The following is a 57,671-nucleotide window of genomic DNA, read 5'->3' on the forward strand; positions in this document are numbered from 1 at the left end:
AAGGCGTTCGGTGCCGCTGCCGACGGTACCGGATTCGCCGAGGGTGCGGGCGTTCTGGTGGTTGAGCGGTTGTCGGACGCGATCCGCAACAAGCGCAGGATCTGGGGAGTCATCCGGGGTTCGGCGGTGAATCAGGATGGTGCGTCTAATGGACTGACCGCGCCGAGTGGTCCGTCGCAGCAGCGGGTGATTCGTTCCGCACTGGCAGACGCGGATCTTTCAGCATCCGACGTGGACGTTGTGGAGGCGCACGGTACCGGGACGACGCTGGGTGATCCGATTGAGGCGCAGGCGTTGCTGGCGACGTATGGGCAGGACCGGGATCTGCCGTTGTGGCTTGGGTCGGTGAAGTCGAACATTGGTCATACGCAGGCTGCTGCTGGTGTTGCGGGTGTTATCAAGATGGTGATGGCGATGCGCAATGGCGTGATGCCGAAGACATTGCACGTCGACGAGCCGACACAGCAGGTCGACTGGTCCGCGGGTGCGGTGGAGTTGTTGACCGAGGCCAAGGATTGGCTTTCGCTGGATCGGCCGCGCCGGGCCGGTGTGTCGGCGTTCGGTGCGAGTGGCACCAACGTACACGTGATCGTGGAGCAGCCTCCGGAACCGGTGACCGGTGAGCACAAGCCGGGTGTCCTGAATGAACTGGTGCCGCTGCTGGTTTCGGCGCGGGACAAGAATGCTCTCGCTGATCAAGCCAGGCGGCTGGCCACTGTCCTCGCTGAACACCACCAGCTCGACCTCGTGGAGGTCGCGAGGTCGTTGGTGGGGACGCGAGCAGCGTTGGCTGACCGTGCGGTGGTGCTCGCGGCCGATCGAGCTGAGGCCGTTGCCGGACTGGAAGCGTTGAGCCAGAGGAGTTCCACGCCTGCGACGGCCACAGGGTCGGTCAGTGACGGGTCCATGGCCATCCTGTTTTCTGGTCAGGGTAGTCAGCGGGTGGGGATGGCTCGTGGGTTGTATGAGCGGTTCCCGGTGTTCCGTAAGGCCTTTGATGAGGTTTGCGGTTTGCTGGATGCGCAGTTGGCTGGTTTTGTGGATGAGCGAGTCGCTGATGTTGTCTTTGGGTCTGATGTGGTGGATCAGACGGTGTTCGCTCAGGCTGGGTTGTTCGCGGTTGAGCTGTCGTTGTTCCGGCTTGTGGAGTCGTGGGGTGTTGTCGCGGATTTTGTGGGTGGTCATTCGATTGGTGAGGTGACGGCGGCGTGTGTGGCGGGTGTGTTGTCGGTTGAGGACGCGGCGGTGTTGGTGGCAGCGCGTGGTCGATTGATGCAGGCGTTGCCGTCGGGTGGGGCGATGGTGTCGGTTGCCGCGCCGGAGTCGGTGGTGTCGTCGTACCGGGTGGATGTCGCGGCGGTGAATGGTCCTGAGTCGGTGGTGGTCTCCGGGGCTGAGGATGTCGTGTTGGGTGTGGCGGAGAAGTTGTCGGCGGAGGGTGTCAAGACGCGACGGCTTAACGTGTCGCACGCCTTCCATTCGAGCCTGATGGAACCGATGCTGGACGAGTTCCGCGCTGTGCTGGAAAAACTCGAGTTCAAGTCACCGAAGATCGCGATGGTGTCAAATGTGACCGGTAGGATCGCGGATCCGGATCTGGTGACCTCGCCGGAGTATTGGGTTGATCATGTTCGGCGGACAGTGCGTTTCGCGGATGGCGTGTCGGCGTTGCGTGCGGCGGATGTGACGACGTTCTTGGAGCTGGGGCCGGATGGTGTGTTGTCCGGGATGGGTGCGGAGGTCGCGGAGGACGCCGTGTTCATTCCGGCGTTGCGTAAAGAGGTTGATGATGTCCGTGCCTTGATACTGGCGGTCGGGCGGTTGTACACGCGGGGAATGACGGTCGATTGGACCGGGCTGCTTGGTGAGAGCGCCGACCTGCCGGTGGAATTGCCGACATATGCGTTCCAGCGGCAGACGTACTGGCTGGACCCGGCAAAGTCCACAGCGGATGCGAACGGCCTTGGGCTTGCTGTGGCGGACCACCCGTTGCTCGGCGCGATCGCCGAGGTCCCAGGTTCGGGCCAGATGCTGTTCACCGGGCGGCTGTCGCTGAAAACACAGCCATGGCTCGGCGATCACGCGGCCGGGGGAGTGGTGTTGCTGGCGGGTACCGCTTTCATCGAGCTGGCCCTGCGGGCCGGGGACGAGGTCGGCTGCGGATCGTTGGCGGAGCTGGTGATCGAGGCCCCGCTGGTGCTGCCGCACGAGGCGGCCGTGCAGATACGGGTCGAAGTGGGAACTGCCGACGACTCGATGCAACGATCGGTGCACGTGTATTCACGCCCCGCCGACGCCGGGACCGAGTGGACCCGGCACGTGTCAGGCCGTCTTGTCGCTGGACTGCAACCGGCTGCTTTCGATTTGACGCAATGGCCACCGGCCGGAGCTGTCCCGGTCGAGGATGCCGCGGAGCAGGCGTACAACAGTCTGGCGGGAACGGGATACGGCTACGGCCCGGCGTTTCGCGGGCTGCGGGCGGTGTGGACTCGCGGCGACGAACTCTTCGCCGAGGTGGTTCTTCCCGAGGAAGCCGGTGGTGTCGAAGGGTTCGGGTTGCATCCGGCGTTGCTGGATGCCGCTTTCCACGCCGCGCCCTTCCGTCCGGGCCAGGAAGGGCAGCTCGTGCTGCCGTTCGCATGGCGGGACGTTCAGCTGTACGCCACTGGCGCCACCGCGCTGCGCGTACACCTGGCACCGGCTGGGCAGGACATGGTTAGCGTACGGCTGACTGACAGCATGGGAACGCCGGTGGCGAGTGTGGGGTCGGTTGTGGTGCGGCCGGTGTCGCCAGGCGATCTCGCAGTAGAGAACGACTGGCTGCGCGACGCCCTGTTCCGCTTGGAGTGGACGGAATTCACGCTGCCGGACACGCCGACTCACGCGGTCACAGTGGTGTCCACTGTCGACGAGTTGACGGCGGCCGGTGATGGCGCGATGACTGTGCAGCGAGACGCCGTGGGCGCGCTGGAAATGGTGCAGGGCTGGCTGGCCGCGTCACCCGATGGCCGTCTTGTCGTGGTCACGCCACGACTCGATGACCCGGCTGCCGCAGGAGTCTGGGGTCTGGTGCGATCGGCGCAGCTGGAACATCCGGACCGGTTCGTGCTGCTGGCCATCGACGACATCGACAACGCTGCAGCCGTGGTGCCTGGTGTGCTGGCTTCCGGGGAACCGCAGGTGGCCGTCAACGCGGGCATGGCGTCGATCCCTCGTGTGGTGCGCGCCGCACCGGATCATGAAGTGCGCCTGGACCCGGCAGGTACCGTGTTGATCACAGGCGGCACCGGGGCCCTTGGCGGGCTGGTGGCCAGGCACTTGGTCGAGCAGCACAAGATCAAGAGCCTGATCTTGGCCAGCCGCAGGGGCATTGACGCACCTGGCGCGGCGGAGCTCGCCGAACTCGACGCGCACGTTCAGATCGTGTCCTGTGACATCACCGACCGTGCCGCGGTCGCAAGGTTGCTGGCTCAGGTACCGCAAGACGCCCCGCTGACGGCGGTCGTGCACACAGCGGGCGTGGTGGACGACGGCATCGTCACCGCGCTGACACCGGACCGGCTTGACGCGGTGTTCCAGCCGAAAGCCGACGCCGCTGTCATTCTCGACGAACTCACTCGTGACCTCGACTTGGCGGCGTTCGTGCTGTTTTCTTCGGCAGCGGGCACGTTCGGCAACCCTGGTCAGGGCAACTATGCCGCTGCCAACGCCTTCCTGGACGCGCTGGCCCAACGACGGCACGCCGAGGGCTTCCCCGCCACGTCACTGGCGTGGGGCGGATGGCAGCAGAGCAGCGAGATGACCGCGCATCTGACCGAGGGCGACCTGAAACGGATCAGTCGTGGCGGCGTCGCCACACTGACCGCGCAGGAGGGCCTTGAACTGTTCGACTGTGGCCTTGCCAGCACCGAACCCGTGCTCATCACGGCGAAGATGGACTTCGCCGCATTGCGCGAACAAGCGGCGAGCACGCCGGTCCATCCGTTGCTACGAGGGCTGGTCCGCCCTGCCCGCCGGATCGCCCGGCAGGAGTCCGCACGCGGACCGAGTCTGGCCGAACGACTGGGTGGACTGCCCGCCGCCCAGCGCGACAACGCCCTGCTTGACGTGGTCCGGCACGAGGTCGCGGCCACCATCGGACATTCATCGGCCACCCAGGTCGACCCGGATCGGGGGTTCAACGAGCTCGGCTTCGACTCGCTGCTGGCCGTCGAACTGCGTAACCGGCTCTCGGATCTGGTGGAACAGCGCCTGCAGGCCACGCTGATCTTCGACCACCCCACGCCACGCGCGCTGACCCGGTTCCTGTCAGCCGAGCTGTTCACCGACGCCGCCGGCCCGGCCGAATTCGCGGGACGGGAAGAGGAGATCCGCCGCGTACTGGCCGCGACGCCGATGGCGCGGTTCGAGGAGCTGGGAATCATGGACGCGTTGCTGAGTCTGGCAGCACACGCGCCCGCGCAACCGGCCGAGCAGGCCAAACCGGACGAGACGCCGCTGATCGCGGAAATGGACGTCGACGACCTTGTCGCACGGGCCATGCGTAAGGCCCGTAAGTAAAACCGCCACTGGAGGGAAGAGCGGCATGAGCAGTTCGACCAGCACGGTCGTCGAGGCGCTGCGTGCTTCATTGATCGAGAACGAGCGGCTGGAGAACGAGAACGCCCAGTTGCGGGACCAACTCACCAGCCCAGTGGCGATTGTCGGGATGGCGTGCCGCTTCCCTGGCGGTGTCACGTCGCCGGAGGATCTGTGGGAACTGGTGTCCACCGGCACCGACGGCATCACGGAGTTCCCTGCCGACCGGGGCTGGGACGTGGACAAGCTGTACCACCCTGACCCGGACCACCCCGGTACGAGCTACGCCAAGGAAGGCGGGTTCCTCGTCGACTGCGGCGACTTCGACGCCGGGTTCTTCGGGATCTCGCCGCGTGAGGCGTTGGCGATGGATCCGCAGCAGCGGTTGATGCTCCAGATCTCGTGGGAAGCTCTGGAACGAGCGGGCATCGACCCGGCATCGTTGCGCGGCAAGGACGTCGGCGTGTTCACCGGCGAGATGTACCACGACTACGCGGTGGGATACACCGACAAGGACGGCAGCGCTCCGGATGGCGTTGCCGACTACCTGATGATCGGCGGCGCGGGAAGTGTGCTGTCCGGCCGGGTCTCGTACTTCCTCGGCCTGGAAGGGCCTGCGGCCACAGTGGACACCGCGTGTTCGTCCTCACTCGTCACACTGCACTGGGCGGTGCAGTCGCTGCGCTCCGGTGAATGCTCGATGGCTCTTGCTGGTGGGGTCACGGTGATGGCGGGTGCCGACGCTTTCGTCGCGTTCTCCCGTCAGCGAGGTCTCGCGCCGGACGGCCGGTGCAAGTCCTTCTCAGCCTCGGCCAACGGCACCGGATGGGCCGAGGGCGCGGGCGTCCTGGTACTGGAACGACTGTCGGACGCGATCCGCAACAAGCGCAGGATCTGGGGAGTCATCCGGGGTTCGGCGGTGAATCAGGATGGTGCGTCGAACGGCCTCACCGCGCCGAACGGTCCGTCACAGCAACGGGTTATCCGTCGCGCGCTGGCTGACGCGGGCATCACCGCGTCCGGTGTGGACGTTGTGGAGGCGCACGGTACCGGTACCACGCTGGGCGATCCGATTGAGGCGCAGGCGTTGCTGGCTGCGTACGGGCAGAATCGGGATCGTCCGCTGGCGTTGGGTTCAGTGAAGTCGAACATTGGTCATACGCAGGCTGCTGCTGGTGTCGCAGGTGTGATCAAGATGGTGATGGCGATGCGCAACGGTGTGATGCCGAAGACATTGCACGTCGATGAGCCGTCGCGGCAGGTGGATTGGTCCGCGGGTGCGGTGGAGTTATTGACCGAGGCCAAGGATTGGCCTTCGCTGGATCGTCCACGGCGGGCTGGGGTGTCCGGCTTCGGGGTCAGCGGCACCAACGCGCACGTGATCGTGGAGCAGGCGCCGGATCCGGTGCCAGGGCATGAGACCTCCGGTGTACTGGACACGGTGGTGCCGTTGTTGATCTCGGGGCGCGGCCAGGCTGCCGTGGCCGATCAAGCAACGCGGCTGGCGAACTTCCTGACCGAAAACTCCACTGTGGACTTGCTTGAGGTCGGCCGGGCGTTGGTCAGGACCCGCGGGCTGCTGCCGGAACGTGCGGCGGTGATCGCGGCGAACCGGGATGAGGCACTCACCGGCTTGGCCGCGTTGGCAGCGGGCCGATCCACGGTCAACACAGCGACCGACAGCAAACTGGCCGTTCTGTTCACCGGTCAGGGTAGTCAGCGCGTGGGGATGGCTCGTGGGTTGCATGAACGGTTCCCGGTTTTTCAAAAAGCTTTTGATGACGTTTGTGGGTTGTTGGATGCCCAGCTGGCCGGGTTTGTGGATCAGCCGGTTGCGGATGTCGTCTTCGGGTTTGATGTGCTGGATCAGACGGTGTTCGCTCAGGCTGGGTTATTTGCGGTGGAGTTGTCGTTGTTCCGGCTTGTCGAGTCATGGGGCGTGGGTGCGGATTTTGTTGGCGGGCATTCGATTGGTGAGGTGACCGCGGCGTGTGTGGCGGGTGTGTTGTCGGTCGAGGACGCGGCGGTGCTGGTGGCAGCGCGTGGTCGGTTGATGCAGGCGTTGCCGCCGGGTGGGGCGATGGTGTCGGTTGCCGCGCCGGAGTCGGTGGTGTCGTCGTATCCGGTGGATGTCGCGGCCGTCAACGGCCCGTCGTCGGTGGTGATTTCGGGCCCGGAACGGGATGTGCTTGACGCGGCGGAGAAGTTGTCGGCGGAGGGTGTCAAGACGCGTCGGTTGAACGTGTCGCACGCCTTCCATTCGAGCTTGATGGAGCCGATGCTGGACGAGTTCCGCGCTGTGCTGGACAAGCTGGACTTCAAGTCACCGACGATCGCCTTGGTGTCGAATGTGACCGGTGAGATCGCCGACCCGGATCTGGTGACCTCACCCGGTTACTGGGTTGATCATGTTCGGCGGACAGTGCGTTTCGCTGATGGTGTGTCGGCATTGCATGCGGCGGGAGTGTCGACGTTCTTCGAGCTGGGGCCGGATGGTGTGTTGTCCGGGATGGGTGCGGAGGTCGCGGAGGACGCTGTGTTCGTTCCCGCCTTGCGCAAGGACAACGACGACATTCGAGCATTCGTGACCGCCATGGCCAGGCTGCACACCGGTGGTACGTTCGTTGACTGGCACACGGTCCTCGGCGAGAGCGCTGGACTGCCGGTGGAGTTGCCGACCTACGCCTTCCAGCAACAGCGGTATTGGCTGGAGTCCGGCAAGGGATCGACCGGTGACCCCGCCGACCTCGGGCTGTCCAAAGTGGAGCACTCGATGCTCGGGGCGGTCACCGAAGTTCCCAGTACGGGACAGGTGCTGTTCACCTCACGGTGGTCACGGTGGACGCACCCCTGGTTGACCGACCACGGCGTCGGCGATGTGACCCTGGTTCCGGGCGCGGCCTTCGTGGAACTCGTCGCCAGAGCCGGTGACGAGGTCGGTTGCGGGCTGCTGGCCGAACTGATCATGGAGTCCCCGTTGGTGCTGCCTGCGGACGGCAGTGTGCAGATCCAAGTCAGCGTCGGAACCGCCGACGACTTCGGGCACCGGCCGGTCCAGGTGTACTCCCGGCATGCCGACGCAGGCCCTGGCGTGGAATGGAACAGGCACGTGTCCGGACGCCTGGCACCCGACGCGAGCAGCCCGGACTTCGAGCTGATGCATTGGCCACCGCACGGTGCGGCGCCCATCGACGACGCCCCGAAGTACGCGTACGCGGACCTGGCCGAAGCCAACTACCGATATGGCGCCGCGTTCCAGGGACTGCGTGCAGTCTGGACGCGCGGTGACGACGTGTACGCCGAGGTCACGCTCCCTGAAGAGGCGGGCAGCGCGGACGGCTACGGAATCCACCCGGCACTGTTGGACGCGGCGTTGCACGCTGCGGTCTTCCGGCCGGACACCGGGCAGGAACCCAGGCTGGCACTGCCATTCGCGTGGAACGACGTGCGGCTGTATGCCAACGGCGCCACGACGGTCCGCGTACACCTCACCCCGCGAGGACCCGACGGAATCGGGCTGCGCGTGGCCGACGTGTCCGGTGCCCCCGTGCTGTCGGTGGAGGCGCTGATCTCCCGGACGGTGTCCCCACAGCAGTTGAGCGCCGGCCTGGGCGTGGCGCAGGACCAGCTGTTCCGGGTGGTCTGGGAACCGACCACGGTCAAACAGCGTGGCGCTGAGCTCTTCGCAGTTCCTGTCGCCACTGCTGAGGACGTCCGAGCCCTCGTCGAGTCAGGGGACAGCCCCGAAGTGTTGTTGCTCGACGTGGTCGGCGACGACCCGGCAGGCCCGGACGAGGTGCGGGCACTCGCCGAGCGCGTCCTGGAAGTGGTCCAGGCGTGGCAGGGAGAACTTGCCATGCAGGACACCAGGCTGCTCGCGGTGACGCACGGCGCGGTCGCGGTCCAAGACGTCGACGAGATCACCGACCTGGCTGCCGCGGCGGTCAACGGCCTGCTGCGATCGGCCCACGCCGAGAACCCAGGCCGGATGTTGTTGATCGACACGGACGACACCGACGAGTCACTGCGGGTGCTGCCCGACGTGCTGGCGACTCGTGAGCCGCAGGTAGCGCTGCGGTCCGGCGTGATGTCCGTGCCGCGGCTCGTCCGGACGGTCCCGACAGGACAGGGACGACAACTGGATCAGGCGGGCACCGTGCTGATCACCGGTGGTACGGGCGCGTTGGGCGCGATGCTGGCGCGGCATTTGGTCACAGCGCACGGGATCAAGAGCTTGACTCTGGTCAGCCGCCGTGGCCCGGACGCGCCGGGTGCTGCGAAACTGACGGCGGAGCTGACAGAACTCGGCGCGCGCGTCCAGATCGTGGCCGCTGACATCGCCGATCGCGCAGCCGTTGCTGGCGTACTGGCCGGAGTGCCATCGGACGCTCCGCTGACCGCGATCGTGCACACGGCGGGCGTGCTTGACGATGGCGTGCTGACCGCGATGACACCGGAGCGGCTCGACACCGTGTTCCGCCCCAAGGTGGACGCGGCGATCGCGTTGCACGAGTTGACCAAGGACATCGACCTAGCCGCGTTCGTGTTGTACTCCTCCGCGGCGGGCACAATGGGCAACCCGGGACAGGCCAACTACGCGGCCGCCAACGCCTTCCTCGACGCACTCGCCCAGCACCGCCGAGCCCTCGGACTGACGGGCACGTCACTGGCGTGGGGATGGTGGGGCGACAGCTCGGAGATCGCCGACCACCTCGACGAGACCGACCTCAAGCGGATCGACCGGCTCGGCATCCTGTCGCTCAGCGAACAGGAAGGCAACGAACTGTTCGACGCCTCGCTGCGGTCCGGTGAAGCGGTGCTCACCCCGGCGAAGTTCGACTTCGCCGCGATGCAGGCGCTGGCCGACGAAGGACATGTGCCCGCGCTGTTGCGTGGCCTTCTGCGGGTCAGCAGGCGGTCGGTCGGCGACGGCGTGACCAAGGCGAGCAAGCTGGCCGAACAACTGGCAGGCGCATCCCCCGCGGAGCGCGAGCGGATCCTGCTCGACCTCGTCGGCCAGGAAGCGTCGGGCATCCTCGGCCACGACAGCGCCGACGAGTTCGGCCCCGACACAGTCCTGTTCGAGGTCGGATACGACTCGCTGACCGCCGTCGAACTGCGCAACCGGCTGTCGTTGCTCACCGGGCTGCGACTGCCGCCCTCGTTCGCGTTCGACCACCCCACAGTGCAACTGATCGTCGAGCAGCTGCTCGAACTCCTCGGCGCGGCCGGCTGACGCAGGAACGGAGACACGGACAGTGTTCGACAAGGACAAGTACCTGGAGATCATCGGCTGCCCCGGCGCCGACGGCGCGACAGTGGCCACGCTGCGCCAGATCCACCGCAGCCACCAGTTGAAACTGCACTACGACAACGGTTACGTGCAGACCACCGACTTCCACAACTTCGACCTGGACGAGTTGTTCGACACGGTGGTGGCAGGCGGCCGCGGTGGCATCTGCACCGACCTGAACTTCCTGTTCCACCGGCTGCTCATCGAGCTGGGCTTCCAGGTGCGGCTGCTGGGTGCCGGCATCCTGTTGCCCGGTGGAAACTGGGGCTCCGACGTCGAACACGCGGTGCTCGGCGTGCGGATAGACGGCACGGAGTGGCTCGCCGACGTCGGGCACGGCGGGGTGTCCATTATGGACCCAGTGCCGTTCACCGGTGAGCCCGACGTACAGGCGGGAATCGGCTTCAGGCTGATTCGCCAGGGCGGATACCACGTTCTGCAGTACCAGACGCACGACAAGCCGTGGCGCATCGCGTACCGGCTGACCACTCAGGAGCGCGACACCTCGGAGTGGGGCGTGCTGTCGGAGCTCAACACGATCCACGAGGACGTGTTGGTCCGCCGCAGGCGCTGCGTGGTCGACAACGGCCAGGTGATGCTCACCGCCAACTTGATGGTGAGCATCGTCGACGGCAAGGAAGAACCTCGCCTCATCCGGGACGAGGCGGAACTGCAGAAGATCGTCAGCGACTACTGGGGATGACCGACATGACCAACGTCAACCACATGCCCATGACCGAAGCCTTGCTGTCGGGGGCGTCACCGGAGGTGCTCGCGAGCACTCCACTGCCCACCGAGTACACAGCCGCGCACTTACGGGTCGAGGACGAGAACATCTTCGGCGACGAGACCGACCGCGACGTGCGCCGCACCCTGCACGTCGGTCAGGTCCCGATGCCTGAGCTGGCCCCGGACGAAGTGCTTGTCGCGGTCATGGCCAGCTCGATCAACTACAACACCGTCTGGTCGGCCACTTTCCTGCCGCTGTCGACGTTCGGCTTCCTCAAGGCCACCGCCCGCCGTGGCGGCTGGGACACCCGGCACGACCAGCCGTTCCACGTACTCGGTTCGGATGCGGCCGGGCAGATCGTCCGGGTCGGCTCCGGGGTACGGCGTTGGCAGGTCGGTGACCACGTCATGGTCAGCGCCGCGTGCGTCGACGACCAGGAGCCCGCCGCGCAGGCCGACGGCATGCTCAGCGAGTACCAGCTCGCGTGGGGCTTCGAGACGAACTACGGCGGCCTGGCGCACTACACGGTGGTCCGGGCGAGCCAGCTCATTCCCAAGCCAGGACACCTGACTTGGGAGGAGGCCGCGACCGTGCCCGCGTGCGCGGGAACGGCGTACCGGATGCTCGTCAGCGACCGTGGCGCGCGGATGAAGCAGGGTGACGTGGTGCTCATCTGGGGCGCCTCCGGCGGCCTCGGTGCGTACGCGGTGCAGATGGTGAAGAACGGCGGCGGGATCGCGGTCGGTGTCGTCGGCTCGGCGGAGAAGATGGCCGCTGCCCGAGCTCTGGGCTGTGACCTGGTGATCAACCGCGACGAGATCGGCATCGGCAGCGCGGGCGCCGACCCGGACCAGGTCATCGCCCAGGGCAAACGGCTGGGAAAGCTGATCCGCCAAGGTGTCGGTGAGGACCCGCACATCGTCTTCGACCACGTGGGACGGGCGACGTTCGGCATCTCGTTGTTCGTGGTCCGCAGGGGTGGTTCGGTCGTCACCTGCGGGTCCAGCACCGGCTACCAGCACCAGTTCGACAACCGCTACCTGTGGATGCGGCTCAAGCGGATCGTCGGCAGCCACGTCGCCAACCTGCAGGAGCAGGTGGAGTGCGCGCGGCTGTTCACCCTCGGCCAGGTCATGCCGGCGTTGTCCGCGCTCTACCCGCTCGAACAGGTCGGCGAGGCGACCAGATTGGTCCAGCTCAACGAGCACATCGGTAAGGTCGGTGTGCTCTGCATGGCGCCGGAACCTGGTCTCGGCGTGACAGATCCAGGGCTGCGCGCGCGGATCGGCGAAGAAGCCCTCAACCCGTTGCGTGCGTTCGCCCCGGCCCCCGTGCTCGCCGGACAGCGATGACGCGTCCGTTCGCAGAAGACCAATCGGCACAACCGAAACAGAAAGTGAAGTGATCATGTCCGGAGACACCGCGTCTCTCCCTGACCTGCAGCACGTGTACGCCTTGTCCCCGGAGGCGCAGAAGTTGCTTTTCACCGAAGCGCACACCACGTACAAGTTCACCGACGAGCCGGTGTCCGACGATCAGCTGCGGGCGATCTACGAGCTGCTGAAGTGGGCACCGACCGGCAGCAACGTCAGCCCGCTGCGGATCCTGTTCGTGCGTAGCCCGGAAGGCAAGCAACGCCTGCTGCCGCACCTGACCCCGCCGAACAAGCCGCAGAGCGACTCCGCGCCGGTCGTGGCGGTCCTGGCGAGGGACACCGAATACACCGAGCACGTGCCGATGCTGTACCCGATCGTTCCCGGCCTGCGCGAGGCGTACGACGCCCGGCCTGAGCTTCGTGACGACCACGGCATCTTCAACGCCACATTGCAGGCCGCGTACTTCGTGCTCGCCGTGCGCTCGGTCGGGCTGGACGCCGGCCCGATGAAGGGCTTCAACCCGCAGGGCATCGACGAGGAGTTCTTCCCGACGGGCCGGTGGAAGTCGATTCTCGTGGTCAATCTCGGCAAGGCCGCCGAGGACGGGTGGCGGGAGCGCGACGCACGCCTTGATTTCGAACAGGTTGTTGATTTCGCGTGACAGGAAACCGGACAGAGATGACTTTTTCAGCGCAGGGCGCGCCACCACCCGTGGTGGAGATCAAACCGGACGACCGCCGTTACGCCGACTTGCAGATGCGCGGGTACAACCGCAGGTTCGTCGGTACTCCCGACAGCGTGTACCTGGTCAGCGATACGCAGCAGGTGGTCGATGTCGTGAACCAGGCTGTGCGGGACGGCAAACGAATCGCCGTGCGCAGTGGCGGCCACTGTGCCGAAGGCCTGATCGACGACCCCGCTGTCGAGGCCGTCATCGATCTGTCCATGATGGACGGAGTCGGCTACGACGCGGACATGCGGGCGTTCGTGGTGCAGGGCGGTGTCAAGCTCGGCAGGCTGTACGAGGTGCTTGACATGGGCTGGGGTGTCACGCTGCCGGGCGGCAGCTGCCCAGGGGTAGGTGTCGGCGGGCACGTGACCGGCGGCGGCAACGGCGTGCTTTCCCGGCAATACGGGACAATCTCGGACTACTTGTATGCCATCGAGATCGTCGTGGTCGACGCCGACGGCAAGGCGAATGTCGTCGTGGCGACGAGGGAGCAGGACGACGAGCACCGCGATCTGTGGTGGGCGCACGCCGGTGGTGGCGGCGGCAACTTCGGGATCGTCACGCGGTTCTGGTTCCGTGATCCCGCCGCCCGCGGCGACGACCCCGCGTCCATCCTGCCCCCGAGCCCGACCGCGTATACCCAGGTCACGGCGGTCTGGCAGTGGGACGCGCTCGACGAGTCGCTGTTCGCCTTGCTCGTCAAGAACTTCATGAGCTGGAGCGAGCGCAATGCGGCTCCCGGCTTGCCGACAGCGGTTGTGCACGGGGAGATGGCGGCGCTGCGCAAGGAGGGTGGGGCGGTCATGCTGATGGGCTGGCTCGATCCTTCGGCCGAGGGCAGCGGTGACCTGCTGGAGGCCTATCTGGCTGAGGTGACCGATGGCTTGCCGGAGCCCATGATGATTCGGCAGGAGAACGAACCTTGGCTGTACCGCGTGCTGAACATCCCCGACGAGGCGGCGGCGGTCGGCCTGGACGCCGCACGGTTGCGCACCAAGATCAAGTCGGCGTACCTGCGGGCCCCGCTTGACGACGACCAGGTCAGCACGCTGCACCGGCATCTCACACAGCCGGGGTACGAGCACCATGCTGCCGGTGTCATGCTCGCGACCTGGGGCGGGCGGATCAACGAGGTTGGGCCGACGCAGACGGCGATCACGCAGCGGGACTCGATCGTGCTGATGTCCTTCATCAGTTCCTGGAACGAATCGGCCGACGATGACAAGCATCTCGCTTGGGTCAGGGCGTTCTACGCGGATGTCTTCTCGGCCACCGGAGGCGTTCCGGTTTCCAATGACCAGACCGCGGGTTGTTACATAAACTGGCCGGACACCGACATTTCGGACCCTCGGTTCAACAAGTCGGGTGTGCACTGGTCAGCCCTGTTCTACGGGGACAACTACACGAAACTCCAGAAGGTCAAATCACGGTGGGATCCGAACGGGATATTCCGGCACGCATTGTCCATCGAGGGAATCTGACCTGAGTATCTGAAAAATCGCCGTGCTGGTACGGTTGCCCGGCACGGCGATTCAGGGGAGTTTCGATGTTCGAGCACACCTTCATGATCACGGTCTACGAGCGGTCCGTGCCGCACACCACGGCCGACGTGGCGCCGGAGATCCTGGAAGCCCACATGCGATTGCCGGCGTTGGTCGAGCAGGCCGGGGCGAAGATCCTCTACGGCAGCTCGGCCCGGTCGGCGATAACTGCCAAATCGATTCGCGGCAACGAGGTGGCGGACGGCCCCTTCAACGAAAGCGCGGCGTCGCTGGCCGGCTTCTTCGTCATCGAGGCCGACGACATCAACCACGCGGTCGAAATCGGCAAGCTCGTGCCGGTTGTCGACGGCGGTGTCGAGGTAAGGCCAGTCATCACTCAGTGATCGCGGTGCGAGGCAACCGCCGGTGGCCCGGCGGCTGCCGGTCGTTCACGACACCATCGGCAGCTCGCAGGCCAGGTCCTGGCGCCGCTTGAGGTTGAGCTTGCGGAAGACCCTCGTCAGATGCTGTTCCACGGTGCTGGCCGTGATGAACAGCTGGGCAGCGATCTCCTGATTGGTGTAGCCCGCGGCGGCAAGCGTCGCGACTTGCATTTCCCGTTCGGACAACGTCGCCAGTGCCTTGAGATTCTTACGGGTTGTGGCCGCGGACGTGTCGTCAACGTGCTCCGGTGCGATTTCACGGCTCAATGCCTCAGCCCCGCACGCTTTCGCCGTATGCCAAGCCCGGCGAGAGATCCGCCGCGCGTTGCGGTGGTCCCCGACATCCCGCAACGCACTGCTCAGGTCGGTCAACGCGGTGGCCAGTTCGAACCTGTCGCCGCATTCCTCGATCAGTTCGACTGCCTCCTCGAGCAGGCGAGCCCGTTGCGCGCTGCCACTGGTTGCGGCGAGTACGCACAGGGCAAGTCCTCGCAGGCGTGAACTGCCCGGCGGGATCTTGCTGAGCTGATCCCGGGCGAACTGCTTGGCCTGGGTGTGGTTGTCCAGACGCAGCCACGCCGTCGCCGCGCCGATCCGCCACGGCACCAGGCCGGCGCCATGGGCGGCCCACATCTTCGTCAACTCACCGCAGGACAAGAAGTCGGCCAATGCCGACTTGACGTGCCCTGCCGCCAGCCGGTAGTGGCCACGTGCGTAGAGATAGTGCAAGCCGTACCGGCTTTCCAGCATCTTTTCCGGAAACGGCAATGCGACGTACTTCGCCGCCAGGTCGAGTTGCCCCGTCCGGACTGCCGCGAGAATGAGACAGCCCAAGGGAAGCCCGAGCGCCGCGCCCCAGCCGCGCGGCGACACGATGGTCATGGCTGCCTCAGCCTTGCTGAGGGCGCTGGTCAAGTCCCCTTCCCGCAGCGCGATCTCGGCACTGACCGCCGTGAGCAAGGCGTTGCGCGTTGGCGTGTCGCGACCCGTCGAGTCGGTGAGCAGCCGGTCGCACCAACTCGTCGCCAGGTCCAGTTTGTCGGTATATGCCAGGCAAAGCAGGGCCAGCACGACCGCCTCGCCACTCCACAGCGACACGGTGTCGGGCGGGACCGTCTCCAGTACTTTCTCGGCCTGGGCGGCGATGTTGCCCGAGTGACCGCGGACAAGGTCGTTGGCCAGGCTTGCCGCAGTCAGCCACGGGTTGGGCTGAGGGATCTCCGCAGGCGTCTTCACGCCAAGGCCGACAGGTTTGCGAGCCCTGGCATAAGCCGGATAAAGACACGTCAGCCAGGTCGAGATGCCCTGGATGTCTTCGGCGCCGAACCCCTGAGCCTTCTGCGCGCGGCGCTCCAGCTCGTCGAGCAGCATCGTCATCGAGCCGATGTCGCCGCGCCAGGACAGCTGCAAGATCGTTTCGACGAGGTCGCGTGGATCGAGATCATCAGGGGGAACCCGCGCCATCAGCGGGTCGAGATACCGGTCGGCCGACAACGGGTCCAGCTGCCACGCGGCCCGGCTCAACCCGGCGAGGGCGGCCGCCTTCGCCGGACCGTCGGCATCGGTTTGCCGGGCGAGTTCGAAGTAGTCGACCGCTGCGCGCACGCGATTGGTCGCCAACGCGTCTTCCGCCGCGGCCAGTAACTCCTTGCACGCCCACGGGCGGTCTGCCTGTCCCGCAGCCACCAGTTGTTGTGCGACGGCGGCCGCGGGTGCGCCATGGGTGTGCAGCAGTTCCGCGGCTCGCAACCGGAGGTGGTCCCGCTCGGCTTTCGACATGTCGCCGACGATGTCGGCCGCCGCCGCGGGATGCCGGAACGCGGCCCCACGCAACAGTCCGGCTGCGTTGAGCCAGTGCAGTTCGCCGCTGGTCCGCCATTCCTCGACACCTGCCAGCCACGCGAGGTCGGTGAGCGAGGCGCCGGAGCCCAGTACGGCCAGCGCCCGGACGATCGCGAGGGTTTCCGGGTCGCTGTTGACCAGACAACTGAACAACGCCCGGCTGTAGCCGTGCGGATACTGGCCTATTCCGGACAGGTGGTCCCTGATCAAGTTGTTCAGCACCAGCGGATTTCCGCCGCTGACATCGGCGAAGTCGGCCGCGAGCCTGCGTGCCTCGTGCTCGCCGAGCTGGCAGGCGATCAGATCGGTGACGCCAGTGAGGGACAACATGTCCAGCGTGAGCCGGGTGGCATGGGGCTGGTTGAGCAGTTCGGAACAATGCGGCGAATTGGTCAGATCGCGCCCGGCATCGTGTGTCAGCACCACGAGCACACGCGCCTGCTGTAATCGCGCCACAAGGTATGACAGACAGCGCAACGACGGCTCGTCGACGTAGTGCAGATTGTCGATACCGATCACGATCTGGTGGTCCTCGGCCAGATCCACCAGCGCCAGCAGGATTTCACGCAAGTCGGCGACGGAGTCGTGGCTGAGCGTGCTGTCCGTGCTGTCCATGTCGGAGGCGCGGGCCATCATCGCGGTGAGCCTGTCGTTCAGGCTGACGCGTAGCGGCTGTGGCAGCCGCGTGGTTTGACCGAGTTGTGCCAATACGTCCAAAGGCACACTCTGGTCGCGCCGAGAAGCTGTTGCTCTCAGCACTGTCGTCGACGCACCCTCGACGGCCTCCAGAAAACCGTGCAACAGCGCGCTTTTGCCGCTGCCGACAGGTCCCTCGACGATCGCCACTCGGCTCCGCGCAAGGGATGCGTCAGCTAACAGCCGGTCAAGGGACGCGAAAACCGCGTCCCGCTCGGTCAGGACAGTATTCAGTTCCCCCAGCACAGATCCCCCAACCTCTGCTGCTGTATCCCTCGCGATTCGCTGGTGCGGTACGCAAGGCGTTCGACCCGAATACTACCTGCCGCGTGTGGGCCGGCCGTGAACAAGACGTTTCACGAACCTGCGCGTAGCATCGCGCCGGTGACAGGGCGTGCTGAGGTCAACCCGTTGCCTGCGACCGACATCAGCGGTACTACCAGGCTCTATGCCGTACTCGGTGATCCAGTCGCACAGGTGCGGGCGCCCGCGCTGCTCAACTCGTTGTTCACCTGTTTGGGTGTTGACGCTGTCCTGGTACCTGTCCATGTGCAGCCTTGTCACCTCGGCGAAGTCGTCCGAGGACTGCAGCGCGTGGGCAACCTGGACGGGATGCTCGTCACTGTTCCGCACAAGATCGAAGCCAGAGCCTTCGCTGACGCGGTCAGCCCGGCCGTCACGTTGTCGGGCAGTACGAACGCGTTGCGCCGTGAACCAGACGGCCGATGGTTCGCTGACAACTTCGACGGTGCCGGGTTCGTCCTTGGCTTGCGCGCCAACGGGTTTGATCCGGCAGGAAAGCGGGTTTCCTTGGTCGGCGCGGGTGGCGCAGGTGGTGCCATCGCGGCCGCGCTGCTGGAAGCGGGCGTCGACCACCTCGCGGTCTGCGACCGTGACGAGGTCATACTCGCCGCATTGGGGTCTCGCATGCACGCTGCGTATCCGAATCGTGTGTCTCTCGGTACGCAACCACGGCTTGCCGCAATGGATTTAGTGGTGAACGCGACACCGCTTGGGTTACGGGCCGACGATGCACTGCCCTTGGACGTAATGGCTCTTTCAGCCGGCACAGTCGTCGCCGACATCATCATGAAGCCGCGCGAGACCGCCTTGTTGCGTGCGGCGGCAGCGCGAGGTCATGTCGTGCACCACGGCGAGCACATGTTGACTCACCAACTCGATCTGTACCGCGAGTTCTTCCGGCTAGACGAGGCCGCGCGCAGCCAGAACGGCGCCGTGCAATGACGAATCGCTGCCCAGCCGGGCGGACAAGACCGGTGCCACCGGGTGTCCAGGCCGGCTCAGCGCGGCCGCGGCCGACGCGACGTGGTCGACAAAACCGGGGATGCCGGTAGCGAACCCGCCGCCGATGACGATCGCTGACGGCCGCACCAACTCGCCAACACCAGTCAGCGCGGTCGCCAACGCCGCACTGGCCGGCCTGATCGCTTCGACAGCCCAGTCTGCTCGGCCAGCGAATCCGTCGGCGAGCGCGGCGAATGTCACCTCGGTCCGGCGTAGTCTTGTTGCCCTGCGCAAGATGGCTGGGCCGGAGGCGATCGCCTGTACGCAGCCGCGTCGGCCGCAATCGCAGACTTCACCGGCCAAATCGACGATCAGGTGGCCGAGTTCGCACGACCCGCGGCGCCCACCGACAGACCGGCCATTCAGGACAATTCCACCACCGATGCCCGTGCCGACTCCGGCATAGACCACATCGGTCAGGCCCATGGTGTGGGCTTCGGCCGCCGCGGCCAGATCACCGTCGTCGGCCCAAGATGCAGTGACGGCCGGGAACAGCTTGTCCAACACCGCTTTCAGGTCGAGCCCAAGCCAGGTCGGCCTGTTCGGCCACGCGATGACCCGGCCGTCCGGGCCGAGCGTGGCCGGCATGGCTACACCGACTCCGGCGAGCGGGTCGATCCGGTCGATCCGGGCGCGAAGATCCTCGACGTGATCGCGAAGGCGGCGAATGTCGTCGTCGGCCGTGTCGTCGGACCGCCACGTGAACGCTGACTCCGCGATGGTCGCGCTGTCGGTTTCGGCTCGCATGGCGACCTTGGTGCCGCCGATGTCAATGCCCAGGTACATGTTCTGCCTACGAGCCCAGCAACTGCGTACGCAACTGCGTGACCATGGTGGCGAGTTCGCGGTTGTTCCGTGCCACGCCGAAGATGTGGTGATCCGGCCGAACCAGCACGAACTTCGCCCGTTTCGCCGCTAGGAAAGGCAAATAGACGCCGCCGGTGTCGACGACGGCCTCCTCGGCGGGTGATTCCTCGACGATGTGGACGACGTGTGTTTTCAGTGCTGTCAGTAATTGACGGTGTTCGTCGGACAGCATGCCATCGATGTCTACTGTGGACACGAGGACGAAGCCGGTGCCTATCACGTCGTCGAACAGGCCCGTGACGTCACCGCGGGTCACCGTGCCCTGCGGCATGACGGCACCCGTGGGCGGCGCGGCGACCGCGCCGAGGCTGCGGTGCAACACCCCCTTGCGCAGGACCTGGGACACCGGGCGGTCCAGCTTCGGCCCGGTACGCAGGGCGGCGTCACGCTGCGCCGCTGCCTCCGGGTCCGTCACGCAGATGATCTTGCCGAGTTGGACCGACAGTTCGACGGTCCGCTGAACGTGATCGCGGCGTTCGATGCCGTAGCTGTCGATCAGATCTGTGCCGGCGAACCCGGTCAGCACCAGATCGAGTTTCCAGGCCAAGTTGGCCGCGTCCCGGATGCCCGAGCACATTCCCTGGCCGGCGAACGGCGGCATCACGTGTGCCGCGTCGCCTGCCAGCAGGACTCGGCCGTCGCGCCAGGTTTCCACCCATGACGACCGGAACGTGTACACCGCGTGCCGGGTCAAAGTCGCGTTGTCCGGTGTCACGTCGAAGGACTTGAGCAGCAGCCATGCTGTTTCCGGCCGGTCGAGCTCGCCGACGGTCTCGTCCGGCAGCCGCATGAACTCCCACCGCCGATGCCCCGGACCACTGCCGACCGCCGTCCTCGGCCGCGCGGGATCGCAGATCTGCTGATTGGGCTGGTTGAACGCGTCAGGATTGCGGGGTACGACATCACACAGCAACCAGTCGAACGAGAACCCCAGGTCGGTGACGTCAGCCCCGATGGCGGCACGGACAAAGCTGTTCGCACCGTCGCAGCCGACCAGCCATGACGCGGTCAGATCGCGGCGTTCGCCGTCCGACGACTCGACGGTCAGTGTGACCCGGTCCTGCTCAGCCATCAGGGAAGTCGCTGTGTGCCCACGCAGGACGCGAAGGCTCGGCAGACTCTTCGCCCGGTGGTCGAGTTCCTCCTCCAACGCCGGCTGGTGGAAGGTGGTGGCGTCCGGCCAGCCGCTTTCGCCCGCCCGGGAGAACTCCAGGTGGATCAGTGTCTCGCCGGTCGCGGTCCGCCAGTCGTACGAGTCGGTCGCCAGGCCGATGCGTGCCAATGCCGGACCGATACCCAGCGAGGCGAAAATCCGGGCGGTCTCACCGTCGAAGACCGTCGCCCTGGGCAGGTGGTACGGCGCGTCCCGCCGTTCGACGACCGTGACCCGCCAGCCTTTCTGTGCCAAGAGAATGGCCAGCACCTGACCGACAGGGCCATAGCCGACGATGATCACATCGGACTGTTCGGTGGTCATCGCGTTCACGACTCGGCGCGCGGCAGCAGGGCGCGGGCGGCGAGCCGGTAGCCGATGGCACCCAGCCCGAAGATCACTCCGCTGGCCAGCGAGCCGAGGATCGACTGGTGCCGGAACTGCTCCCGCGCCCAGACGTTCGACAGGTGCACCTCGATCCACGGCCGCGGGTAGTTGGCCAGCGCGTCCCGCAGGCCCCATCCGGCGATCATCAGCGCGCCTGGGTTGACGATCGCGCCGACCGCGTCGTAGTGGTCCTGGACCGTGCGGATCATCTCGCCTTCGCAGTCGTGCTGCCGCGCGACCACCTTCCACCCGTGGCCGGCCACCTCGTCGGAAACCATCTGCTCGATGTCCGCCAGCGTCTCGGTGCCGTAAATGTCCGGTTCCCTGCGCCCGAGAATTCCGAGATTCGGGCCGTTCAACAACAGTAGTTCGGTCAACACTGATCCCGGATCTTTTGTGAATACGTGACCGTGACGACTTTATTGGCATGTGTCGTCCGCTGGTGCTGACATGGCGATGTTAGGGGAATTAGGGGGGATCGCTAGGGGGTTGTGAACAGGGCGATCGGCCTGCGTAGATGGTGGTCGTGAGCGGTCTCTTGGAATTCCCGGCGTGGCCACAGTACGACGACACGGAAAAGGCAGGCCTCATCCGTGCCCTCGAGCAAGGCCAATGGTGGCGTATTGGCGGCAATGAGGTCGATCTTTTCGAATCCGAGTTCGCCGCCTATCACGGATCTCCTCATGCTCTCGCCGTGACGACCGGCACGCATGCCCTCGAACTGGCGTTGCAGGTCATGGGCGTGGGGCCGGGGACCGAGGTGATCGTCCCGGCGTTCACGTTCATCTCCTCCTCCCAGGCGGCACAACGACTCGGTGCGGTGGCCGTGCCGGTGGACGTCGACCTGGACACGTACTGCATCGACGTCACCGCGGCCGAAGCCGCGATCACACCGCGCACCCGCGCGATCATGCCGGTGCACATGGCCGGGCAGTTCGCGGACATGGACGCGCTGATGAAGCTCTCGGTCAGCGCGGATGTCCCGCTGCTGCAGGACGCCGCGCACGCGCACGGCGCGGAGTGGCGCGGCAAGCGAGTCGGCGACCTCGGCTCGGTGGCGGCGTTCAGCTTCCAGAACGGGAAACTGATGACCGCGGGCGAGGGCGGAGCCGTCACATTCCCCGAAGCCGAGCAGTTCGAACTGGCCTTCCTGCGGCACAGCTGCGGCAGGCCCCGGACGGATCGGTCCTACCTGCACCGCACGTCCGGCTCGAACTTCCGGATGAACGAGTTCGCCGCGAGCGTGCTGCGCGCCCAACTGTCCCGATTGGACAGTCAGATCGCCGTCCGGGAGGAGCGCTGGCCGCTGTTGTCGAGCCTGCTCGCCCAGATCCCTGGCGTCGTGCCGCAGGGAACCGACGACCGGTGCACCCGCAACCCGCACTACATGGCCATGTTCCGGATCCCGGGGATCACCGAGGAACGCCGCAACGAACTGGTCGACGTGTTGATCGAGCGCGGGTTGCCCGCGTTCGCCGCGTTCAGGGCGGTCTACCGCACGGCGGCGTTCTGGGAGCTCGCCGCGCCCGACGAGTCGGTGGACAGCATCGCGAATCGTTGCCCGAACAGCGAAGCGTTGACCGCGGACTGCATCTGGCTGCACCACCGCACTTTGCTCGGCACACCGGAACAGATGCACGCCATCGCGGACGTGGTGGCCGATGTGGTGGGCCGCTCGTGACGTTGCGCGTCGCCATGGTCGGGCTCGGCTGGGCCGCGCGGACGATCTGGTTACCCAGGCTGACGGCGCATCCGGGCATGAAGGTGACCGCCGTTGTGGACACCGACGCCAAAACTCGCGCCTCCTACACGGGTTCCGCGCTGGTGTTGTCCGACCCCAGCCAGATCGGCCGTGAGATGGCCGATCTGGTGGTCGTCGCGGTGCCCAACCACGCACACACACCAGTCGCCGGTGCGCTGCTTCGTCGCGGGTTCCCGGTTTTCCTGGAAAAGCCGGTCTGCCTCAGCACCGCCGAGGCGGACGAGCTGGCGCAGGCGGAGCGGGCGGGCGGTGCCGTGCTGATCGCGGGCAGTGCTGCCCGTTACCGGGAGGACGTAAGGGCGTTGGAACGCGTCAGCGCGTCCGTCGGTGAGGTGCGGCACGTGAGCTTGGCCTGGGTGCGGGCACGTGGTGTTCCCGGCACACCGTGGTTCACCGAGCACGGTAAGGCAGGCGGGGGAGCGCTAGTCGACCTCGGCTGGCACTTGCTCGACATGGCACTGCCACTGCTTGGTCCAGGGACGGTGGAATTCGGCCAGGTCTCCGGGATCACCGGGCACGATTTCGTCAACCGTGGCCACGCCAAAGCCGTGTGGCGGCAGGAGGATGAGCTACCGGAGGTCCCGGCGACAGTCGAGGACACCGTGCGGGCGTTCCTGATCACCGCCGACGGGATTTCCGTGGCACTGCACGCCAGTTGGGCGTCACACGCGGAGTACGACCGGACTTCGGTCGAGGTGCACGGCAGTGCGGGTACCGCGGCTCTCGGCTGCACGTTCGGGTTCAGTCCCAACCGCCTCAACGGCTCGACGCTCACGGTGTCGCGCGATGGCCAGACATCGGCTGTGCCGTTGGATGAGCAAGCCATTGGAGCCGAGTACGACCGTCAGGTGGACGCACTTCCCGTGCTGCTGGCCGATCCAACCCAACGCGGCAAAGCGATCGATGCGGCTCGTACGACGATCGGCGTGATCGAACGCATCTATGAGTCCGCACGCGATGCGAAGGGGAGGGTGGCATGCCTGGTGACCTGAAAGTGGTGATCTTCGACCTCGACGGCGTCCTCGTGGACAGCTTCGGCGTGATGCGAGAGGCGTTCCACCGCGCATACCGTGAGGTCGTCGGCGCGGGTGAGCCGCCGTTCGAGGAATACAGCAAGCACCTCGGCCGGTACTTCCCGGACATCATGACGATCATGAACCTGCCGTTGGAGATGGAAGAGCCCTTCGTCAGGGAGAGCTACCGGCTCGCGAGCCGCGTCAGGCTTTTCGACGGTGTCACCGACATGCTGGAGAAGCTGAGCGGTCACGGACTGAGGTTCGCGATCGCCACAGGCAAAAGCGGTCCCCGAGCCCGGTCACTGCTCGACGGACTCGGCGTGCTGTCCCGGTTCGACCACGTAGTCGGTTCGGACGAAGTGGCCAATCCCAAGCCGGCGCCCGACATCATCTTCCGCGCCATGGATCTGCTTGGGGTGGTTGAGAAATCCGAAGCCGTGATGATCGGCGACGCCGAGACCGACCTGGCGAGCGCGCGTGCGGCAGGTGTCACGGCGGTCGCCGCGCTGTGGGGTGAGTCGGACCCCGGTCCGCTCCTCGATGCTCAGCCCGATGCCAGCTTCGACAGCCCTGCCGCCTTCACAACCTGGTGCCTGTCCGACTGATCGGACGCGGTTCCTTAGGTGATTCCAAGGTCGGGTGAAAGTCCTGCTGAACCGGGGTTGGTCTGCTGGCGTCAGGCGCCGCAAAGGCCGGTGCCCCGGACCAAGTGAGGACACGAATGGGGATTCGAACCAGGCTCGTCGCGGCAACCATGACGGGATTGCTGGCGACCGCCGCCGTCGGCACGGCGGCCGCGTCAGCGGCGCCGGCGAGTCCGACCAAGGCAAGTGAGGCACCGGGCAAAAAGCCGTCGCCCGGGGAGAAGAAGCCGGACAAGTCCGCGGTGCCGGAGAAAGCGGTCAAGCTGCTGGCCGCGGAGTTGCGCATCTCGGTCGACCGGGCCCGTCAGGTGTTCCGTGACGTGGCGAAGGTCAAGAGCAGGGGTGAATTCCTCGTCAAGGACCCGGCGTTCGTCGCCATCGCCAAGGGACTCGGTATCACCCCGCAACGGCTGCTGGACGCGCTGATCAAGGTGAAGGAGAAGCTCGGCAAGGACCACGGCAAGCCAAAGGACAAGGCGCCGAGCGGCTCACCCGCCAAGTGACCGTAACCGTCAACGGATCCGGGCCGGTGAGCAACCGGCCCGGACCGGACAACCTCATCCATACTGGTGGCGTGCGGGTTCTGGTTGTCGATGACGACGAGGCGGTCCGTCGCTCCCTGACGTATGCGCTGCGCCGGGACGGATATCAAGTGTCGGTCGCAGCGGACGGCGTGCAGGCCATGGACGAGCTCGGCCGAGCCCGGCCCGAGGTGATCGTGCTCGATGTCCTGGTGCCCGAGCCGAACGGCCTGGAGATCTGCCGCAGGCTGCGCCGAAGGGGCGACCAGACGCCGATCCTCATGTTGACCGCCCGCGATCTGGTGGAAGACCGGGTCGCCGGGCTTGATGCCGGTGCCGACGACTATCTGGTCAAACCGTTCGCGCTCGACGAGTTGCGCGCCCGGCTGCGTGCCCTGTTGCGGCGGACCGGAGCCGCACAGGAAGTGTTGCGGTTCGCCGACTTGGAGATGGACACCACCACCTGCCGGGTCAACCGGGGCGGGCGGCCGATCGAGCTGACCCGCACCGAGTACTCGTTGCTGGAGTTGTTCCTGCGCAACCCGGAGCGGGTGATGAGCCGCGTGCTGATCTTCGAATCGGTGTGGGGCTACGACTTCGGGCCCGCGTCCAACGCACTGTGGGTCTACATCAGCTATCTGCGCGGAAAACTGGAGTCGGCGGGCGAGCCCCGACTGATCCAGACCGTTCGCGGACTGGGATACGTGTTGCGGGAACAGCCATGACGTTGCGCACCAGGGTCGGTCTCGCCGGTGGGGCCGTGGTGCTGCTGGCCTTGGCCGTCGCGTCGCTGGTGATTTATCCGACCGTGCAAGGGAACTTGCTTCGCGACATCGACGACTCGTTGGTGCAGGCCGTCGCGCAGAGTCCGACCACCGCCCGTCAGCTCAAGCAGAAGTACGTGGATTCCGGCGGCATCGCGCCCATTGAGAGCCCGGTCAAAATTGGCAGCACGATGGTCCAGATCCTCAGTCCGCCTGTGTTCGCCGGTCCGAACAGTGCCTTCATCGACGTGACCGACCAGGACGTTGACGTGGCTGACGGAATCGAACCGGCCTACTTCCAGGACATCAATTACGGCGGCGTGGGCTACCGCGTCTACACCGCACCGATGCCAGGGACGCGAGGTGTGCTGGTCCGGGTTGCTCGTCCGCTCGACGACCAGACGGCCGTCGTGACCGCGTTGGCAGCGTTGTTGATCGGACTCACCCTGGCCGGTGGCCTGGTGGCCGCGCTCGGTGCGCGGCTGGCGGCCCGCCGGGTGCTGCGGCCGGTTGGTGTGCTCACCGATGCGGTCGAACACGTGACTGTGACTCAGGATCTGAAAGCACGGATCGATCTGACCGGACGCGACGAGATCGGCCGCCTCGGCAGGTCGTTCGCCACCATGATGACCGCGCTGGACGCTTCCGTGCACGCGCAGCGTCAACTCGTCGCGGACGCGTCACACGAGTTGCGTACTCCGCTGACCAGCTTGACCACCAACCTCGAACTGCTCGCCGACGGCGACGGCCTGCGCGATCCGGAGGCACCAGTGTTGGTGCGCGAGGCGATCAACCAGGCACATGAACTGCGGTCGCTGGTCAACAACCTGATCGACCTTGCCAGGTATGGAAAGGACACCGCGCGCACCGAGGACACCCGGCTGGACCTCGTAGCCGAGACGGTGATCACCAAAGCAACGACACGGGCGTCGGCACCACGGTTCGAGTCGGCGCTGTCGCCATGCCTCGTGCACGTCGACCCGGACGCGATCGAGCGGGCGATCGGGAACCTGGTGGACAACGCGGTGAAATGGAGCCCGCCCGGCGGACGGGTACTGATCACGGTGGCCGGCGGAGAGTTCACGATCACCGACGAAGGTCCTGGCATCGCGATGCAAGACGTGCCGTTCGTGTTCGACCGCTTCTACCGCTCGGCGCAGGCGCGATCAATGCCTGGCTCCGGACTCGGTCTGGCCATCGTGCGCCAGGTGGTGGAAACCCACGGCGGCAAGGTCGCCGCGGAACCGCTCGGCCGTGGCGTCCGGATGCGCTTCAGCCTGCCGGTCGTCCGCGACTGACCCTGTCGGTCAGGTTGCCCGGCCGCTGGCTTGCCGGAGCTTGTCGCCGAGCGCCTCGGTGCTCGTCACACCGACGATCACTTCACCGTTGTCGAAGACGAATCTCGGTACGGTCGTGACACCCTCCCGCCGCGCTGCCGCCACTTGCTCACGTACTTCAGCGCTCCCTTCCTGTGAGGTGAGAAAGTCGCGCACCCGTCCGCCAGCCAAGCCGATCCGCTCAGCCAACTCGGTGAGTTGCGCGTGATCGGCGATGTTCACGCCGTCGCGGAAGTAGGCATCGAAGAGGGCGGTCACCAGTGCGGACTGGACCGCGGCACCGTGCTCGTGCAGCGCAAGCCACCGCAACCGGTGCGCGGTGAAGGTGTTGACCGCGATCGCACGGTCGAACCGGTACTCGACCCCTTCACTGGCACCGAGTTGTGTCATCCCCGTGAGCATCGTTTCAGCTTGTTCCGGGCCGAACATCTCGGCCACTGTGTCCTTCAGCGGCCGGGGTTCCCTTGGCGCGTCGGGCATGAGCTGGTACGGGCGATGAACGAGCTCGACGTCCAGTTCCGCATCGGCGACCGCGCGGTGGAACTGGTGCGTGCCGAGGCGGCACCACGGGCACGCGATGTCGTCGTATATCTCCACTCTCATGCCTGTGAGGGTTCCGGCGCTGGGGTGTCCGGGCCAGGCTGCGGTTTTACTAGCCCCGGCAGGGCCAGGCTCACCGTTGAATTTTCCCACTGAACTTTTCGCGGCGGTGTCGAATGGCGCCGACCGCGTTCGTAGCCAAGGTGAGAGACCGGCAACGGGCCGGTCGCCCCGCACCGGAGGCCCACGATGTCCGTCACGACCAGCCAGCCCGCCGTGGACCAGGAGTTTGTCAGCGCCACTCTGATTTTCGCCGTGCCCGCCGCGAAGGTTTTCGCGGTCCTGGCAGACCCGACGACCCACTCGGCGATCGACGGCACCGGCTGGGTTCAGCAATCCGTCGACCGGACGCCGTTGACCGAGGTCGGGCAGCTCTTCCGGATGGACATGCATCACGGCAACCACCCCGACGGTGACTACCAGGTGGTCAACAAGGTCCAGGTGTTCGACGCGCCGCGCACCATCGGCTGGCTGACGGGATACGACAAGGGCAACGGTGACCTGGAGTTCGGCGGCTGGATCTGGCGTTACGACCTTGCACCGCTTGGTCCTGCCCAGACTGCGGTCACGCTCACCTACGACTGGTCAGCGGTGCCGCAGCACATCCGCGAGTACATCCAGTTCCCGCCGTTCGGGCCTGAGCATCTCACCAACTCGCTGCAGCACTTGGCCGAGCTCGCCACACCTAGGCCCTGAACCTGGGGCTGTTCGACTCCTGCAGCGACGAGTTGGTCACCGAGCGGCGTACGGCGGTAGAGCACCATCCTCCCGTCGCGCCGCGCGGTGACGATGCCAGCCTTCGCGAGTGCCTTGAGGTGGACGTTCACCGTCGGCGGCGCGGAACCGAGCTGCGCTGCCAGCTGGGTCGTCGACATCGGCAGATCGAGCAGGGCGAGGATGGTCGCCCGCGCGCCACCGACGACCGCGGCGAGTGGCGCGTCGGCGGTCGCGGTCCTGCCGGACTCCCAAAGTGTGCCGAGGCCACGCGGTGGATAGGTGAGGCTCGGCATCGGATCCGCCGTGCTGACAAGGACATCCGGCCAGGCGAACGCGCACGGCACGAGCAGCAGTCCTCGGCCACGCAACTGCAGACGGCCCTCGAAGTACTTGACGATCGTCAGCAGGTCGCCGCGGAAGGCGACCGACGGGTGCAATGACCGGAACAGCAGATCGACGCCGCCGGAGGCGAGTTCGTCGAGCCGGTAGGCGAGATCCGCTTGGAGCAAGGCGTTCAGTCGCGGCCAATGTGGTGCGATCGCGACGTCCCAGTAGCGCTCGAGCTGGGTGACGATCGTGCGCACGGCCCGCTCCGGATCGTCGGCGAGCCGCAGGACCAGCGCCTCTCGCCGCTCGCGACCCGGACCCTGCTGAGCGACGTCGTGCCTGGCGAGGTGGTCGAGTTCGTAGCGGACGACGTCAAGGGGCGTCGCCGCGATTTCGGCGAGCCCGTCCTCGATGCCGGTGCTGCCGCCGGACGGCAGCGGGCCGAGGAAATCAGGCAGGTAGCCCTGTGGCCGCACCAGCGCGGAAAGCAGTTCCAGGTCGACGGTTCGTGGCAGGCCGGTGTCGGCGAGCCAGCCGAGCCAGCGGCCGTGCAGTCCGCCTCGGCGGCCCGCGCTCAGCACCCGCAAGCTCTTGACGGCCTCGCCGATCGGCGAGATCGCGAACCTGATCAGCCGGTAGTCCTCCGCGGTGAACTCCAGCTCGATCATGGCGTCAGTTTAGTTCTGAGCCTAATCCTGGTCGAAATCCTCGTCCCCGGGCAGCGTGTACTGCCATGAGCACTGTGGATGACTTGCTGACCGCCTACGAGCGGCTCCACGGCGCCGGTCCGGAGTTCGGCGGCGACGAGGAAGGCAACCATGGACTGACCAACCATGGGCCGATGGCCGTGGAGGTGATGGTGCGCCGCGGACTCGACATACCGATCGAGAAGTGGCTCGACGGATACGTCGGCCGCCTCGACGATCTCCCGACGGCTTCCTCCCGAATCGACTCAGGCGACTGGCGCGAGGCACTCGGCGATCACCGCCGCGTCGCGGACTGGACGGCTTACTTCCGTGAGCAACTGCGGCGTGCACCGTGGCACGACGTGCTCGCCGCGTGGTGGCCGGAACTGCTGCCTGGCATCGCCGCAGGCTCGACCCACGGGGTGATTCGAGTTGGGCACGCCGTCCGGACGCTCATGATCACCGACCATCCCCACGTCCTCGACGAACTCGCCAACGGACTGGCGTTCTGGGCGGCACGCTGGCGTCCGATCGCGACGGCACAAGGCGAAGGCACACTCGCCCCCGCCACAGCGCTGGACGCGCTGCCCCAACTGCCTGACCAGACCGGTTTCATCGCGCACCGAATCGGCCGGCTCGGCACACTTCCCGAGTGGCCGGGCGCGGTCGGCGCCCTTCGCGTGCCGGACGATCCCGGCGCGATCCGCACCACGTTGACCCAACTCATCGACGCTGCGGTCCTTCGGTACCTCGCCGTCGGCAGGGACGCGCCCGTGCTGCTGGTCCACACCGCGACCGCGCCGAACGCCGTCCTGCACTGCCTTCCTGTGCTCCCGCAACAGCTCTGGCGGCCGAGCCTCGCCGCGGCGTGGACCGCGACGGCGGCGATCACGGTCATGTATGCCAGCCACCCCGATACCGCCTCGACGTCCGTCACGGGCACCGACGTCGTGGGGAACTTGCTCGACCGGGCCTCCGCACACCGCGACGAGCACGTGCTCAAGTTCGCCGACACCGCGATCGAGTCCTACGCACGAACCGGCGACCGGGCGACGATCGCCGCCGCGCATCTCGCCGCCGACCTCATCGCCGCGCCCGCGGCATAACCCCAACACCCACAAAGGAGAAACCATGCGCACGCTGATCTCGACCTCGTTCGTCTCGCTGGACGGCAAGCTCGACCCGACCGGGGGCGATCCGGAACTGCACAGCACCAAATGGACGTTCAAGACCGTCGAGTTCCTGCCGGAGGCCTACGAGATCAAGGGCCGGGAGCAGGAGGAGGCCGGGGCGCTGCTGTTGGGCAGGGCGAGCTACGAGCTGTTCGCGCCGGTGTGGCCCGGGATGGCGGAGTTCGCCCGCTACAAGGGACTGCCGAAGTACGTCGTCTCCACCACCCTCACCGAGGACGACCTCGTCGACGACTGGGGCGACAACACCATTCTGCGCTCGCTCGACGAGGTGGCCGAACTCAAGGACACCGAAGGCGACCCGATCCTGGTGCACGGCAGCGCGACCCTCAACAGAGCCCTGCAGGAGGCCGGCCTCATCGACCGCTATCACCTGCTCGTCTTCCCAGTCCTGCTCGGCGAAGGCAAACCGCTGTTCAGCGACGCTGACCTACCCGCCACCCGGCTCAAGCTCGTCGAGCACGAGGTCTACGCCAACGGGATCCAGAAGCAGGTGTACGACGTGGTGCGGTGAGCTGCCGGGCCGGGCGGCCACGCCGACAGTGATCACGTGTCGGCGTGGCGTCTGGTCTCAAGCTGAACATCGTTGAGACACAGGGAAATCTCGAAAGTGGGGTAGGTGATCGGGGTCACAGGCCGGGGCCCTATCATGGCGCCGTCTGCTTCTCCCTTCCCCGAAGTCCTTTCTCTCGAAAGGGGAATACCCACCGTGCCCGAGATCATCAGCTCCCTGTTCGGCCGCTCGAAGAACGACACAGCCAGCACCCGCGAGGACGCCACGGCTACCCCCATCATCCAGCCCTACGGCGTCCCGGCCGAAAGCACGAACGTGACGACGATCGCCGAAACCCCTGCCACCAACACGATCGACGTCGAGCCGACCGACGCCGCGACCACCGACGCCGCCGACGACACCGAGGCCACCCCGAACGCGGACGCCGCGGTCGAGACCGTTGAAGCGGAGTCGACCGACGCCGACGCCGCTGACAGCGACGACTCCATCGAGTCGGAGGACGCTGTCGATCAAGCCGACGATGACGAGGCTGCCGCGAGCGAAGCCACGGCCGAGGACGCTGCGGAGGAGGCCGATGAAGCCGCTGCGGACGAGGCCGCGGCGGATGATGCGGTGGGGGATGATGCGGTGGCAGACGAGGTGGTGGCGGAGGAAGCTGCTGAAGATGAAGCCGTCGCAGACGAGGCCGTTGTCGATGAAGCAGCGGCGGACGACGCGGTGGCAGATGAAGCGGTAGGAGAGGAAGCCGCCGAAGATGAAGCCGCTGCGGACGAGGCCGCGGCGGATGATGCGGTGGGGGATGATGCGGTGGCAGACGAGGTGGTGGCGGAGGAAGCTGCTGAAGACGAAGCGGTCGCGGATGAAACCGTTGCGGATGAAGCGGTGGGGGAGGAAGCGGTCGCAGGCGAACCGGCTACAGAGGAGGTAGCCGCCGCCGAGTCGGAGGACGCTGTCGATCAAGCCGACGATGACGAGGCTGCCGCGAGCGAAGCCACGGCCGAGGACGCTGCGGAAGAGACCGACGAAGCCGCCGACTCAGCCACCGACGACGAAGCGGTCGCTGAGGAAGCCGCTGTCGACGAAGCTGCAGACGATGAAGCTGTCGTAGACGAAGCCGCCGCGGATGAAGCGGTCGCGGGCGACGACCCCACTCAGGCACCCGCCATTGAGGACAGCGAGACCGCGGATGCGGCCGAACCCGTTGCCGCCGAAGTCGAAGACAAGGCCGAAGCCGGAGCCGAAGACGCACCGGTCGTCGCTGTGATCGACACCCCCGACGCTCAGCCAGCCGCTGCGGAGACGGAGACCCGGCCCGCGGCAGGCGCTCGCGGAACCGTCTCGGTGGCCGACAGTGTCGTGACGAAGGTCGTCAACATCGCGGTCGGCGCGATCGATGGCGTGCACGCCTTTGCCGACGAGGGCATCCTGGTCGCAGTGGACGAGGACGTCGCCACGATCAAGGTCTCGTTGGTGCTCGAGTACGGCCACGCCCTCAAGGCATTGGCCGAGCAGGTCCGGATCGCTGTGATCGACGCTGTCGAGCAGTTCCTCGGCCTCGACGTCGCGGCGGTGGACATCCACGTCAGCGACATCCACGTGCCTGCCTGACCGCAACCTCAGTGGACTCGGTCTTGGGTGCGCCCGCACCCAAGACCGAGCGTCACCGGATGCGGAATCTCCGCATCATCTTCAGTGCGGAAAGCATTCCCTCGACGTACTTCTCGTAGGTCTGGCCGCGCCGCGGGCCCATGACTTGTTTCTTGAGCACAGCCATATTTATCGCGTCGGTGTACTTGAGCAGGCCTTGGTCGCCGTGGCGCGCGCCGACGCCCGAGCTCTTGAGACCACCGGACGGCGTGCCCTTCGAGGCGTACGCCGTGGCCAGGATGTCGTTGATGTTGAGGTTGCCGGACTCGACACGTGACGCCACGGCGCACGCAGCGTCGACATCGCCTCCCCAGACTGAGGCGTTGAGGCCGTAATCGGTGTCGTTGGCGAGCGCCACAGCTTCATCGACGGTGCCGTACTTATGCAGTGCGACAACCGGTCCGAAGGTTTCGGTGACGCCGCAGCGCATGTCCTTCGTGACGCCTTCGAGAATCGTCGGCTCGAAGAACGCCGGGCCGAGGTCGGGCCGGGGCTTGCCCCCGCAGAGGACGGTGGCGCCTTTGGCGACGGCGTCGTCGACGTGCGATTTGACGCGGTGCATGTGGTCGACGGAGACGAGCGAGCCCATATCTGGCCCGAAGTCATAGGAAGCGCGGACATCGAGTGCTTCCGCCTTGGCCACGAACGCGTTCTTGAATTCGTCGTAACGGGACTCCGGCAGGTAGATCCGCTCGATGTGCATGCAGATCTGACCAGTGTTGCCGAACGCGCCGAAGACCGCGCCTTGCACGGCTTCCGTCATGTCGGCGTCCTCGAGCACGATCATCGGGTTCTTGCCGCCGAGCTCAAGGCAGCAGCCGATGAGGTTGCGGCCGGCCCGCTCGCCGATCACCCGGCCGGTGGCCGTGGAGCCGGTGAACATCACGTAGTCGGCGTTGTCGATCAGGGTGGGACCGACGTCCGGGCCCTCGCCGCACACCACTTGGAACAGGCCTGCCGGTAGGCCGGCTTCTTCCAGCAACTGGACGCCGTACAAAGGCGAGAGCGCCGTCTTGTTGTCCGGCTTCAGCACGACCGCGTTGCCGGCCATCAGCGCAGGCACCGCATCGGAGATACCAGTGGCGAACGGGAAGTTCCACGGAGCGATGATGCCGACGACACCCTTTGGCTGCCGGATCTCGGTGGAAGTGGTCAGGAGCGGAACCGGCCCGCCGCGCCTCGTCGGTGCCAGCAGTTTGGCGGCCCGTTTGAGATAGTGGCTCATCACCATGGGCGGGTCGCAGGTCTCCTCGATCGCCATCCGCCGGTTCTTGCCACTCTCGACTTGGATGAGATCGGCGACGGTCCGCGCGTTGTCGACGAAGATCGCATGCGCCCGCTTGAACACCGCCAGCCGGTCCTTGAGCGGTGTAGCGGCCCACTTGCGTTGCGCGGCGCGTGCGACGGCGAACGCCTGCTCGATGTCGCCAGGCGACGACTGCGGCAGTTCGACAACCGCGTCGCCCGTGTAGACCTCAGTGAGCGTCCAGGTTGCGCCGGTCGAGCCCGGCACTCTGGCCACGAGACGCTGAACCAGCGCGTCGGTTGTGGACGCCGGCCGGGTGAGCCCAAGCGGGGTGAGGGTCATGGTCCTCTTCCCGTCACTTGTCCGAGAGAACGAGTTGCGCGCCCATCTCGCCGATCATGATGCTCGGCGCGTTGGTGTTGCCGCCGGTGATCGACGGCATGATCGAGGCATCGCAGACCCGCAGTCTGTCGACGCCGCGGACCTTCAGATCGGGGCTGACGACGGCGAGCTCGTCAACACCCATCCGGCAGGTGCCGACGCCGTGGTACACCGAAGTCGCGCGATTGAGGATCGCGTCCCGCAGCTCCTGGCCCCGCAGTTGCCTGCCGGGATGGATCTCCTCTTTCACGGTGCCCTGGAACGCTTTCGCAGCGAAGATCTCGCGGACCATGTCCGAGCCCTCACAGAGCACATCGAGATCGGCAGGGTCGGCCAGGTACTGGAAGTCGATGAGCGGTGCCGCCGCGGGATCCGCCGAAGCGAGCCGCAATGTGCCGCGGCTCTTCGGATAGATCAGCGTCGTCAGCACGGTGAGCGCCGTGCGTTTGTCGACATCGTGCCGGATCGGTTCGTCCTGGTTGGGCGATACGTACGCCCATGGCAGGAGGTGCAACTGGAGGTCGGGGATCGAATCGGCCTGGGAGGTCTTCAGAAACGCGACTGCCTCGAAGACGGAATGCGCCAGGAACGTGGTTCCGGGCCGGAGCATCTCCCTGACCAGGCTGCGCGCGTAGTACGGCGCCGTTCCCCTGTTCCGGCTGGACGACACGTGGAATGTCAGAGCGTGGAACATGTGGTCGTGCAGGTTGTCGCCGACCGGCAGGTCCGCGACCACGTCGATGCCGTGGTCCCTGAGGTGCTCGGCGTGGCCGACGCCGGAAAGCATGAGCAGCTGCGCCGACCCGACGAACCCGGCCGAGAGGATGACCTCCTTGCCGGCCCGGACAGTGCGCTGGGTGCCGTCGGCGTCAGTGACTTCGACGCCGGTCGCACGACCGTTCTCGATGATCACTTTCCTGGCCAGCACCCCGGACTGCACCTGCAGCGTCGGGGACGCGAGGTGGTGGATGTAGCCGCGTGAGGCGCTGTAGCGCAGGCCGGCTGCGGCGTTCTGCTGCATCCGGCTGACACCCTCTTGCGACTCGGCGTTGTAGTCGTCGATGATCTTGCAGCCGATCGTGTCGGCGGTGGCTTGGATGAACTGCAGCGATCCCTCCTCCGGGGTCTTGTTGCGGGTGACCCGGATCGGTCCGCCCGCGCCCCGGAACGCGTTCTCGCCGTCCTCGAAGTCCTCCATCCGCTTGTACGCGGTGTTCACGCTCTCGGCGTCCCAGCCCACGTTGCCCTCGGCGGCCCATGAGTCGAAATTGGAGCGGTTGCCGCGCACGTAGACCATGCCGTTGATGGAACTCGAACCACCGATCACCTTGCCGCGCGGCACGGGCATCCTGCGGTCGAGGAGGTGTTTCTGCGGTACGGAGTAGTAGCCCCAGTCGAAGGCCTTCTTCAGCTGGGGGACCGCGTGCATCGGGCCGACCAGGCCGGGCTTGCGGACCAGCATCTTCTCGTCGGTCTTGCCGGCCTCGAGCACGATCACGCTCGCGCCCGACTGCGCCAGCCGGCCCGCGATCGCGGCCCCCGAGCTACCCGACCCGACGACCACGTAATCGGCTTCGTCGCCGCGCGGTGCCCTCTTCGCCATGTCCGCTCCTCGGTCCGACCCACCGCCCAAACTGTAACCTGTTCTACTTCCGGTCAACCGTATAGCGTGCCCGCTCGGTTTCGCAATGTCGTCCATAGGCAGCGCGTACGAGTGCGGCGGCGTGCGACCAAGGTCATCTTCGGCGAGAACGAGTTGCAGAGTCTCGGGGTCTGCCGTCGCCGGATGCCGCACGTCATGCATGTCGAGATGTGTTGAACCCCTCGGTGAACCAGCTCGTATCCGACGGTGAAGGCACAAACCAGGTGCGTGTCCACCATGGATTTGGTGAGGCCTGGAGAGGCAGGGAAGGGCGCCATGAAGCGATCGCTAGCGTCGTTGTTGTTGCTGTTGGTCACGCTGTTCGCAGCCGGCCAGACCGTCGCGTCCGCGCAACCTGGGAATCCGCCGTTGAGCTACCTCGACGGAGAGTTGCTCACCAAGGTCAAGCTGGCAGGTCTCTGGGAGATACCTTCCGGTCAAATGGCGCAGGAGCGGTCGTCTGATCCCAGGGTGCAAGAGGTCGGCCGTACTCTGGTAAGTGATCACCTGATGCTGGACGATGTGACAAACCAGCTCGCGGCGCAGTATGGGCACCCGTTGCCGCAAGCCCCGAATGACGCGCAGAAGAGCTGGCTCACGGAGATGGCGTCATCGACGGGTGCGCGGTTCGATTCCGTCTGGGCGATGCGGTTGCGCGCGGCGCACGGGATGATCTTCCCGCTGATCGCTCAGGTTCGCGCGGAGACCACGGATCCGGAGATCCGCAAGTACGCCACGACGGCCAACACGGTCGTGATGAAGCACATGACGATCCTTGAGAGCACCAACAACGTGGACTACGCCACCCTGGCCGAGCCGACACCACTGATGCTGAACTCGGACTCCGACGGCACCACGATGGTCGTGGCGGTCGCGCTGCTGCCGTTGCTGGTCGCGCTGGCGGTGTTCCTCCTCTGGTTCGCCACCCGCCGGAGGGGACGGCGCGCGTACCAGCCGGTGTCCAGGGTGGACGACGAAGAAGACGACGACTACGGGGATAGTCGCAGGGGACACCGTCGCGATGCTGGAAAACGGAACCGCTTGTTCGTGGACAAGGAATACACCCGGTGAGTGATCAGGTCGACGAGTAGGACGTTGGGCGCCGGCAGCGATGAATCTGCTGGCGCCCAATCGTCTACCTATCGACCGAGACACCAACTCATCGGGAGCACGGCATGGGCCTCATCCACATCGAGCTGTTCGCAACCCTCGACCTCGTCGGGCAGGCGCCTGGCACACCCGACGAGGACCCGGTGGGGTTCCCGTTCGGCGGCTGGCAGGCGCCCATGATGGACGAGGTCGCCGGAGCGCAGGTCCTTGCCGCGTACGAGGGCACGGACGCCCTGCTGCTCGGCCGCCGGACGTATGACATCTTCGCTGCCTACTGGCCGCATCAAGAGGGCGGCCAGGACAACGAGATCGCCACGCTGTTCAACAGGGTCCCGAAGTACGTGGCCTCGCGCGGCAGGCCCAACCTTTCGTGGGCCGGATCCACTCAGCTCGGCACGGATCTGGCTGGCGCGGTGCGCGAGATCCGCGACCGGCACGAGCACGTGAAGGTGGTCGGGAGCCTGAACCTGGTGCAGACCCTCCTGCGCGAGAAGCTTTTCGACCGTCTCGACCTCTGGCTGCACCCGATCGTGCTCGGCGTCGGGAAGAAGGTGTTCGACGGTGGTGCGGTGCCCACGAACGTCACACTCCTCGAACCGCCGGTAGCCGCTCCGAAGGGCGCCGTGTACCTGCGCTACGGGCTCGCCGATGGCACGCCGGCGACGGGGGATATGAGCGCACCCGATCGTGGTGTCGGGCAAGACGACTGAAGCCCCGCCAGCTCGCATCTGGCCAGGATCCTCACGTCACGCGACGCATCCGTACCTACATGTGAATCGGATCAGGATCCGCAGGAATCCCTGACGACCAACTGGGTCGGCAGGATCACTGGTTCCTCGCGGTCCGCGCCGGTGATCATGGCCATGATCGCCTTGGCCGCGGCCACGCCGAACCCGGGCTTGTCCTGTGCCACTGTGGTCAGTGCCGGATCGACCACGGATGCGATCTCGATGTCGTCGAAGCCGACGAGTGCGAGATCCTCTGGGATGCGTAGGCCTGCGGCGCGGGCGGCGAGCAGCGCGCCGACGGCCATCTCGTCGCTGGCCGCGAACACGGCTGTGGGCGGCTCGTCCAGTGCGAGGAGTCGTTGCATCGCAGCGGTTCCGCTTGCCCGGTAGAAGTCCCCGGCCACAACGTAGTCGTCGCGCAGCCGCAGTCCGGACTCCCGCATTGCCTTGTGATAGCCCGAGATTCGTGCTTCGGCGGGCTGGTTTCCCGGCGGGCCGGTGATCGTGGCGATCCGGGAGTGGCCGAGCCGGGCGAGATGGCGTACGGCTGATGCCGCGCCGGCCGCGTTGTCCGAAGTGACGTACGTGGCCTTCGGGCCGGCGATGGCGACGTCCAGCGCCACACACGGAACACCCGACTGCGCGAAGGTTTCGAACGCTTCCGCGTCGGACCCGCTGTCGATCAGCACCAGCCCGCCGAGGTGGTGGCGGCGGGTCATGTTCACGTAGCCGACCGGATCTGCCAGCGACGCGCCGACCTCACGGGAATCACCGCTGGTCGCCAGCATCAGCAGGTGGTATCCGTGCGCGCTGAGCGCGGATTTCAACCCGATCAGCAAATCCTGCAGATACGGGTGCCGCCAGCCGGGCCTGCGGTGATCGGTGTCCCACACCAGGCCGATCATCGTCGACTGTTTCGTCGACAATGCCCGCGCGGATTCATTGGGCTGGTAGTCCAGTTCCCTCGCGACCCGCAGAACGCGTTCTCTTGTCTCGTCGTTGACCGTTTCCGGCTGATTGAAGACACGCGACACCGTCGCAACGGACACGCCGCAAAGCTCGGCGATCTCGCGCCCGGTCGCCATCGGACCTCCCGTTCACCGTAAGCGGTTACATCAACTTACGCAGTGGCAGGCGCCCTAGTCAAACCCAACGCCCCAGTGTGGACAGTTATTGTTTTGTTACTTGACGGATCTCGCTTAACCCCGCTGTCATAGACGCCACACATCTCGGACCGGTTTGCATGAGGGTGCCGGTCCGCCCGCTTGAGACCGCATTTCTGCTCGAGCGCGCCCAAAAACAACGGAGGCCTTTGATGCGCCCCAAAGCAATGGCCATTGGCTGTGCCGCGCTGGCGACCGCCATGGTGCTCAGTGGCTGCGGCAGCGATTCCGCGGCAGGCGGCAAGACAAAGCTGACCATCGGCCTGTTCGGCAATTTCGGCTACACCGAACTGCTCAAGGAGTACGCGAGCACGCACCCGGACATCGAGATCCAGGACCGCACCGCCGCTTACTCCGACCACCACAAGAACCTCGCCGCCCACCTGGCGACCAACAACGGGGCCGCGGACATCGAGGCCGTCGACACCGGCTACATCGCCCAGTTCAAGGCCAGCCCGGACAAGTTCGTCGACCTGAACACCAAGGGCGGCGACAAGCTCAAGGACCGCTGGCTGGCGTGGAAGTGGGAAGCCTCGCAGAGCAAGGACGGCAAGCAGATCGGTTACGGCACCGACGTGGGCGGCCTTGCCATCTGCTACCGCCGTGACCTGCTGGAAGCCGCCGGGTTGCCTGTCGACCGCGAGCAGGTGGCCGCGTTGTGGCCGACCTGGCAGGACTTCATGGCCGCGGGCAAACGGTTCCAGACCAAGGCACCCGCGGGCGTGAAGTGGTTCGACGGCGGCCCGACCGTGCTCAACGCGATCGTCGGGCAGGCATCCGTCGGCTACTACGACAAGTCCGACAAGATCACCGTCGGCAGCAACCAGGAGATCAAGCAGGGCTGGGATCTCGTGGTCGACGGCGTGCAGGCCGACCTGTCGGCCAAGCTGCTCTACTCGACGCCGGTCTGGAACACGGGGTTCAAGCAGGGCCAGTTCGCGACCGTGACCTGCCCGGCCTGGCAGATGGCCAAGATCAAGGACCAGGCGCCGGACACCGCGGGCAAGTGGGACGTCACGTCCGTGCCTGGCGGTGGCGGCAACTGGGGCGGGTCGTACCTCACGATTCCCAAGCAGGGCAAGAACATCGACAAGGCCGTCGAGCTGGCGGCGTGGCTGACCGCGCCCGAGCAGCAGGCCAGGGTGTTCACGAGCTCAGGGCTGCTCCCGTCGACACCGAAGCTGTACGACGACCCGGCGATCGTGAACTACCAGAACCCCTTCTTCAACAACGCTCCCGTCGGCAAGCTGTTCACCGATGCGGCCAAGCGGCTCCAGCCGCAGTACCAGGGCCCGAAGGCCGGTGACGTGCAGACCGCGATCGGCAACGCGATGCAACGCGTCGAGCAGGGCAAGCAGAACGGTGAGGACGCGTGGCGCCAGTTCGTCGGCGACGTCCAGAAACTGACGAGCTGACATGGCGGTAGTGGACCGGGCAGCCAGAAGGCACCGGTGGGACACGAAGTTCGCGCCGTACGCGTACGTCGCGCCGTACTTCCTGCTCTTCGGTGTCTTCGGGCTGTTCCCCCTGCTTTACACGGTCTGGGTGTCGCTGCAGCACCGCAACCTGGTCGACTCCGCTGAGGCGTACTTCATCTGGTTCAGCAACTACCACCAGCTGTTGTTCGCCGATCCGTACTTCTGGAACGCCATGGGCAACACGCTGAGCCTGTGGCTGCTGACCACGGTTCCGCAAATCCTGTTCGCGCTGGGCATCGCGCAGCTGCTCAACCGCAAGGTCCGGACCCGCACGCTGTTCCGGATGGGCGTGATCCTGCCGAACGTCACCTCGGTGGCCGCGGTGACGATCATCTTCGCGCAGCTGTTCGGCCGGGACTTCGGCCTGATCAACTGGGTGCTTGAGCTGTTCGGCGCCGGGCACATCGACTGGCAGGCGGGCACGGCCACGTCGCACATCGCGATCGCCACGATGGTGGTGTGGCGCTGGACGGGTTACCACGCGCTGATCTTCCTTGCCTCCATGCAGGCGATCCCGTCGAGCATGTACGAGGCGGCCACGTTGGACGGAGCCAACGGCTGGCAGCAGTTCTGGCGGGTCACGGTGCCGTTGCTGCGGCCGCAGATCATCTTCACCACGATCATCGCGACCACCGGCAACATGCGGCTGCTGGCCGAACCGCTGCTGTTCAACCCTGGCACCGCGGCCGCGACCGGTGGTTCGGACCGGCAGTTCCAGACCGCCGCGCTGTACCTGTACGAGCAGGGCTTCGCCAACTACGACTTCGGCTACAGCTCGGCGATCGCGGTCGTGCTGGCGATCGCCACGATCATCGTCGCCGGTCTTGGTTACCTGGTGACCAAACGGATTCAGACGGACTGAGGGGGACCCATGACTGCTGTACTGGATCCGCCCACGCCGGTGCGGCCGGCCGGTCCGCAGGGCCGGGCGCGCCGGCTGGCCAGGCGGGCCGCGGGGCCATGGACGTACGCCGCGCTGATCGCGGTGCTGGCCGGCTCGGCTTTCCCGGTGTACTGGTCGTTCGTGGTGTCCTCGCAGACGCCGGACGCGATCGACACCGTGCCGCCGGTCCTGGTGCCGGGCGGTCACCTTTTCGAGAACATCGCCCGGGTCTTCGACACCACCGACTTCGCGTTGGCGCTGACCAACTCGATCGTGGTGTCGGGCACGATCACCGTGTCGGTGGTGTTGTTCTCCACCCTGGCCGGGTTCGCCTTCGCCAAACTGCGCTTCCGCGGCCGCAACGTCCTGCTGCTGGTGATCATCGCGACCCAGGCGATCCCGACCGAGCTCGGGGTCATCCCGCTCTACATGATGATGAGCGAGTTCGGCTGGGCCAGTCAGATCCACGCGGTGATCGTGCCCGGCCTGGTGACCGCGTTCGGGGTGTTCTTCATGCGCCAGTACTTCGAGCGGGCGATCCCGGGTGAACTGCTCGAGGCGGGCCGGATGGACGGCTGCAACTCCTTGCGGCTGTTCTGGCACGTCGCGCTGCCCGCTGCCCGGCCCGCGGCGGCGGTGCTGGGGTTGTTCACGTTCATGCAGGCGTGGAACGACTTCTTCTGGCCGCTCGTGGTGCTGGTACCGGAGAACCCGACGGTGCAGACCGCACTGTCCACTTTGGCCAGCGGGTACACCACCGACTACACGCTGGTGCTGACGGCCGCGACGATCGGCACGGTGCCGGTGCTCGCCGTCTTCCTGCTGTTCGGCCGTCAGATCGTCGGCGGCATCATGTCCGGCGCCATCAAAGGATGAGGAGCTTGTTGTGACCACTGCTTTCCCGGCTGGGTTCCGCTGGGGCGTGGCGACTTCGGCATACCAGATCGAAGGGGCCGCGCGGCAGGACGGCCGTGGCCCGTCCATCTGGGACACGTTCTCGGCGGTTCCCGGCGCGGTCGCGTCCGGCGACACCGGTGACGTGGCGGCCGATCACTACAACCGCTGGGCCGAGGACGTTCGTCTGCTCGTGGACCTCGGCGTCGACGCCTACCGCTTCTCGATCTCGTGGTCCAGGATCCTGCCGGACGGGCGCGGCCGGGTCGAGCAGCGCGGTGTCGACTTCTACCGGCGCCTCGTCGAGACGTTGCTGGACAACGGAATCGAACCGTTCATCACGTTGTACCACTGGGATCTGCCGCAGGCGCTGGAAGATCACGGCGGGTGGCGCAACCGCGACACATCAGGGTGGTTCGCCGAGTACGCCGCGATCGTGCACGATGCCCTTGGTGATGTCGTGAGCAAGTGGACCACCCTGAACGAGCCGTACTGTTCCTCGATCGTCGGCTACGGCGAAGGCAGGCACGCACCAGGAGCGCGAGAAGGACACGGCGCGCTGGCGGCCGCGCACCACCTGCTGCTGGGCCACGGTCTGGCCGTACAGGCGATGCGCGCCAACGCCCTGCCCGGTCAGGAATTCGGCATCGTGCTCAACCAGTCGCCCACCGTGCCGGTGACCGGCGACCCCGCGGACGTCGCCGCGGCCAGCCGCCAGGACTGCTTGCTGCGCAGGCAGTTCACGGATCCGCTGTTCGGGTCGGCGTACCCGGAAGAGCTGACGTCGATGTTCGGCGCGATCACCGACTTCTCGTTCCGGCACGACGAGGACCTGGCGATCATCGGCGAACCGCTGGACTACCTCGGCGTGAACTACTACTACCGGCTGCACGTCGCCGACGCGCCACACCAGGAGCCGGACCCGGCCAAGCGAACCGCCCGCGACATCGGCGTGGACACGACGCAGTTGCCGGACGTCCCTCGCACCGGCATGGGCTGGCCCGTGGAACCGGCCGGTCTGACCACCGCGCTGACCGAACTCGCCACACGTTACCCAGGCCTGCCGCCGATCTACATCACCGAGAACGGGTGCGTGTACCCCGATTCCGACGCATTCCAGGACGACGACCGCATCTGCTTCCTGCGCGACCACATCGCCGCGGCCGAGGTGGCCGCGACGGCCGGGGTACCGCTACGCGGCTACTTCTGCTGGTCCCTGCTGGACAACTTCGAGTGGGCGCACGGCTACAAGCATCGATTCGGCCTGGTCCACGTCGACTACCCGACCCAGCACCGCACACCGCGCGCCAGCTATCACTGGTACCGATCGTTCATCTCGGCTGCGCGCCAAGCCGCCGAGTGAGTCGTAGTCAGCGAGCTGTGCCGAGACGGATCGCCGAGACAAGGAAGAAAATGCCGCCGAGGGCGGCGTATCCGGCCAGGGTGACCAGCGATGCGTTCGGCTGGCCGGCTTGCAGGATGAAGGACGTTCCGGCGATCGCGGAGACGGCCCCGCTGATGATCATCGCCCATTGGCCGCCCAGCGTGCGGCGGCTGACGCCGACGACGAGTTGGGTGAGGCCGGACACGACTGCCCAGACTCCCCACACGCGCAGCACAGCCGGGATGCCGGACGCGGCTGCGAAGGCGAGGCCGACGCCGGCGATCCCGCTGATCGCGATGTTCACGTACAGGCCCATGGCGGGTTTGGCGGCCTGGGATGAACGAACGTCGATGACAGCGGCGACCACGTCGAACAGGGGATACAGCACGAGCAGCGTGACGCTGACCGGCCCGAGCTTCGACGCGGTCGTGAACAGCAGGCCGGCCCAGACAAGGGCGAATCCGAAACGGACGAAGTACAAGCGTCGCAGAGCGGGCGTGCTGGAGCCAGTGGAAGCGGCGGCGGTACGGGTACTCACGAGAACTCCTTCGATGATGGTGAGACCTGCGGTCGCCTCACGGTGAGGTAGAACGTTCGGTCTCGTTCTCAGAGTGTCAGCTCCATGCGATGCCGTCAAGACCGAACGTTCTATCTGATAGAGTCTCGACGATGACGAACGTGTCCGAAGCGCGGTTGCGGCTGCTCGCAACGGCGACGCGGATCTTCTACACAGAGGGGATCCACGCCGTCGGCATCGACCGGATCGTTGCCGAGGCGAAGGTGACCCGGGCCACGCTGTACCGGCACTTCGCCAGCAAGGACGACCTGATCGTCTGTTATCTGCAGGAAGCCGACCAGGCCATCCGGCTCCAGGTGGACGACATCGTCGCCCGGGAGTTGCCGGCTCTGGACACCCTCAGGGCCATTGCCACGTACATCGCGGAGGGCATCCGGACTCCCGGCTTCCGCGGATGTGCGTTCCTCAACGCCGCGGCGGAGTATCCCGATCCAACCCACCCCGTCCACAAAGCTGTCCTGGCTCACAGGCAGTGGTTCTCGCGCACGATCACAGAACAGTTGGCCCGCGTGGGCAGTGCACCGGCTGAACCCGCCGCCCGCCAATTCGTGATGCTGCGAGACGGGGCGATGGCCACCGGTTGCCTGCACGACCCGGAGCCGATCTGCGAGACGTTCCTCCAAGGAGTCGAAGGTCTGCTGCAGCTTCGCGCCGCGTGATTGGTGGACTGCACTGTCAGCCAGCCTGCAACGCGACCGGGAGGCTCGCGTAAGCGGTGACCAGGTTGGTCGGTTTGCGGACCGGTGAACCGAGCAGGGTGATCCGTTCGACCCTGCTCAGCAATGACTCGAACACGAGCTTGATCTCCAGCCGTGCCAGCGACGCGCCGAGGCAGAAGTGTTTGCCCGCGGTGAAAGCGAGGTGTGGGTTGGGATCACGGTCGATCCGGAACGCGTCCGGCTCGGTGAAGACCTCCTCGTCGCGGTTGGCCGAAGCCACCCACGCGCACACCAGGTCACCCTCGCCAAGTTGCGTGCCTGCGAGTGTCTGCGGACGGGTCACCGTGCGCATGAGGTGCTGCACCGGCGAGGTGTGGCGCAGGATCTCCTCGACCGCCGAGTCGAGCAACTCGGGGCGCCGACGCAGCAGTTGCCACTGGTCCGGGTTCCGGCTGAACGCCACCAGACCGCCCGTGGTGGCGTTCTTCGTCGTCTCGTTGCCCGCGATGGCCAGGTTCAGACAGTTCAGCAGCACTTCCTCGCGGGTCAGCCGGTCGCCGTCGATCTCAGCCGCCAGCAGCCGGCGCATCATCCCGTCCTCGGCCAACTCGGCGTGATCCACCAGGCTGGCAAGGTGAACCATCAGCTGCCCGTTGGCCGTGGCGGTGGAGTTCCGGCGGACCGCGAGATCGCCCACCCTCGCGTCGTCCGCGCTCAAGGAGCCGCACACTGCGCGGCTTGCCCGGTCGGCGAGCTTGTCCCAATGCTGCTGTGGCAAGCCGAGCAGCAGCCCGGTGGCCGCGGACGGCACCCGTTCGCTGACCGCGTCCACAAAGTCGACCTCGCCGGCTCGCACGGCGTCGGCCACCCAGCTGTCCACCCGCCAGCGCAGGAGGACGTCCATGTTCTGTGCCACCGACCGGTTCAGCCCGCCGCTGACCAACTTCCGCAACCGTCGGTGGCGAGGCGGGTCAGTCAGTTCGATCATCTTTCCGGCCGCCGGATCACGGACACCGAGCGCGGTGTCCAGCGTCATGCCGCCCTCGGAGCTGTAAGTCGTGGAGTCGCGGACCACCGTGTCGATGTCGCGGTAGCGGGCCACCGAGTAGAAGCCGGGTGCGTCCTCGCGTTCCTGGAACGGCAGCCCGTCGCGGCGGCGCAACGCCGCCCACGCCTGGTACGGCGGATCGGGGATGAACGTGCGCGGGTCGGTCAGATCCGGCAGAGCCGTCTGGACATCAAGCATGGTCGGCCCTTTCGAGCTCAGTGGCCGGTCGCACGATGAAGCCGGAGTCGTGGAAGTACCGGACGTAGCCGTCGAGCAACTCCCGGTCCACCGGCGGACAGACCAGCCCACTGCCTGCCTCGGCCGCGTCCAGCCTGCTGCGGTCCAGCCGCGGCGTGATCCGCGCGCAGGCCAGTTCCTGCAGCGTGATCTCGGGGGTGACCCGCTTGGTGTACAGCTGGGTGAGCGGCGTGAACGGATGCCCGGGACGATCGGCGAGATACGCGAGCATCTCCTCGATCCAGGCCGGGTAGTCGACCGTGTGGATCCGGTGGCCATGCGCGCGCAACCGGTCCACCAGGTCGCTGAGCAGCGCCTCACCCGGGTTGACCAGGTGGTATGTCTGACCGTTCGCGGGCTGGTCCAGTCCAAGGTGGACGATTGAGGCCGCCACGTAGTCGACCGGGACGAGGTTCAGCGCGAGGTCGAGGTCCGGCGCCAGCTCGAGTTCGGTGATGATCCGGAACAGCTCGCACAGCGCCGCCCCGCTGTTCCACACGAACCCCGTTGTGTCACCGGAGATCTCGTACGGCCGGTGGATCGCCGTGGGCAGGCCTGCTCTGGCTGCGCCACGCACCACTTCCTCGGCGACCCACTTGCTTTCCGGGTATCCCATGCCGAGCAGTTCGACGTTGTCCAGCGGAGTGTCCTCGGTGACCTCTCGCAGGCCCGCCGCGCCCATGCCGTGCACCACAGCCAAAGTGGAGACATGGTGCACCGGGATGGCCCGGCGTGCAGCGAGACGCAGGATCTCCTGCGTGCCGAACACGTTGGCCACGCGCAACTTCTCGTACGGGTAAAGGAAGTTGACCTCAGCGCCGCAGTGGTGGATGACATCAGCCTGCGCTGCCTGCAGCTCCCAGTCCGCGTCGGCAAGACCGAGCCGCGGCTTGGCGAGGTCACCCAATACGGGACGCACCCGCTCCTGCGGCAACGGCCGATCGATCCCGTAGCGGCGCTGTGCTTCGGTCAGGCGGCTGTACGCGTGCGCGATGTCCCGTGCCCGGACGAGAGTGTGGATCTGGGCGTCGGTCTGGTCCAGCAGCTCACGAAGCAGGTACGCGCCAAGGAAACCAGTGGCACCGGTCAGGAACACATGCCGAGGGGCACGCCAATCCGGCTCCGGTCCGGCGTGTGTGACCTGGGGGACCTCCCAGGCGACGTCGGGCCGCCAGCGGTCGGCCGTAGCAGCGTGCGCGTCATCGGCGGCACCGGTGCGCCACAGGTTCTCGACCGTCGACGTGAACGCTCGGATGGTCGGCTCGTTCAAAAGATTGGTGATCAGCAGGTAGTTGTGTTCGTCGTCGAGTCCCAGCTGTTCCTGGACCTGGGCGACGAGTTGGACTGCCAGCAGCGAGTTGCCGCCGCCCGCGAAGAAGTCGTCGTCCGGCTGGGCATGGCCGGAAGGCAGGATCGAGGCCCAGATCGCGGCCACCGTTTCGGCCACTGACCCAGGAGAACCGAGCGCTTCAGCCGGTGACGCGTCCGGCGACGCCGGTAGTGCGGCGTGGTCCAGCTTGCCGCTCGCCGTCAGTGGCAGCCGGTCGAGCACCGTCACGGTGGCCGGAACCATGTACTCGGGCAGTCGCGCGCGTAGAAAGCCCAGCAGGTCCTGGGCATCGGGCGTCGCTCCTGCGGTCGCCACGTACGCCGCCAGCACACGGGCACCGCCTTCACCACGAACCGCGACCGCGGCATCCCCGACGTTCGGATGTGAGGTCAGGACGGCACGGATCTCACCCGGCTCGATCCGGAAGCCGCGGATCTTCACTTGATCGTCCCGGCGGCCGACGAACTCCAGCACGCCATCGGTGCGTCGCCGGACGACGTCACCGGTGCGGTAAACCGGCACAGGCTCGCCGGATCGGCCAACCGGGAGACGGACGAAGCGCTCGGCGCTTTCCCCGGGAGCGTTGAGGTAGCCGGTCGCGATGCCGTCGCCGCCGACGCACAGCTCGCCGTCTTCGCCGTCCATGGCCAGAGTGTCATCGGGTCGAACGACGTAACAGGTGGTGTCGGCGATCGGAATCCCGATCGGCACCCCGGCCCAATCCGGTGACACAGAAGTGAAAACGTGCGCGGTCGCGACGCACGCGGCCTCAGTCGGACCGTAGGCGTTGACGAGATGTGCCGGACGGCCGTGTTCGAGCACTCTGCGCGCCGCCTCGGTCTGCAACGCCTCGCCGCCGGTGACCGCGTACCGCAGCCCGGCGAACAGCTCAGGCCGCTCGGCGGCCATGTGGTGGAAGATGCTGGTGGTCAAGAACAGAACGCTGATCCGTTCCCGTTGCAGCAACGCGTGCAGGGCGGGCGGGGACAGCAACACGTCCGAGGCGACCGGCACCAGGCAGGCCCCGTTGAGCAGTGTCGGCCAGATCTCGAAAACCGAGGCGTCGAACGACAGCGAACAACCATGCAGCACGCGGTCGGTGGGCTCGATGTCGAGGAAGCCGTTGCCGATCGAAAGCCTTGCCACGCCGCGCTGCGGGATCGCGACGGCCTTCGGCCTGCCGGACGTGCCGGATGTGAACATCACGTACGCGGGGGCAGCATCGGCTTGCGGCGCTGGGCTGTCCATGCCGTATCTGCCAAGGTCGAGTATGTCGGCGAACTCCAACATCCGGCCGTCCACAGCCTTCGCGCCCGGCAGCCGGATCACCGCCACCGCGCCGCTGTCGGCCACCATGTTGTGCAACCGTTCGGCGGGCAGCGAGGGATCCAGAGGCACGTATCCGAGCCCCGCGCACACCGCACCCACCATCGCGACACACGCGTCTCGGCCACGATCGCCTGCCACACCGACCATCGCGCCTGCGGGCAGCCGCAGCCGCCGCAACCCACGGGCGAACCGTTCGACGAGCGATCCTAGTTCGGCATAGCTGACCTGCCCGTCCGCTCCGGCGATCGCTGGACGGTCCGGGTGGCGCCGGACCTGGGCCATGAACAATTCGCCCAACGACCGGCCGGATAAACCGCCGTCCTGTTCGCCTGTCTCATCCGTCCTCATTGGACCCCCTCCGCTTGTGCCTTGCCGCGGAACCGCCGCCGTGCGTTTCCGGCGGCGCTCCGGGCAAGGTTTGAGTCGGCAAAACGGCGTAATCAGTTTTGCCATACAGTGATTTTGTTCGAATGGTTTATGGACACCCCATGTCCGCGGACCAACGCTAAATGCGGTAACCGGCGATGTCAACGTCCTGAAACTGCAATGGCATGCTGCCCGCAAGGGCAATTGAAGTGCAATTGGACTGAGTGGTGTGCCCCGCTTCGATCGGTCAATGGATCCTCAGCTTCGCTGCTTTACCGCTTTCTCCGACAGCCCAGCATGGGCCGTTGCGTGCGCAGTTCACCGCGAACAGAGAAGTGTGGTCGATGAGACGCCACGTGCGGCCACCGTCCGTGCTGATGTCGCTACCGGTCCGGCCGACAGCGACGACAGTTTCGCGCCGATCAGGGATCCACGCGACGCCGATGCGCACACCTGCCGGTGGTTTCGCGGGCGTCCACGACTTGCCGCCGTTCGCCGTCACATTCACGGCGCCCACATCGCCATTCGTTGCCACGGTGCCACCGGATGCGATGCCTGTGCGGCGATCGCGGAAAGCCAATGTGCTGACGCCCTCATGGGTATCGCCGCCAGGTAACTGCGTAATGGAAGCAGTCCAGGTCCGGCCGCTGTCGGCCGAATGCAACACCCGTCCGTTGCCGGCCGGGTCCCACGTGCCGAACCAGACATCGTGACGGCCGAACGTGGTCAGGCAGGTGCCAGTTGCGCGCGCCGCCTCGCCAGGCATCGCAATGGGTTGCGACTCGACTGGAGCCGGCAGCCAGGTTCGGCCGCCGTCGTCGGTGGCCACGACAGGGAATCTGCCGTCGACCGAATCGGCTACCGCAAGGCCGCGTCTGTCGTCGAAGAAAGCCATGCAATCAAAGAAAAGAGGCGTGCTGAACACCACACGCCAGGTTGTTCCGCCATCCGCGGTCCGGTAGATCTGGGACAATCCGTCCCTGCTCGACAACGCGACCGCATGATCGCGATCAAATGCCTCGACGTCCCGGTAAGGCTGCGTGACATCGCCGAACGGGGTCACATCGCGCCAAGTCCGGCCACCGTCGAAGGTACGCACGACACTGCCGTCGTCGACAGCTCCGAGAAGGCCGCCGCCAGCCGCCCAGACAATCTTTTCCGAGACGACATCGACCGTGCTCAACCTGTTCTCGGTGGCGGTCTGCACCACCCGCCACGACGTCGATCCCGCCATGGCGGGAGCGCCGCTGATCATCACAGCGATGCTGACAATCGCCAATCCACATTTGCGCAAGTCCGTTCCCCCTAGGTACGCGGGTCTCCGTGCTTGCACATGTCGTGATCATTTTCAGGCCCGTTAGCCAACGCTTCGAACACCAGCCCAAATGGGCAAGGTTATTGCAAAGCCAACCGGTTAGTCCATTGTGGACCATGGTTGTCCAGCGGGCGACGGCCGGATCTCACCACGTCACACCGACGGTGAACTCGGCGTCCACGGGTTCGTGGGTCGCGGTGGACCAGCATTTCACGACAACGAACATGTCCGCGTCGAACATGTCCGCGTCGAGCATGCCCCAGCCTTGGACGTGACAGTAGGCGTCCGACGGACCGATCGCCGACGCGACGACTTGACCACCGTTCGTACCGATACCAGGTAGCCGGACCTCGTACTGGCCACGTTCGAGCCATCGTGGTTTCCGGACGCTGGCAGTGGATTGGTGGCCATAACGCCGATCCGTACGGCCGAGGAAACTGGTGTTCCAGGAAAAGCTCAGGGAGAACGCGGAATCAGCGAATTCGCCACGCGTGTTGCGGCATGCCACGTGCTGGATGCCGGATGTGGACGGCAGCGCGGACAGCTTGCAGTGCGCGATGTTTGCCACCGCGGTGACCTGGTAGAACTGCTCCTCTGGCGCTATGCCTGCCGATCCGGGCACGTACACGTCGTAGCGGCCCTCTGCTTGCCGGGCGATCCAGGCCTCGCCACCCGTGGAGTCATATCGGTCTGTGCTTTGCGGTTCGTAGCGTTCGGTCACCACCGGGTCGTTGGCCAGCAAGTACGAGAATCGGCCGTTGCCGTCGGACTTGTCGGCGAAGTTCACGACAAACCTGGCGTCGCGCGGGTTTCCATCAGCGTCCGAGCAATGCACTTCGATCACTTGGACCGCCAACTGTGGAGCCCAATTGCCGATGACGCAGAACGTCGATGTGCCGCCGTAGGCTGTCACATGCGCCACTCCGCCGGAGGTGGTGATTCCGTCGAACATGACCACGTATTCTCCGACGTTCGGGTGCAAGACCGTGATAGGCCTTTGCGCGGAGTTGTGAAGGTACGGGTTGTGCCTGTCGGTGGGCCGGTATGCGGGTGACGACGGTGAATTCGCCCGGAGAAACCCGTTGCTGGGTCCGGCCGACTCGTCGGCGGTCACGGACAGGACATCACTGGGGTTCAGATAGAGAACGCCAAGCAACCCGCTGACGAGCACCACACCGACGGATGTCCGCGCCCACGCCGGAAGCTTGACTTGGCGATGACCACGCACCCGACTGGGCGCAGTCCGTCGCTGGGATGCGTGCGCCACCAGCCGATCGTGCAGCCGCGCGTGCCGGAACTGGTACATCCCGCCGACCTGGCGCAGCACGCCGAGTTGATGCGCGTCAGCGAGAAACCCCATGAACCGCCAGGGAATCCGGCGACGCGCCGCCAGCCAGACCCGGCTGATCACGAAGATCCCCCACGTGCTCGTCATCGTGATCACCGCGGCCAGCAGAAGTCCGAAAAGGACTGCCAGCGCGGCGACCGCGATGGCGATGATCACGGGCTTGCGCATCGGTGCGACGGTCTCCGGGCCGAGCACTTCGCTGAGCATGTCCAGCGCCATCAAGCAGACCAGCAGCCCGATCACCGCTCCGCCGGTGAGCCCCATGAGCAGTCCCGAGACCAGAGTGGCGCTCCGGTCGTGTTTCAGAGTGGCCTTCGGCGTGGTCACCTTCGACACGTCGGCCGGGACGTTCAACCAGACGGTCATCCCACTGGCGAGTCCGATGATCAATCCACTCACCAGCGCCGCGGACATGTTGCTGCCGGCCGCGAACGTGGGTGCCAGTACGAAGGTCCAGCCGTAGCCCATGCCGGCCCCGATCACGAAACCGAAGGCGAACCGTCGAGCGAACGACTTCACAGTGCCGCGGAAATGGATACGCACCTGTGCGGGCTCGGCCGACAGAGCCAGACCCGCAGCCAGCCCGGTGACCAGCGGGAAGGGAAACCCGAGGGGCAGTGCGATGGCGAAGCCGAGAGTGAACCGGCGGAGAAACATCTTGGCCGCGCCCCGGAAACCCGCTTCCGTGCGAGCAGGTCCAGACGGCTGGGCCAGCCCTACGGCGAGGCCGACGGCGAGTGCCGTGACCACGCTGTACTTCACCGGGTCGATCAAGGGGTCAAGCAGGTCCTTGGTGAACGTCAGCGTCAGCAGGGTGAGCAATCCGCTGATCACTGCGAACAGCACCGCGTACACCAGTCGGGAGACCGCTTGGTGCAGACGCCACCAGGCCAGGTCGTAGGTGCCGAGGCGATGCAGGTGCTGGGCGAGGAACCCCAGCCAGCGCTCGGCGTCGGCGATCGCCCACCGGTGTTTCACGGCTGTGGTCGTGTCTGGTGCGTAGACAGTCGGGATCAGCCGATCGACCAGACGTCCTTCGACGTCCTCGCGGGTGGGTAACGACCGTTGTCCACTGGGGTCGGTCGCGACGAGCTCGATCGGCTCCGCTGGCGTCTCGCTGTACGCGGTTCGTGCGAGCCACGCCATCAACGGAGTGGACAAAGCCTGTGCCACCGGGCCATCCGGATGGCCGGTGATGTTCTGCAGAACCGGATCCCACTTTGCGACGCGTGCCTGTGGCGTGGTGACCCGTAAGTAGTCAGCCAGGTGGTGCGGATCAAGTGGACACAGTTCGACGACGGCGGCCGCGGTGAGGACGTCGCCGGTCGGTGCTGTCACTACTTCTTCGTATTCCTGGGCACGGCAGGTGAGCACCAGCGGATCACCACGGGACAGTTCGCGATTGAGCTTGACCAGGGCGGTGAGCCGAGACGGCTGAGGTATTTCGTCAAGGCCGTCGAGAACCGGCAAGATCTGCCCGGCGGCAACCAGCTCCTGTGCGAGCGTGTCGCCCGAAGGCGCCTTGACAGCCAGGTGGCGGTAGTTCTCGCTCAGCCAGCCCGCCATCCACTCTCGCAGTCCCACGTCCACGGGATCCCATGAGGACACTGGGATGCGGACGGGTACCGGATGCTGCGGCTTGCGCCGATCGAGCAGCCCGAGGACCAGGCACAGACTGAGGATGGTCTTGCCCGATCCGGGCTCACCGAGCACGACCAGGCGTTGCGACGGCACTTTTCCCAGAACTGTGGCGACATCCTCGAGCTTGCCGGAAAGATCGATGGCGTGGTCCCGTTCCGGCACACCATGAATGGCCTGCCAGTGATCGGCGATGGGGCGCCGCGTGTTCACCCACCGGACCCGCAACGGCCATGGATCCTGCAGCCTGCGGAGCTTCTCCTCGGCTTTCATCTCCAGTGTCACGGCGGTGACCAGCTTCTCTACCGCTTTGTCCAGCAGTTGCTGCCTGCGGTCATGGCGACGATTCTGCCAAGCGGATATCGTCCCGACCGCAGTCACCGCGGTGCCAATCATCGCGCCGAGCGCCGTGAAGATGTTCTTGTCAACAGCGGCAAGCCAGATGAGCCCAGCGGTCAATACGGCACAACCTAACCAAACCCAACGGCGACGCATGGCGACATCATCAGGTACCCCTGTTCCAGCGAAGCCGTATTTCTAGGGATTGCTGAGACATTTTGACGATACGTAAATCGTACATCTGCTGTTTCGTTGTTGGACGATTTTCGTGGGCATGTCGTAGTACGTCACCGTGCTGGTGCGCCAAGCTAATCTTGGGGATGCGGTCGGTGGCGTGATGGCCGTGGTGGTGGACCCGAGGGGAGTGGATGAGGTTCGAGACGCCGGGAAATCCTTTTGCTGAGCCGTCTTCGCGTCCTTCGGGCCAGCGGCAGCAGGTGATCGGTGCGCTCGGCGACGAATTGCTCGTCTACGAGGTACTCCGCGGCGGTATGGGCGAGGTGTTCCTTTGTGGCAGGGCTGAGTCGTCCGGGCCTGAACTCGCGTACAAGACGTTCCAGCAGCGCTTTTTCTTCGACCGCGGCGCGCGTCAGGCATTTGTGCGGGAAGCGGCGGTGTGATCGCGGCTCTCCGGTGAGGCGCACATCTTGCCCGCGTTCGGCATCGAGGACTTCGAAGGGCGTCTGTTCGTCGGCATGCTTTACGTGCCGTCTGGCAAGAACGGTACGACGGTCCGCGACTTGCTCGGTGCGGGCGCCGTCCCGGTACTGGAGAGCACGTGGGCTTACCGCGCGCCGGAATGCTGGGACGCGCCGAGGTGGCCATCCGATGTCTGGACCGTCTTGCGGACCTGCGGCCGGATTTCCCCGAGATAGTCCGGCTGTTGCAGGCGCTGACCAGCGAGCATGCTCCCGCACTCGGCCTCGCGATCCTGCGGACCAGCGCTCATCTCGGGTTCATGGTGCACCAACAACGGGCGATGTTCACGGAACAGCGCGTGCAGAGCTTGTGCAGATTGGGGGAGTTCGGCGTCGCCTTCGATGAGATCGACAAGCTCGACCCCGGCGACATCACACCGCGGCTGCGCGCGTTGCACGGCAGTCTGCTGTCGATGACCGGCAGGGACGTCGAGGCGCTGGTGAAGTTCGAGGAGGCACTGGCTGGCGATCTGCCTGCGGAGGACCGAATCACCTACCGTGGCGAGTACGCTCTTTCCCTCAAACGACTCGGCCGTTACCGGGAGGCAGCCGAGTTGCTCCGTGACCTGATGCTGGTCGCCGATCCTCTACAGTGGACTGCTTTCCGCGGACGGTCGTCGGTCGGCGCTGGCGTTGCGCAAGGTCGACGACCCGGGCAGCGTCGGTTACGCGGACGCGACTCCGCCGATCGTGGAAAGCCTGATCATCAGGCTGCGCGAAGAGCTGGGCAATGTGGGTTCGGCGTCGATGTCTTTCGCGCCAACGGATGAAGAGTACGTGATGGTGGTCGACGAGAACCGTCACGACGTGCTCATCGCCCGGCTTCGCCGCGACGTGTCCGAACGTCCGCTCGAGGAACTACCGATGCGGGCCCTGGCCAGCGTCCTGCTGGTGCACGGATCGCCCGACGAGGCTGAAGAGCTGATCCGCCAAGGTATTGGGCTCTGGCCACACCAGGCGGAGTGGTGGCGGTTGCTCGGTTACCTCAAGCTCCAGCACGACCTGTTCGCCGAAGCGGCGACGGCGCTCCAGCGGTCGTTGGACATCAATCCCGTGCAGCCGTTGGCCTTGTCGGCGCTCGCGCAGTGCCACCGCGGACTGGGCGACACCGGCCGGGCCGCGGCGCTGGAAGCAGAAGCGAGAAGCCTGGGCCGCAACTGGTGAGGGAGTGCCGATGGATCCACTGGTGACCAAGATCGCCGGCTCGTTGGCAGGCCAGCTCGCCGCCCCGGCCGGCCGCAAACTGCGAGACGCTGTCCTGGGCGAGCAGGACGTCCAGGAACTGGACCGTGTCTGCCGGGCCGCGATGCGGCGGGCGATCGCCGAGACCGAGGAAACGGGCGCTGATCCGACGCACGTTCTCAGCCTGTTGGAACGGCTGATGGCCGAGCGGCCGGCGCACGACATCCCGTCACTCGTCAGCATGGACACGCCGGATGCCGAGACTCTGGCGCAATGGAGGAACGCCGCGCAGGACATCGGGCTGGATCCCAGTACTTTTCCCATCTCTTTCGACAACCTCGTCACCAGGCTGCTCCGGCTGATCCGCGAGGAGTTGTCCCGTGCCGCGGGCAAGCAAGGCAACGCCTTGTTCGGCCAGGTCGTCCTCGCCAACCTGGAACTTCTCGGTGCCAACATCGCCGCGGTGAGCACTCTGGGCGTGGCGAGGCAAATCCCACTGTTGGCTCGGCTCAGGGAATCCCTCGACAACACCTATCAAGCGTGCCGCGCGACAGGGCGTGCCTTCGTGACCCCGGATCTGTTGCTGGTCCTGGCTCAAACCCCGGAGGTGAGCTTCTGCCTGGACACGGCGAGGCCAGGGTTGGCCACCGAGATGACCGAGCGCCTCCGCCGATATCTCAGCACCACTCCGACTGGTCCGTTCACTGCCTTCGACTGGACGGAACGAGCGGACGTCCGCCGGGCGCAACACCTTGCTTGGGCCGCGCAGATCCCTGCGGTGACAGAGTTGTTCCTGCTTCGCGGTGTGCTCGATACGCCGACCAACACCCGCGACCAGCTGGCCGCGTGGCTGGGCACAACCTTCGATCAGTTGCGCGAGATCGCACACGCCCGCAGTCACACCGCCGTCGCTGCCGCCGGAACACCCGGAACCGTCTTCGGCCCAACGGCGTGAACGACGAAAGCCGACTACGGTCGGTGGCCCAGCTGCATAAGGGTGAGCGCGGCGGTCACTGTGTGTCGGCGGTTTCGCTGACGAGGTGCCGCGTCGGGTCGGTCACCATAAGGTCGTGGACCTCGTGACCGTGGTGACTGGTGATGTGCTCGACGAGCGCGTCGGCGCCGTCCTGCGTGGCCTCGATTTCCACTCGCCACTGCTCGCTCGCGTGCTTGTGGCCATGCCAGCGGTGCACCCGGCGGATCGGCCCTTCGATATGCGCGCAGCAGGTGGACTCGATACCCGAGACCTCGGTTGCCATGGCGCAGGCGAGTTGCTTACTGTCCGTGGTGAACGTCACGACGACGTGTCCGTAGTCCATGACTGTGATACTAGTCACTAAACGTGGGCAGTAGCAGCGTGAAAGTGGTGCCGCCGGCCGCTCGAATGAACGACCGGCGTACACAGGGTTACGTGTCAGAGCCGGAAGATCGGCCACGGCTGGCCTACCAGTCGATCACGCACATCATCAGCACGTATCCGACAGCTTGGCCGGAGCGTTGGATGATGATCCAGCCGTTTGTGTTCGTGCCGCCGCAGACCGAATAGTTCTCGCCGATTGAGTAATGCTGATCAACGCAAGGAAGCACATCGCCCCCTTTGACCGTTCTATACGAAGGTGCGCTATTGCTGGGCCACGCGCGGACCGGGAGGTTTGTCACGCCCGCTTTCACTTCCACCCAGCCGGTCTCACATCTCTCCGAATAGGCTGGCGCAGCGGAGGATTGTTCCGTTGTGGCTGATGCGGGCGCGGCGACGACAACGGCGGACAACCCGATGGCGACTGCGGACAGTTTCGCGAATTTTCCAAATTTACGCATGGGACCTCATTCGTCGTGTTGCGGGTATGCGAGAACTTCCGGATGCTCACAGTGCGTAAAGTCGAGCGACGGCCGCGTGCACAGTGGTGGAGTACACCGGGTCGTACGTGTGCTGGCCGGACAGGACGTGTCCGCCGTGACGCTTGGATATCCAGTCGCCGGTGGTCTCGAACGAGGGGTTGGCGATGTGGCAGCCAGTCAGCGTGATGTCGTCGAACCGGACGAGGACGGGATAATTACCGACACCGTTCTTTTGGGAACAGCCGGAATGT

Annotated in this window: 44 protein-coding genes and 2 pseudogenes (2 of these 46 running past the window's edge); 29 read left to right on the plus strand and 17 right to left on the minus strand. The window is 66.0% G+C overall.

Annotation, left to right across the window (positions count from 1 at the left end):
* The 7 genes and pseudogenes from B9C43_RS36545 to B9C43_RS36575 all read left to right on the plus strand — a co-directional run.
* Window positions 1-4,560: the 3' portion of a type I polyketide synthase gene (locus B9C43_RS36545; protein ID WP_200825859.1), read on the plus strand. Its footprint begins 780 nt before the window's first position; the window shows 4,560 of its 5,340 coding nt (coding positions 781-5,340); its start codon lies beyond the left edge, outside the window; its stop codon occupies window positions 4,558-4,560.
* Between the two features lie 130 nt (window positions 4,561-4,690).
* Window positions 4,691-9,814, plus strand: a pseudogene (locus B9C43_RS36550) (type I polyketide synthase); the annotation flags it as partial.
* A 22-nt stretch (window positions 9,815-9,836) separates the two neighbouring features.
* Window positions 9,837-10,574: an arylamine N-acetyltransferase family protein gene (locus tag B9C43_RS36555; RefSeq protein ID WP_033389065.1), complete on the plus strand. Its 738-nt coding sequence runs from the start codon at window positions 9,837-9,839 to the stop codon at window positions 10,572-10,574.
* A gap of 5 nt (window positions 10,575-10,579) precedes the next feature.
* On the plus strand, window positions 10,580-11,953 hold the full coding sequence (gene ccrA, locus B9C43_RS36560) for a crotonyl-CoA carboxylase/reductase (protein ID WP_200825860.1): 1,374 nt from the start codon (window positions 10,580-10,582) through the stop codon (window positions 11,951-11,953).
* 55 nt (window positions 11,954-12,008) lie between these two features.
* Window positions 12,009-12,638, plus strand: a complete 630-nt coding sequence (locus tag B9C43_RS36565) for a malonic semialdehyde reductase (RefSeq protein ID WP_033389063.1) — start codon at window positions 12,009-12,011, stop codon at window positions 12,636-12,638.
* 17 nt (window positions 12,639-12,655) lie between these two features.
* Window positions 12,656-14,188: an FAD-binding oxidoreductase gene (locus B9C43_RS36570; protein WP_200825861.1), complete on the plus strand. Its 1,533-nt coding sequence runs from the start codon at window positions 12,656-12,658 to the stop codon at window positions 14,186-14,188.
* Window positions 14,189-14,253: 65 nt separating this feature from the next.
* Window positions 14,254-14,592: a YciI family protein gene (locus tag B9C43_RS36575; RefSeq protein ID WP_084431359.1), complete on the plus strand. Its 339-nt coding sequence runs from the start codon at window positions 14,254-14,256 to the stop codon at window positions 14,590-14,592.
* Between the two features lie 45 nt (window positions 14,593-14,637).
* On the opposite strand, the gene B9C43_RS36580 is transcribed toward B9C43_RS36575, so the two are convergent.
* Entirely contained in the window at window positions 14,638-17,415 is a 2,778-nt protein-coding gene (locus B9C43_RS36580; protein WP_200825862.1) for a helix-turn-helix transcriptional regulator, read from the minus strand.
* Between the two features lie 138 nt (window positions 17,416-17,553).
* On the opposite strand from B9C43_RS36580, the gene B9C43_RS36585 reads away from it, so the two are divergent.
* Entirely contained in the window at window positions 17,554-18,414 is an 861-nt protein-coding gene (locus tag B9C43_RS36585; protein WP_143446853.1) for a shikimate dehydrogenase family protein, read from the plus strand.
* Here B9C43_RS36585 and B9C43_RS36590 read toward each other — a convergent pair.
* The 3 genes from B9C43_RS36590 to B9C43_RS36600 are packed head-to-tail and all read right to left on the minus strand — an operon-like array spanning window position 18,373 to window position 21,258.
* The gene (locus B9C43_RS36590) at window positions 18,373-19,260 is read right to left on the minus strand and encodes an ROK family protein (protein WP_084431361.1); all 888 of its coding nucleotides are present in this window, start codon (window positions 19,258-19,260) and stop codon (window positions 18,373-18,375) included. The genes B9C43_RS36585 and B9C43_RS36590 overlap by 42 nt on opposite strands.
* 7 nt (window positions 19,261-19,267) lie before the next feature.
* A complete protein-coding gene (gene mhpA / locus B9C43_RS36595) occupies window positions 19,268-20,818 on the minus strand; it encodes a bifunctional 3-(3-hydroxy-phenyl)propionate/3-hydroxycinnamic acid hydroxylase MhpA (protein ID WP_084431885.1) in 1,551 nt (516 codons plus the stop codon).
* 5 nt (window positions 20,819-20,823) lie between these two features.
* Complete coding sequence (locus tag B9C43_RS36600) at window positions 20,824-21,258, minus strand: type II 3-dehydroquinate dehydratase (RefSeq protein WP_084431891.1); 435 nt, start codon at window positions 21,256-21,258, stop codon at window positions 20,824-20,826.
* Window positions 21,259-21,407: 149 nt separating this feature from the next.
* Here B9C43_RS36600 and B9C43_RS36605 point away from each other — a divergent pair, with 149 nt between their 5' ends.
* The 6 genes from B9C43_RS36605 to B9C43_RS36630 all read left to right on the plus strand — a co-directional run bounded on the left by B9C43_RS36605 (window position 21,408) and on the right by B9C43_RS36630 (window position 26,886).
* A complete protein-coding gene (locus B9C43_RS36605; protein WP_084431894.1) occupies window positions 21,408-22,562 on the plus strand; it encodes a DegT/DnrJ/EryC1/StrS family aminotransferase in 1,155 nt (384 codons plus the stop codon).
* Entirely contained in the window at window positions 22,559-23,635 is a 1,077-nt protein-coding gene (locus tag B9C43_RS36610) for a Gfo/Idh/MocA family protein (protein ID WP_235039066.1), read from the plus strand. The genes B9C43_RS36605 and B9C43_RS36610 overlap by 4 nt, the downstream gene beginning before the upstream one ends.
* Window positions 23,620-24,264, plus strand: coding sequence for an HAD-IA family hydrolase (locus B9C43_RS36615; RefSeq protein WP_051896881.1), 645 nt, complete (start codon window positions 23,620-23,622; stop codon window positions 24,262-24,264). The genes B9C43_RS36610 and B9C43_RS36615 overlap by 16 nt, the downstream gene beginning before the upstream one ends.
* A gap of 116 nt (window positions 24,265-24,380) precedes the next feature.
* Window positions 24,381-24,806, plus strand: a complete 426-nt coding sequence (locus B9C43_RS36620) for a hypothetical protein (RefSeq protein ID WP_084431363.1) — start codon at window positions 24,381-24,383, stop codon at window positions 24,804-24,806.
* Window positions 24,807-24,877: 71 nt separating this feature from the next.
* Window positions 24,878-25,549 (plus strand): response regulator transcription factor, encoded by a 672-nt coding sequence (locus B9C43_RS36625; RefSeq protein WP_033389049.1) that lies wholly within the window; start codon window positions 24,878-24,880, stop codon window positions 25,547-25,549.
* Window positions 25,546-26,886 carry a sensor histidine kinase gene (locus B9C43_RS36630; RefSeq protein WP_084431365.1) on the plus strand — a complete coding sequence of 447 codons (1,341 nt, stop codon included), beginning with the start codon at window positions 25,546-25,548 and terminating at the stop codon, window positions 26,884-26,886. The genes B9C43_RS36625 and B9C43_RS36630 overlap by 4 nt, the downstream gene beginning before the upstream one ends.
* 9 nt (window positions 26,887-26,895) lie before the next feature.
* Here the strand turns inward: B9C43_RS36630 and B9C43_RS36635 are convergent, their stop codons facing one another.
* A complete protein-coding gene (locus tag B9C43_RS36635; protein WP_084431367.1) occupies window positions 26,896-27,528 on the minus strand; it encodes a DsbA family oxidoreductase in 633 nt (210 codons plus the stop codon).
* 186 nt (window positions 27,529-27,714) lie between these two features.
* On the opposite strand from B9C43_RS36635, the gene B9C43_RS36640 reads away from it, so the two are divergent.
* Window positions 27,715-28,221 carry an SRPBCC family protein gene (locus B9C43_RS36640; RefSeq protein ID WP_084431369.1) on the plus strand — a complete coding sequence of 169 codons (507 nt, stop codon included), beginning with the start codon at window positions 27,715-27,717 and terminating at the stop codon, window positions 28,219-28,221.
* Between the two features lie 71 nt (window positions 28,222-28,292).
* On the opposite strand, the pseudogene B9C43_RS58900 reads toward B9C43_RS36640, so the two are convergent.
* Window positions 28,293-29,237: pseudogene (locus B9C43_RS58900) on the minus strand (helix-turn-helix domain-containing protein); the annotation flags it as partial.
* A 65-nt stretch (window positions 29,238-29,302) separates the two neighbouring features.
* Between B9C43_RS58900 and B9C43_RS36650 the strand changes: the two are divergent.
* The 3 genes from B9C43_RS36650 to B9C43_RS36660 all read left to right on the plus strand — a co-directional run bounded on the left by B9C43_RS36650 (window position 29,303) and on the right by B9C43_RS36660 (window position 32,567).
* Window positions 29,303-30,361: a questin oxidase family protein gene (locus tag B9C43_RS36650; RefSeq protein WP_084431371.1), complete on the plus strand. Its 1,059-nt coding sequence runs from the start codon at window positions 29,303-29,305 to the stop codon at window positions 30,359-30,361.
* 25 nt (window positions 30,362-30,386) lie between these two features.
* Window positions 30,387-30,959, plus strand: a complete 573-nt coding sequence (locus B9C43_RS36655; RefSeq protein ID WP_084431373.1) for a dihydrofolate reductase family protein — start codon at window positions 30,387-30,389, stop codon at window positions 30,957-30,959.
* Between the two features lie 195 nt (window positions 30,960-31,154).
* The gene (locus tag B9C43_RS36660) at window positions 31,155-32,567 is read left to right on the plus strand and encodes an Asp23/Gls24 family envelope stress response protein (protein WP_143446855.1); all 1,413 of its coding nucleotides are present in this window, start codon (window positions 31,155-31,157) and stop codon (window positions 32,565-32,567) included.
* Between the two features lie 52 nt (window positions 32,568-32,619).
* Here B9C43_RS36660 and B9C43_RS36665 read toward each other — a convergent pair whose 3' ends face one another.
* The gene (locus B9C43_RS36665; protein ID WP_084431376.1) at window positions 32,620-34,194 is read right to left on the minus strand and encodes a succinic semialdehyde dehydrogenase; all 1,575 of its coding nucleotides are present in this window, start codon (window positions 34,192-34,194) and stop codon (window positions 32,620-32,622) included.
* A gap of 13 nt (window positions 34,195-34,207) precedes the next feature.
* Window positions 34,208-35,836, minus strand: coding sequence for a GMC family oxidoreductase (locus B9C43_RS36670; RefSeq protein ID WP_084431378.1), 1,629 nt, complete (start codon window positions 35,834-35,836; stop codon window positions 34,208-34,210).
* A gap of 315 nt (window positions 35,837-36,151) precedes the next feature.
* Here B9C43_RS36670 and B9C43_RS36675 point away from each other — a divergent pair, with 315 nt between their 5' ends.
* Complete coding sequence (locus B9C43_RS36675; RefSeq protein WP_160096927.1) at window positions 36,152-36,946, plus strand: DUF4142 domain-containing protein; 795 nt, start codon at window positions 36,152-36,154, stop codon at window positions 36,944-36,946.
* 104 nt (window positions 36,947-37,050) lie between these two features.
* Complete coding sequence (locus B9C43_RS36680) at window positions 37,051-37,695, plus strand: dihydrofolate reductase family protein (protein WP_084431382.1); 645 nt, start codon at window positions 37,051-37,053, stop codon at window positions 37,693-37,695.
* Between the two features lie 71 nt (window positions 37,696-37,766).
* Here B9C43_RS36680 and B9C43_RS36685 read toward each other — a convergent pair whose 3' ends face one another.
* A complete protein-coding gene (locus B9C43_RS36685) occupies window positions 37,767-38,798 on the minus strand; it encodes a LacI family DNA-binding transcriptional regulator (RefSeq protein WP_084431384.1) in 1,032 nt (343 codons plus the stop codon).
* A gap of 230 nt (window positions 38,799-39,028) precedes the next feature.
* Here B9C43_RS36685 and B9C43_RS36690 point away from each other — a divergent pair, with 230 nt between their 5' ends.
* Genes B9C43_RS36690 through B9C43_RS36705 form a run of 4 tightly spaced genes read left to right on the plus strand, consistent with a single transcriptional unit; the run spans window position 39,029 to window position 43,494 of the window.
* On the plus strand, window positions 39,029-40,291 hold the full coding sequence (locus B9C43_RS36690) for an ABC transporter substrate-binding protein (RefSeq protein ID WP_084431386.1): 1,263 nt from the start codon (window positions 39,029-39,031) through the stop codon (window positions 40,289-40,291).
* 1 nt (window position 40,292) lies between these two features.
* A complete protein-coding gene (locus tag B9C43_RS36695; protein ID WP_084431388.1) occupies window positions 40,293-41,216 on the plus strand; it encodes a carbohydrate ABC transporter permease in 924 nt (307 codons plus the stop codon).
* A gap of 9 nt (window positions 41,217-41,225) precedes the next feature.
* Window positions 41,226-42,113 (plus strand): carbohydrate ABC transporter permease, encoded by an 888-nt coding sequence (locus tag B9C43_RS36700; protein ID WP_033389025.1) that lies wholly within the window; start codon window positions 41,226-41,228, stop codon window positions 42,111-42,113.
* Window positions 42,114-42,123: 10 nt separating this feature from the next.
* The gene (locus tag B9C43_RS36705; protein WP_084431390.1) at window positions 42,124-43,494 is read left to right on the plus strand and encodes a GH1 family beta-glucosidase; all 1,371 of its coding nucleotides are present in this window, start codon (window positions 42,124-42,126) and stop codon (window positions 43,492-43,494) included.
* 7 nt (window positions 43,495-43,501) lie between these two features.
* On the opposite strand, the gene B9C43_RS36710 is transcribed toward B9C43_RS36705, so the two are convergent.
* The gene (locus tag B9C43_RS36710; protein WP_084431392.1) at window positions 43,502-44,053 is read right to left on the minus strand and encodes a hypothetical protein; all 552 of its coding nucleotides are present in this window, start codon (window positions 44,051-44,053) and stop codon (window positions 43,502-43,504) included.
* Between the two features lie 131 nt (window positions 44,054-44,184).
* On the opposite strand from B9C43_RS36710, the gene B9C43_RS36715 reads away from it, so the two are divergent.
* Window positions 44,185-44,751, plus strand: coding sequence for a TetR/AcrR family transcriptional regulator (locus B9C43_RS36715; RefSeq protein ID WP_084431394.1), 567 nt, complete (start codon window positions 44,185-44,187; stop codon window positions 44,749-44,751).
* Window positions 44,752-44,767: 16 nt separating this feature from the next.
* On the opposite strand, the gene B9C43_RS36720 is transcribed toward B9C43_RS36715, so the two are convergent.
* From B9C43_RS36720 to B9C43_RS36735, 4 genes are all read right to left on the minus strand, one after another.
* Window positions 44,768-45,997 carry a cytochrome P450 gene (locus B9C43_RS36720; protein ID WP_084431396.1) on the minus strand — a complete coding sequence of 410 codons (1,230 nt, stop codon included), beginning with the start codon at window positions 45,995-45,997 and terminating at the stop codon, window positions 44,768-44,770.
* Window positions 45,990-49,043 carry a non-ribosomal peptide synthetase gene (locus B9C43_RS36725; RefSeq protein WP_160096929.1) on the minus strand — a complete coding sequence of 1,018 codons (3,054 nt, stop codon included), beginning with the start codon at window positions 49,041-49,043 and terminating at the stop codon, window positions 45,990-45,992. Before B9C43_RS36725 ends, B9C43_RS36720 begins: the two co-directional genes overlap by 8 nt.
* A gap of 265 nt (window positions 49,044-49,308) precedes the next feature.
* Window positions 49,309-50,316: a WD40/YVTN/BNR-like repeat-containing protein gene (locus tag B9C43_RS36730; RefSeq protein WP_143446856.1), complete on the minus strand. Its 1,008-nt coding sequence runs from the start codon at window positions 50,314-50,316 to the stop codon at window positions 49,309-49,311.
* Window positions 50,317-50,521: 205 nt separating this feature from the next.
* Complete coding sequence (locus tag B9C43_RS36735) at window positions 50,522-53,821, minus strand: NACHT domain-containing protein (RefSeq protein WP_160096931.1); 3,300 nt, start codon at window positions 53,819-53,821, stop codon at window positions 50,522-50,524.
* Window positions 53,822-54,069: 248 nt separating this feature from the next.
* Here B9C43_RS36735 and B9C43_RS36740 point away from each other — a divergent pair, with 248 nt between their 5' ends.
* The 4 genes from B9C43_RS36740 (at window position 54,070) to B9C43_RS36755 (ending at window position 56,536) form a co-directional block, all read left to right on the plus strand.
* Complete coding sequence (locus tag B9C43_RS36740) at window positions 54,070-54,321, plus strand: hypothetical protein (protein ID WP_143446857.1); 252 nt, start codon at window positions 54,070-54,072, stop codon at window positions 54,319-54,321.
* Between the two features lie 158 nt (window positions 54,322-54,479).
* A complete protein-coding gene (locus B9C43_RS36745; protein WP_143446858.1) occupies window positions 54,480-55,169 on the plus strand; it encodes a tetratricopeptide repeat protein in 690 nt (229 codons plus the stop codon).
* Window positions 55,170-55,179: 10 nt separating this feature from the next.
* Window positions 55,180-55,563, plus strand: coding sequence for a tetratricopeptide repeat protein (locus tag B9C43_RS36750; RefSeq protein WP_160096933.1), 384 nt, complete (start codon window positions 55,180-55,182; stop codon window positions 55,561-55,563).
* A gap of 10 nt (window positions 55,564-55,573) precedes the next feature.
* Window positions 55,574-56,536, plus strand: coding sequence for a hypothetical protein (locus B9C43_RS36755; protein ID WP_084431409.1), 963 nt, complete (start codon window positions 55,574-55,576; stop codon window positions 56,534-56,536).
* A gap of 55 nt (window positions 56,537-56,591) precedes the next feature.
* On the opposite strand, the gene cutA is transcribed toward B9C43_RS36755, so the two are convergent.
* The 3 genes from cutA to B9C43_RS36765 form a co-directional block, all read right to left on the minus strand.
* Window positions 56,592-56,900, minus strand: coding sequence for a divalent cation tolerance protein CutA (gene cutA / locus B9C43_RS36760; protein WP_033389004.1), 309 nt, complete (start codon window positions 56,898-56,900; stop codon window positions 56,592-56,594).
* Between the two features lie 124 nt (window positions 56,901-57,024).
* Window positions 57,025-57,399, minus strand: a complete 375-nt coding sequence (locus B9C43_RS55940) for a hypothetical protein (RefSeq protein WP_143446859.1) — start codon at window positions 57,397-57,399, stop codon at window positions 57,025-57,027.
* Between the two features lie 236 nt (window positions 57,400-57,635).
* Window positions 57,636-57,671 carry the 3' portion of a hypothetical protein gene (locus B9C43_RS36765; RefSeq protein WP_084431411.1) on the minus strand. It continues 1,164 nt past the right edge of the window, so only the last 36 of its 1,200 coding nucleotides appear in the window; the start codon falls outside the window, past its right edge; it ends in the stop codon at window positions 57,636-57,638.

It is taken from the genome of Kibdelosporangium aridum (genome assembly GCF_900176515.1).
Classification (GTDB): domain Bacteria; phylum Actinomycetota; class Actinomycetes; order Mycobacteriales; family Pseudonocardiaceae; genus Kibdelosporangium; species Kibdelosporangium aridum.

Bases quoted from the DNA above. Each gene is read 5' to 3' on its own strand.
- B9C43_RS36635 (WP_084431367.1), bottom strand. From the start codon at position 27,528: ATGAGAGTGGAGATATACGACGACATCGCGTGCCCGTGGTGCCGCCTC.
- B9C43_RS36680 (WP_084431382.1), top strand. From the start codon at position 37,051: ATGGGCCTCATCCACATCGAGCTGTTCGCAACCCTCGACCTCGTCGGG.
- B9C43_RS36725 (WP_160096929.1), bottom strand. From the start codon at position 49,043: ATGAGGACGGATGAGACAGGCGAACAGGACGGCGGTTTATCCGGCCGG.
- B9C43_RS55940 (WP_143446859.1), bottom strand. From the start codon at position 57,399: ATGCGTAAATTTGGAAAATTCGCGAAACTGTCCGCAGTCGCCATCGGG.
- B9C43_RS36700 (WP_033389025.1), top strand. From the start codon at position 41,226: ATGACTGCTGTACTGGATCCGCCCACGCCGGTGCGGCCGGCCGGTCCG.
- cutA (WP_033389004.1), bottom strand. From the start codon at position 56,900: ATGGACTACGGACACGTCGTCGTGACGTTCACCACGGACAGTAAGCAA.
- B9C43_RS36655 (WP_084431373.1), top strand. From the start codon at position 30,387: ATGCGCACGCTGATCTCGACCTCGTTCGTCTCGCTGGACGGCAAGCTC.
- B9C43_RS36720 (WP_084431396.1), bottom strand. From the start codon at position 45,997: ATGCTTGATGTCCAGACGGCTCTGCCGGATCTGACCGACCCGCGCACG.
- B9C43_RS36620 (WP_084431363.1), top strand. From the start codon at position 24,381: ATGGGGATTCGAACCAGGCTCGTCGCGGCAACCATGACGGGATTGCTG.
- B9C43_RS36570 (WP_200825861.1), top strand. From the start codon at position 12,656: ATGACTTTTTCAGCGCAGGGCGCGCCACCACCCGTGGTGGAGATCAAA.
- ccrA (WP_200825860.1), top strand. From the start codon at position 10,580: ATGACCAACGTCAACCACATGCCCATGACCGAAGCCTTGCTGTCGGGG.
- B9C43_RS36675 (WP_160096927.1), top strand. From the start codon at position 36,152: ATGAAGCGATCGCTAGCGTCGTTGTTGTTGCTGTTGGTCACGCTGTTC.
- mhpA (WP_084431885.1), bottom strand. From the start codon at position 20,818: ATGACCACCGAACAGTCCGATGTGATCATCGTCGGCTATGGCCCTGTC.
- B9C43_RS36565 (WP_033389063.1), top strand. From the start codon at position 12,009: ATGTCCGGAGACACCGCGTCTCTCCCTGACCTGCAGCACGTGTACGCC.
- B9C43_RS36630 (WP_084431365.1), top strand. From the start codon at position 25,546: ATGACGTTGCGCACCAGGGTCGGTCTCGCCGGTGGGGCCGTGGTGCTG.
- B9C43_RS36690 (WP_084431386.1), top strand. From the start codon at position 39,029: ATGCGCCCCAAAGCAATGGCCATTGGCTGTGCCGCGCTGGCGACCGCC.
- B9C43_RS36740 (WP_143446857.1), top strand. From the start codon at position 54,070: ATGAGGTTCGAGACGCCGGGAAATCCTTTTGCTGAGCCGTCTTCGCGT.
- B9C43_RS36695 (WP_084431388.1), top strand. From the start codon at position 40,293: ATGGCGGTAGTGGACCGGGCAGCCAGAAGGCACCGGTGGGACACGAAG.
- B9C43_RS36750 (WP_160096933.1), top strand. From the start codon at position 55,180: ATGGTGGTCGACGAGAACCGTCACGACGTGCTCATCGCCCGGCTTCGC.
- B9C43_RS36685 (WP_084431384.1), bottom strand. From the start codon at position 38,798: ATGGCGACCGGGCGCGAGATCGCCGAGCTTTGCGGCGTGTCCGTTGCG.
- B9C43_RS36755 (WP_084431409.1), top strand. From the start codon at position 55,574: ATGGATCCACTGGTGACCAAGATCGCCGGCTCGTTGGCAGGCCAGCTC.
- B9C43_RS36730 (WP_143446856.1), bottom strand. From the start codon at position 50,316: ATGATCAGCGGCGCTCCCGCCATGGCGGGATCGACGTCGTGGCGGGTG.
- B9C43_RS36615 (WP_051896881.1), top strand. From the start codon at position 23,620: ATGCCTGGTGACCTGAAAGTGGTGATCTTCGACCTCGACGGCGTCCTC.
- B9C43_RS36590 (WP_084431361.1), bottom strand. From the start codon at position 19,260: ATGTACCTGGGCATTGACATCGGCGGCACCAAGGTCGCCATGCGAGCC.
- B9C43_RS36575 (WP_084431359.1), top strand. From the start codon at position 14,254: ATGTTCGAGCACACCTTCATGATCACGGTCTACGAGCGGTCCGTGCCG.
- B9C43_RS36665 (WP_084431376.1), bottom strand. From the start codon at position 34,194: ATGACCCTCACCCCGCTTGGGCTCACCCGGCCGGCGTCCACAACCGAC.
- B9C43_RS36640 (WP_084431369.1), top strand. From the start codon at position 27,715: ATGTCCGTCACGACCAGCCAGCCCGCCGTGGACCAGGAGTTTGTCAGC.
- B9C43_RS36715 (WP_084431394.1), top strand. From the start codon at position 44,185: ATGACGAACGTGTCCGAAGCGCGGTTGCGGCTGCTCGCAACGGCGACG.
- B9C43_RS36650 (WP_084431371.1), top strand. From the start codon at position 29,303: ATGAGCACTGTGGATGACTTGCTGACCGCCTACGAGCGGCTCCACGGC.
- B9C43_RS36670 (WP_084431378.1), bottom strand. From the start codon at position 35,836: ATGGCGAAGAGGGCACCGCGCGGCGACGAAGCCGATTACGTGGTCGTC.